A 57,220-nucleotide genomic window follows, 5' to 3' on the forward strand; every position below is an offset into this window, starting at 1 on the left:
GTTACCGCATTCCGGAAACAACGAGGAAGACCTGACGAGGAAGACCTACAGCTTGACGATCATCTTGCCGGTGTTCTCGCCCCGCAGGACCCCGAGGAACGCCTCCAGGTTGTTCTCGATGCCCTCGACCACGGTCTCGCGGTACTTCAGCGCACCCGAGGCGACCCACGGGCCTACCTCCTGGACGAACTGCGGCTGCAGGTCGTAGTGGTCGCCGACCAGCACGCCCTCGACCCGGAGCCGGTTCTGCAGGATCTTGACCATGTTGCGGGGGCCGGGCGTCGGCTCGGTGGAGTTGTACTGCGAGATCATGCCGCAGATCACGGCGCGGCCCTTGAGGTTGAGCGCGCCGATCGCGGCCTCCAGGTGCTCGCCGCCGACGTTGTCGAAGTAGACGTCGATGCCGTCCGGGGCGGCCTCCTTGAGCTGCTCCCACACCGGTCCGTTCTTGTAGTTGAACGCGGCGTCGAAGCCGTACTCCTCGACGAGCAGCTTGACCTTCTCGTCGGAGCCGGCCGAGCCGATGACCCGGGAGGCGCCCTTCAGCTTCGCGATCTGGCCGACCTGGCTGCCGACGGCACCCGCGGCGCCGGAGACGAACACCGCGTCGCCCTCCTTGAAGGCGCCGACCCGCAGCAGGCCCGCGTACGCCGTCAGGCCCGTCATGCCGAGCACGCCGAGGTAGGTGCTCAGCGGGGCCGCGACCGGGTCCACCTTGACGGCGCTCTTCGCGTCCACGACGGCGTACTCGCGCCAGCCGAGGAAGTGCAGGACGTGGTCACCCACGGCGATGCCCTCGGCGTTGGAGGCGATGACCTCGCCGACGGCACCGCCCTGCATGACCTTGCCGAGCTCGTAGGGGGCCACGTACGACTTCGCGTCGCTCATGCGGCCACGCATGTACGGGTCCACCGAGAGGTACTCGTTACGGACCAGCACCTGACCCTCGCCCGGCGTGCCGGCCTCCGCCTCGACCAGGGCGAAGTCCTCGGGCTTGGGCCAGCCGACGGGGCGGGAGAGGAGGTGCCATTCGCGGTTGATCATGACGGAGCCTTTCGCATTTACTTCAGTTACTGAAACAACCATGCCTCTGAATATTTCAGGTTGTCAAGCAATGAGGTAGGCTGGAGCCATGGCCACTCCGCAGCAGACCCAGCGTCCCGACGCGCTGACCCTCGAGGTCGTCGGGCTGATCGGTGACGTCGTGGCGCGTTACCACGCGGACTTCGACGAGGCGGCGACGCGGCACACGCTGACCGGGGCGCAGGCCCGGCTGCTCAGCCTGCTGTCGCTGGAACCGCTGCCGATGCGGAAGCTGGCCCAGAAGCTGAAGTGCGAGCCGTCGAACGTCACGGGGATCGTGGACCGGCTGGAGTCGCGGGGGCTGGTCGAGCGGCGGCCCGACCCGGCCGACCGGCGGGTGAAGCTGGCGGCGGCGACGGAGGAGGGGCTCCGGGTCGCCCGGGAGCTGCGGGACGGGTTGCGCTTCGCGCGCGAGCCGCTCGCGGGGCTGTCGGACGCGGAGCGGCTGTCTTTGCGGGATTTGCTGAAGCGGATGCTGGGGACTCCGTCGGGGGCGTGATGTTCGGGTGCCCGGGGTCGGCCTGGCGAGGGTTGGCCGGGGCTGCCGTACCGGGGGCTGCCGCCCCCGGGCCCCCGCTTCGGCCCTGAAGGGGCCTCGTCCTCAAACGCCGGACGGGCTGGGACTTGCCGGCCGACCTCGAGCACGAGCCGTCAGCTGCACCACCACAGGAACCGTGTGCATGTCTTCGTGGGGGACGGGGTCGGGCTCGGGACCGAGGTCGTCGGGGCCGACGTGGGGGGCGCGGTGGTCGCCGGGGGCGCCGCCGTGGGGGCTGTCGTCGTGGTTCCCGAGCCGGTGCCGGTCGGGGTGGACGAGGCCGATGCGCTGGGCTCGTCCTTCTTCTTGTGCTGGGGCGGCTTGGAGGCCGTCGACGACGGGGACGCCGCCTGGGTCGGGGTGCCCGTGGGGTCGTCGGCCGACTTGGCCTTGCCGCCCGCCTCCGCCGACGCCCCGCCCTCGGCCGCGTCGCCCCCGGCCGTGACCGGGGTCGGCGAGGAGAAGGGGGCGTCCATGCCCAGCTCCGCGAGGCTGAGGCCGCCCGCCGCGAGCACGGCCGCCGTGGTGATCAGCAGCACCCGGCGCCGGCGCCTGCGGTGCGCGGCGGCTTTGCGATCGCGGCGACTGGCCGCGCCCTCGGGGCCCGCGGGCCCCTCACCGCTCCCGCCGGACCGCCCGCGTCCGCGCCCACGGCTCTGCGCCCGGCGCGCCGCCCGGCCGGCCGGGTGCCCGTCCTCCGGGGCGTCCTCGGCGTCGTGGGAGCCCTCGTCGTCGTAGGGCGCGTCGCCGTAGGGGGCGTCGTCGTAGGGGGCGTCGTCGTAGGACCCCTCGTCGCCGTGGCCGTCGTACACCACCCCGTGCCCGTCCCCGTACGGGGGCAGGCCAGGGTCGTGCGCGGGTGTCTGCGCGCGGAGCTGTTCGAGGGTGGTGCCGCACCCCGGGCAGGCGAGCGCGCCGTTGAGGTGCCGTCGGCACGGGTCGCAGTAGTCCATGACGCGGGAAGAGTAAGTTCCTGGCAGGTCACGTTCATAGGCACAGCTGTGAAAGTTGTGTGGTGAACGATCTGTCCCGGCGTGGCGAGTTGAGGACATCTGCGAAACGGCGACCGAAAAGCGCGCCGAAAGCAGTGTCGAAACCGTTATGCGTTCGACCCATTGACACTCCCGCCGCCCCGTCCTTACTGTCACGCCAGCATTTCGAACGTGTGACGAAATCTCGAACACACGGAATGGGCCGAACGCAAGCAGACGACGCAGCAAGGGGCAACTGCCGTGCGCATCACCGGAATCAGCACACACGTGGTCGGGACGCCGTGGCGCAACCTGACATACGTCCAGGTGCACACCGACGAAGGGATCACGGGAGTCGGCGAGACCCGGATGCTGGGCCACACCGACGCGCTGATCGGCTACCTGCGGGAGGCCGAGGCCAATCACATTCTGGGCTCCGACCCGTTCGCCGTGGAAGACCTCGTACGCCGGATGAAGTACGGCGACTACGGCCGTGCGGGTGAGATCGTGATGTCCGGCATCGCCGTCGTCGAGATGGCCTGCTGGGACATCAAGGGCAAGGCCCTCGGGGTGCCCGTCTGGCAGCTGCTGGGCGGGAAGGTCACGGACAAGGTCAAGGCCTACGCCAACGGCTGGTACACGACGGAGCGCACCCCGGAGGCGTACCACAAGGCCGCCCAGGGGGTCATGGAGCGCGGGTACAAGGCGCTGAAGATCGACCCCTTCGGCACCGGGCACTTCGAGCTCGACCACGAGCAGAGCCTGTACGCCGTCTCCCTCATCGAGGCCGTGCGCGACGCCATCGGGCCGGACGCCGAGCTGATGCTGGAGATGCACGGGCGGTTCTCGCCGGCGACCGCGGTGCGGCTGGCCAAGGAGCTCGCCCCCTTCAAGCCCGCCTGGCTGGAGGAGCCCTGCCCGCCGGAGAACCTCAAGGCCCTGGAGAAGGTCGCCGCCAAGGTGGACATCCCGGTCGCGACCGGCGAGCGGATCCACGACCGCATCGAGTTCCGTGAGCTGTTCGACAGCCAGGCCGTGGACATCATCCAGCCCGACGTAGGCCACATCGGCGGCATCTGGGAGACGCGGAAGCTGGCCGCCACCGCCGAGACCCACTACATGCTCGTCGCCCCGCACAACGTCGGCGGGTCCGTGCTGACCGCCGCCTCCCTCCAGGTCGGCTTCACCTCCCCCAACTTCAAGATCCTGGAGCACTTCAACGACTTCGCGGACGCGGAGATCAAGAAGGTCGTCAAGGGGGCGCCGGAGGTCGTGGACGGCTACTTCCACCTCTCGGACGCGCCGGGTCTCGGCGTCGAGCTCGACGTGGACGCCGCCGCGGAGTTCCCGCAGCAGCAGGCCCGCTTCGACCTGTGGGCCGAGGGCTGGGAACAGCGCAAGCCCAAGGGCAGCAAGTGAGCACCCAGGTCGTCATCGAGGCGCCGGGCGAGCACCGGCTGACCTCGCACGACCCGCGGCAGCCGGGGCCCGGCGAGGCGCTGGTGGCCGTCCACGCGGTCGGCATCTGCGGCAGCGACCGGGAGGTGTACCAGGGCAACCGGCCCGAGGGGTACGTCCGTTATCCGCTCACGCCAGGCCACGAGTGGTCGGGGACCGTGGAGGCGGTCGGCGCCGGGATCCCGGAGACGCTGGTCGGCCGCAAGGTCGTCGGCGAGGGCTTCCGCAACTGCCAGGTGTGCGACCGCTGTCACGCGGGCGAGACCACGCTGTGCACCAGCGGGTACGAGGAGACCGGGTTCACCCAGCCGGGTGCGATGGCCACCACGCTCACCCTGCCGGCACGGCTGCTGCACGTCCTGCCGGACGACGCCGACCTCACGGCCGCCGCGCTGCTGGAGCCGGCCGCCTGCATCGCGGCCGCCGCGATCAAGGCGAACGCGCTGCCGGGCGAGCGGGTCGCCGTCGTCGGCACCGGGACGCTGGGCATGTTCGCCGTTCAGTTCCTGAAGGCGGGTTCGCCCGCCGAGCTGCTCGTCGTCGGGACCCGACCCGACCGCGCGGAGCTTTCGAAAGCTTTCGGCGCCACCGACTTCCGGACCAGGGACCAGGAGCTCCCCGACGACTTCGACGTCGTCATCGAGACCGCCGGGTCCGCGTCGGCCGCGTGCACGGCCGCCTCCCTGCTGCGGCGCGGCGGACGTCTGGTGCTGACCGGCATTCCCGCGCCGGGAGCCGATGGGCTGGACCCAACGGCCCTAGTGGTACGGCAGTTGGAGGTGTCGACTGTCTTCGGCGCGCCGCCGGACGCCTGGGCCCACACGGTCCGGGTGTTCGGCGCCGGGCTGCTCGATCCCCTGCCCCTGGTCACGCACGAGCTGCCGCTCGATCAGTTCGCGGAGGCCATCGAGCTGGTCGGGTCCGGCGATCCGAAGGTGGGCAAGGTGCTGCTTCGCCCCTAGACCGTGTGCCGGTACGGGGGCGACCTGACGGCCCCCGTACCGGCACACACCCAAGCCCCCCATGACTTGAGCCGCGAACCTCGTCCGAAATATCGAACACGAAGGACAGCTTGTGACGACCGACGCTTCCGCCACGGCGGCCCGCCGACCCGGTGAGCAGGTGCTCTCGGCCCTCGGCATGGGCGCGCCCGCCCCCGACCCCGCCGACGCCTCCCCGCACACCTTCCCCGGCGGCGGCAAGTGGCGCACCGAGATCCCCTCGTGCGAGGGTCCCGAAGCGCTGGCCGTCGTCCTGAAGGAGTCCTCGCGCCTGGACGTGCCGATCCACCGGATCAGCCAGGGCAGCGGGGTGTGGATGCTGAGCGACGCCGAGATCACCGAGATGGTCGAGGCGACCGGCGAGCGCGACATCGAACTGTGCCTGTTCACCGGGCCGCGCGGTACCTGGGACATCGGTGGCTCCGTACGGTCCGACTCGCGGGGGGCCGGACTGCGCGCACGCGGCCACGACGCCGTCGCCGGCTGCGTCGAGGACGCCGTCCGTGCGACGGAGTTGGGGGTCAAGTGCCTCCTCGTCGCCGACGAGGGCGTGCTGTGGACGCTGCACCGGGCGCGCGCGGCGGGCATCATCCCGGCCGACACCACCCTGAAGGTCTCGGCGCTGATCGGTCCCGTCAACCCCGCCTCGTACGCGGTGTACGAGCGGCTCGGCGCCGACTCCCTCAACGTGCCCAGTGATCTGACGCTGGATCACCTCACCGAGATCCGGCGGGTCTCCGCCGCCCCCATGGACATGTACATCGAGGCCCCCGACGACCTCGGCGGCTACATCCGGATGTACGAGGTCGCCGAGCTGATCCGGCGTGGCGCACCGCTCTACCTGAAGTTCGGTCTGTCCAAGGCTCCCGGTATCTACCCGTGGGGCACCCACCTGCGGGACGTGACCCTGGACACCGCCCGGGAGCGGGTGCGGCGCGGCCGTCTCGCTCTCGACCTGCTCGCCCGGCACGGTGCGGACGGCGACATGGCGCCGCTCGGCTCCCGGCTGCCCGGACCGCTCAACCGCTTCCCCACCGAAGCCTGACCCTCTCTCAACGACGAGAAACCCAAGGATGGATGACCCATGCGCAACCGCAGAGCAGCCCTCGCCGCGATAGCCGGAGCCGCGTCCCTCGCCCTGACCCTGTCCGCCTGCGGGCAGAGCAGTTCGGGCGGCAGCAAGGAGAAGGCCGGCAGCTCAAAGGGCGGCACGATCGGCATCGCGATGCCGACCAAGTCCTCCGAGCGCTGGATCTCCGACGGCAAGAACGTCGTCAAGGACCTCGAGGCCAAGGGCTACAAGACCAAGCTGGTCTACGGTGAGGACAACCCGGACACCCAGGTCTCCCAGATCGAGAACCTGATCACGCAGGGCGTCAAGGGCCTGATCGTCGCCGCCATCGACAACAAGTCCCTGAACAACGTGCTCCAGGAGGCCGCGGACGCGCACATCCCGGTCATCGCCTACGACCGCCTCATCCTGGGCACCAAGAACGTCGACTACTACGCCTCGTTCGACAACGAGAAGGTCGGCGTGCTGCAGGGCACGTACATCGTGCAGAAGCTCGGCCTGGACAAGGGCAAGAAGGGCCCGTTCAACATCGAGCTGTTCGCCGGTTCGAACGACGACAACAACACCAAGTACTTCTTCAACGGTGCGATGAGCGTGCTCCAGCCGTACATCGACAAGAAGGAGCTGGTGGTCAAGTCCAAGCAGACCGCGCTCAACCAGGTCACCACCCTGCGCTGGGACGGCGCCACCGCCCAGAAGCGCATGGAGGACATCCTCACCTCCACGTACTCCAACGCCAAGGTCGACGCGGTCCTCTCGCCGTACGACGGCATCTCCATCGGTGTCCTCGCCGCGCTGAAGTCCGACGGCTACGGCTCCAAGAGCCAGCCGCTGCCGGTCATCACCGGCCAGGACGCCGAGCTCGCCTCGGTGAAGTCGATCATCGCGGGTCAGCAGACGCAGACGGTCTACAAGGACCTCCGCAAGCTCGCCAAGGTCGCCGCGGCGATGATCGACGACGCGCTGAACAAGAAGACGCCCCAGGTCAACGACACGAAGACCTACAACAACGGCACCAAGGTCGTCCCCGCCTACCTGCTGCAGCCGGTGAGCGTCGACAAGAGCAACTACGAGGACGTGCTGGTCAAGGGCGGCTACTACACCGACGCCGAACTCAAGTAACCGCCGCCCCCTACTGATTGGAAGGCACGACCATGGCGGGACCCGTCCTGGAAATGCGCTCTATCGTCAAGACCTTTCCTGGTGTCAAGGCGCTGTCGGACGTCACCCTGACAGTCCGCCAGGGCGAGGTCCACGCCATCTGCGGAGAGAACGGAGCCGGCAAGTCCACCTTGATGAAGGTGCTGTCCGGCGTCCATCCGCACGGCACCTACGAGGGCGAGATCCTCTTCGAGGGAGAGGTCTGCGAGTTCAAGGACATCCGGGCCAGTGAGGATCACGGCATCGTGATCATCCACCAGGAGCTGGCCCTGGTGCCCTTCCTGTCCATCGCGGAGAACATCTTCCTCGGCAACGAGCACGCCTCCGGCGGGTTCATCGACTGGCGGGAGACGCTCAAGCACGCCAGCGAGCTGCTGCGCCGGGTGGGACTGAGCGACCACCCCGAGACCCGCGTCGCCGACATCGGCGTGGGCAAGCAGCAGCTGGTGGAGATCGCCAAGGCGCTGTCGAAGAAGGTGAAGCTGCTCATCCTGGACGAGCCGACCGCGGCCCTGAACGACGAGGACAGCGGCAAACTCCTGGATCTCATCCTGGAGTTGAAGAACCAGGGCATCACCTCGATCATCATCTCCCACAAGCTGAACGAGATCCGCCGGGTCGCGGACTCGGTGACGATCCTGCGCGACGGGCGGACCATCGAGACGCTCGACGTGAAGGCGCCGGAGACCACCGAGGACCGGATCATCTCCGGCATGGTCGGCCGCGACCTCGACCACCGCTTCCCCGACCGCACCCCGTACGAGGGCGAGCGGGACGCGGCGCCCGCGCTGGAGATCCGCAACTGGACCGTGCACCACCCGCTCGACCAGGCGCGCAAGGTCGTCGACGACGTGTCGATCAACGTCCGGCGCGGGGAGATCGTCGGCATCGCGGGCCTGATGGGCGCCGGCCGCACCGAACTCGCGATGAGCGTGTTCGGGCGCACCTACGGCCGGCACGCGGGCGGCACGGTCCTCAAGGACGGCAAGGAGATCCGTACCAAGACCGTCTCGGAGGCGGTCGGGCACGGCATCGCGTACGTCACCGAGGACCGCAAGCACTACGGGCTGAACCTCATCGACACCGTCAACCGGAACATCTCGCTGAGCGCCCTGACCAAGGTCGCGAAGCGTGGCGTGGTCGACGAGCACGAGGAGCGTCAGGTCGCCGAGGGCTTCCGCAAGTCGATGAACATCAAGGCGCCGACCGTCTTCGAGCCGGTGGGCAAGCTGTCCGGCGGCAACCAGCAGAAGGTCGTCCTCAGCAAGTGGATCTTCGCGGGTCCGGACGTGCTGATCCTGGACGAGCCCACGCGCGGTATCGACGTGGGCGCCAAGTACGAGATCTACACGGTCATCGACCGGCTGGCGGCCGAGGGCAAGGCGGTCGTCTTCATCTCCTCCGAGCTGCCCGAGCTGCTCGGCATGTGCGACCGCATCTACACGATGGCCGCGGGCCGGCTGACCGGTGAGGTGGCGCGGGACGAGGCCACGCAGGAAGTGCTGATGCGCCAGATGACGAAGGACAAAGAGGTATCCCGATGAGCACGGACGTCACCGACAAGACGCCGGCGGCGGCACCGCCCGGCGGCGGAAGCCCGTCCGGCGGCCGCAACTTCGTGCAGGTGGTCTTCGGCTTCATAGCCCAGAACCGGCGCCAGTACGGCATGCTGATCGCGCTGCTGCTGATCGTCCTGCTCTTCCAGTTCTGGACCGGCGGGGATCTGCTGCTCCCGCGCAACGTCTCGAACCTGGTCCTGCAGAACAGCTACATCCTGATCCTCGCGATCGGCATGATGCTGGTGATCATCGCCGGGCACATCGACCTGTCGGTCGGCTCGCTGACGGCGTTCATCGGAGCCTTCGCGGCCGTTCTGACGGTCAGCCATCATGTGGCGTGGCCGGTGGCGTTGGTGCTGTGCCTGCTGATGGGCGCGGTCGCGGGCAGCATCCAGGGCTTCCTGATCGCCTACGGCGGCATACCGTCGTTCATCGTGACCCTCGCCGGCATGCTGCTCTTCCGCGGTCTGACGGAGATCCTGCTGAAGGGCCAGACCCTCGGCCCGTTCCCGAACGGTCTGCAGAAGATCGGCAACGGCTTCCTGCCCGCGGTCGGCCCGAACACCAACTACCACAACATCACGCTGCTGCTCGGCATCGTCCTGGCCGCGTCGGTAGTGTGGCAGGCGGTCAGGGGCCGGCGCAGGCAGCAGGAGTTCTCGCTCGACGTGCAGCCCAAGGGGCTGTTCTACGGTCTGCTCGCCGCCCAGGTCGGCGCGATCGTCTGGCTGACGCTGACCCTCGCCAGCTACAACGGCGCACCGATCGTGCTGATCATCCTCGGTGTCCTGGTGGTCGGTTACGGCTACGTCATGCGCAACTCCGTCTTCGGCCGCCACATCTACGCGATCGGCGGCAACCTGCCGGCGGCCAAGCTCTCCGGCGTGAAGGACAAGAAGGTCACCTTCTACGTCTTCCTGAACATGGGCGTGCTCGCGGCCCTGGCGGGTCTGGTGGTCGCAGCCCGTCTGAACGCGGCGTCTCCGAAGGCGGGACTGAACTTCGAACTCGAGGCCATCGCCTCGTCGTTCATCGGTGGCGCGTCCATGAGCGGCGGTATCGGTACCGTCATCGGCGCGATCATCGGTGGTCTCGTCCTCGGCGTGCTGAACAACGGCATGAATCTCCTCGGCGTCGGCACCGACTGGCAGCAGGTCATCAAGGGCCTGGCCCTGTTGGCCGCGGTCGGTTTCGACGTCTGGAACAAGCGCAAGTCCGGTTCGTAGTCAGCTCGGGCCCCGTCGCAAGGCGGGGCCCCACCCCTTTACGGGAGCCGCAACATGGAACTGAACAGACGCACGGTCATCGCAGGAGCCGCGGCGGCGGGCATCGCCGCGACCACCCTCGGCACGGGCAGCGCCGAGGCCGCCTCGGGAGGCAGGAAGCCGGTGAAGGAGCTCTTCGGCAAGCTCGCCGACGGCACCAAGGTCTACCGCTGGTCGCTGGAGAACGGCGGCACGCGGCTGAGGGTCCTCAACTGGGGCGGTGTCGTCCAGGGGCTGGAGATCCCGGACCGCAAGGGCCACTACGCCAACGTCTCCCTCGGCTTCGACAACATCGACGACTACGTGGCGAAGACCCCGTACTTCGGCGCGCTGATCGGCCGCTACGGCAACCGCATCGCCAAGGGCCAGTTCACCCTGGACGGCAAGAGCTACCAGCTGTCCGTGAACGACGGCGACAACAGCCTGCACGGCGGCAAGCAGGGCTTCGACAAGCACATCTGGGACGTCGAGCCGTTCACCAAGGGCTCCGACGTCGGCCTCCACCTGCACTACACGTCCGTCGACGGCGAGATGGGCTACCCGGGCACGCTCAAGGCGAAGGTGACGTACACCCTCACCAAGCACGGCGACTGGCGCATCGACTACGAGGCCACCACCGACAAGGCCACCGTCCTCAACCTCACCAGCCACGTCTACTGGAACCTCGGCGGCGAGGGCACCGGCACGATCGAGGACCACGAGCTGTCGATCGCCGCGGGCCGGTACACGCCCACCGACTCGGGTCTCATCCCGACCGGTGAGCTGGCGAAGGTGGCCGGCACACCCTTCGACTTCCGCAAGACCAAGTCGATCGGCCGGGACATCCGCGCCGGCCACGTCCAGCAGGTGCAGGCCAAGGGCTACGACCACAACTGGGTCCTGGACAAGGGCATCACCGCCAGGCCCGAGCACGTCGCCACCCTGCGTGACCCGCGCTCCGGCCGCACCCTGAAGATCGCCACCGACCAGCCGGGCCTGCAGTTCTACTCCGGCAACTTCCTGGACGGCACGCTCACCGGCACCGGCGGCCACACCTACCGCCAGGGTGACGCGCTGTGCCTGGAGACCCAGCACTTCCCGGACTCCCCCAACCACGCGAACTTCCCGTCGACGGTGCTGCGTCCCGGGCAGACCTACCGGACGAGCACGATCCACACCTTCGGCTGCTGATCCGCGTCGGATGTGAGAAGGCGGCCCGTGCTGTGCGCACGGGCCGCCTTCCGCGTTGCCGGGACGGTCAGTTGCCGTAGTAGGCGCCCGGGCCGTGCTTGCGGGTGTAGTGGCGGTCGAGCAGATGGCGCGGCGGCGGTGCCGTGGCGGCCAGCGCCATGGTGTGGATCGCCATGTCGGCGACGGCCTCGCAGACGATCGCGTGCTCCACGGACGCGCGGGCACTCGCGCCCCAGGTGAACGGCCCGTGGTTGGCGACCAGCACGCCGGGGACCTCGACGGCCCGCTCGTCGTCGCCGTCGAGCAGGTCGACGATGATCCGGCCGGTGTTGTACTCGTAGTCCTTCGCGCACTGCTCGGGGGTGAGGTCGGGCGTGCACGGGACGGGCCCGTTGAAGGTGTCCGCGTGCGTGGTGCCGAGGACGGGGATGTCCCGGCGGGCCTGGGCGAAGGCCACCGCGTGGGTGGAGTGGGTGTGGGTGACGCCTCCGACGGAGGGGAACGCCCGGTAGAGGCAGCGGTGGGTCTCGGTGTCGGTGGAGGGGCGCAGCCGGCCGTCGACGACGGCCCCGTCGGAGAGCCGTACCGTCACCAGGTCGTCCGCCTTCAGTTCCTCGTACGGCACTCCGGACGGCTTGATGAGGAAGACCCCCGCCTCCCGGTCGACCCCGCTGACATTGCCCCAGGTCAGGGTCGCGAGGCCGGCCCGGGGGATGGCGAGGTTGGCCTCCAGCACCTCCTGGCGCAGTGCGTCGCGGACATGAGTGCTCATGGTCAGCTCCGGTGGGCGAGACGGTAGTAGGCGGAGTTCCAGCGGATCTCCTTGGCCAGCTGGTCCGAGGTGGTGTGCTCGTCGATGGTGAGGAGTTCGACGTCGGCCATGGCGGCGTAGTCGGTGAGGGTCTCCAGGTCCACGGCGGAGCTGAGCACGGTGTGGTGCGGGGCGCCGGCCAGCAGCCAGCTCTCGGCCGACTCGGCCAGCGAGGGACGCGGCACCCACACGGCCCGCGCGACCGGCAGATAGGGCAGCGGTTCGCTGGCCATGACGTCGACGGCGTTGGCGGTGAGCCGGAAGCGGTCGCCGAGGTCGCACAGGCCGACGACCACGGCCGGGCCGGGCGCCGCGTCGAAGATCAGCCGGACGGGGTCCTCGCGGCCGCCGATGGACAGCGGGTGGATCTCGAGGCGGGGGCGGCCGGCGGCGACGGACGGGCAGACCTCCAGCATGTGGGCGCCGAGGATGCGGGGGGTGCCGGGGCCCAGGTGGTAGGTGTAGTCCTCCATGAAGGTGGTGCCGCCGTGCCGGCCGGCGCCCATGACCTTCATGGTGCGCAGCAGCGCGGAGGTCTTCCAGTCGCCCTCGGCGCCGAAGCCGTAGCCGTCGGCCATCAGCCGCTGCACGGCCAGTCCGGGCAGCTGGCGCAGGCCGCCGAGGTCCTCGAAGTTGGTGGTGAACGCGGTGAATCCGCCGTCCAGCAGGAAGGCCCGCAGGGCGAGTTCGACCCGGGCCTCGTACACCAGCGAGTCATGGCGGGGGCCGTCGGGACGCAGGATGGGCACCACGTCGTACGACTCCGCGTACTCGGCGGCGAGTTCGGCGGCCGCCTTGTCCTCGACCTCGTCGACGAGCGCGACCAGGTCGTTGACGGCGTAGGTGTTCACGGAGTAGCCGAAGCGCAGTTCCGCCTCGACCTTGTCCCCCTCGGTGACGGCGACGTCGCGCATGTTGTCGCCGAAGCGGGCCAGGCGCAGGGTGCGGGCGGCCTGCCGGCCAGCCGCGGCGCGGGACCAGGCGGCGACACGGGCGATCACCCGGGGCTCGGTGACGTGTCCGGCGACGATCTTGCGGGGTACGCCGAGCCGGGCCTCGATGTGCGCGAACTCCCGGTCGCCGTGGGCGGCCTGGTTGAGGTTCATGAAGTCCATGTCGATGCTCGACCAGGGCAGCGACAGGTTGAACTGGGTGTGCAGGTGCAGCACGGGCCGGTCCAGGACGCCGAGTCCGCCGATCCACATCTTGGCCGGGGAGAAGGTGTGCATCCACACGATCACGCCCGTGCAGGTGTCGGAGGCGTTGGCCTCCTGGCACAGCCGGCGGATGGACTCGGCGTCCGCGAGGACCGGCTTCCACACGATCCGGGCGCGTATCTTCGGCGACTCGTCGAGGATGCCGGCGATCCGGCGGGACTGGTCGGCGACCTGCTTCAGGGTGTCCTCGCCGTAGAGGCTCTGGCTGCCGGTGAGGAACCAGATCTCCTGAGGCTGGTAGGTCTCGTTCGGTGCGGTCATGACGCTTCCCTTCGGGGAGATCCGGTTCGTCAGGAGGCTTCGGTGCGGATGCGGCGCAGGCGGTGCATGACATCGTTGGCGCCGCGGCCGAAGTAGTCGTGCAGGGTGCGGTACTCGGCGTAGAGGCGGTCGTAGGCCGCCGCCCGGCCGGGGTCGGGGAGGTGGACGCCGCGATCGACCTTGCCCATGGCGTGGGCGGCGGCGGCGATGTCGGCGTAGGCGCCCGCGGCGACGGCGGCGTGCATTGCCGCGCCGAGCGCGGGGCCCTGGGCGGAGGCGATGACGCTCAGCGGGCGGCGGGTGACGTCGGCGTAGATCTGCATCAGCAGGGTGTTCTTGGTCAGCCCGCCCGCGATGATCAGCTCCTCCACCGGAACGCCCGCCGTCTCGAAGGCCTCGACGATGGTGCGGGTGCCGAAGGCGGTCGCCTCCAGCAGGGCGCGGTAGACGTCCTCGGGGCGGGTGGCCAGCGTCTGGCCCACGACGACGCCGCTGAGGTCGTGGTCGACCAGGACCGAGCGGTTGCCGCTGTGCCAGTCCAGGGCGACCAGCCCGTGTGCGCCGACCTTCTGCCGGGCGGCGAGCGCGGTCAGGTACTCGTGCGGGTCCTGCCCGGCCTCGGCGGCCCGCTCGGCGTATGCGGCGGGGAACCCGGTGCGCACGAACCAGGCGAAGATGTCACCGACCCCGCTCTGCCCCGCCTCGTAGCCCCACAGGCCGGGCAGGATGCCGCCGTCGACGATCCCGCACATCCCCGGCACGGTGCCGTACCGGTCGGAGCTCATGACGTGGCAGGTGGAGGTGCCCATGATGGCGACCATCCGGCCCGGCTCCACCGCCGTCGCCGCGGGGGCGGTGACATGCGCGTCGACGTTGCCGACGCAGACGGCGATGCCCTCCGGCAGACCCGTCCAGGACGCCGCCTCGGCCGTCAGGCCGCCCGCCCGGTCGCCGAGCCGGCCGATGGGCTGGTCCAGCTTGTCCGCGACGAAGTCGGCGAAGTCCGGGTGCAGGGCGGCCAGACAGTCGCGGGAGGGATACCGGCCGTCCTGGTACTGGCCCTTGTACCCGGCGGTGCAGGCGTTGCGGACGTACGTGCCGCACAGCCGCCACACGATCCAGTCCGCCGCCTCCAGCCACCGCTCGGTGCGCCGGTAGACCTCCGGGTCCTCCTCCAGCACCTGCAACGCCTTGGCGAACTCCCACTCCGAGGAGATCCTGCCGCCGTACCGCTCCAGCCACGGCTCCTTGCGCTCCGCGGCCAGCGCGTTGATCCGGTCCGCCTGTCCCTGCGCCGCGTGGTGCTTCCACAGCTTGGGATAGGCGTGCGCGCGGCCGGCGAGACCGGGCAGTTCGCACAGCGGGGTGCCGTCGGCCAGTGCGGGCAGCACCGTGCAGGCGGTGAAGTCCGTGCCGATCCCGATCACCTGCTCCGGCCGCACCCCCGCCGCCGCCAGCGCCCGGGGTACGGCGGTACGCAGCACGTCGATCCAGTCGGCCGGCACCTGAAGCGCCCAGTCCGCGGGCAGCGGTGTGCCGTCGGGCAGTTCCCGGTCCAGCACGGCGTGCGTGTAGGGGTGTTCCGCCGACGCCAGTTCCGCGCCGTCGCCGACCCGCACCACCACCGCACGGCCCGACAGCGTGCCGAAGTCGACTCCCACGACGCAGAGTTCGGGCTTCATCAGTCGGCCACCCTTCCAAGTGTTCGATATTTCGATCGGCGTTCGGAAACGTGACGCGAAGCGATGGCATCACCCCTCCATGGTGTCCGCGGGCGCGACCTGCGGGCATGGGCCGTCAGGTCCCGCGTGAAGGGTCGAACGGGGCTGGTCCGGGCGCCAGTTGGCCATCGCCCCGACGCTTCGCAATGTTTCGACGGGAGTTGAACACGGCCTCCGCCGCCCCCGTATCTAGGTGCGGCCCGTGCTCCCCCGCGCGGGCCACCCAAAGACGACGGGCCCGATCCTCCCCAGCGGGTCCGCCCCATACGGAGGTTCCATGGCCGACAACGTCACCTCGCTGTTCCGCAGCACCGCGGCCCACAGTCCGTCGATGGCTGCGTTGGCGCGGGAGGGCGGCGACGGGGCCGGTCCGATCGACTTCTGTATCCCCTGCAATCCGTACTTCCCCACCCCGGCCATGTTCGAGGAGATGGCGGTCCGCCTCCGCGACATCCTCACGTACTACCCGAGCGGCGCCGAGACGATCACCGCCGAGCTGTGCGACCTGCTCCAGCTGCCGCCGCAGTGCGTGGCCATGGGCAACGGCTCGACCGAGCTGATCACCTGGATCGACCACCTGCTGGTCCGCGAGTCCCTCGCCATCCCCGTCCCCACCTTCGGCCGCTGGACCGACCAGCCGATGGAGACCGGCAAGCGGGTCGACATGTTCCCGCTGCAGGAATCCAGCGGCTTCGCCCTGGACCTGGCCCAGTACGCCGAGTTCATCCGCAAGCGCGGCACCCGGGTCGCGGTGGTCTGCAACCCGAACAACCCCGACGGCGGCTATCTGCACAAGCAGTCGCTCGTGCAGTTCATGGACGCGATGGCCGACCTCGACCTGGTCGTCGTCGACGAGTCCTTCCTCGAGTTCGCGGACGCCGAGGCCGAACCGTCGGTCGTGCAGGAGGCGATGATCCGCCCGAACGTGGTCGTGCTGCGCAGCCTCGGCAAGAACTTCGGCCTGCACGGCATACGGTTCGGCTACCTGGTCGCCAACCCCGCGCTGGCCGGCAAGGTCCGCTCGATGCTGCCCAAGTGGAACCTCAACTCCTTCGCCGAGCACGTGGTGTTCATGCTGAAGGAGCACGGCGCGGAGTACGCGCAGAGCCTGCAGCAGGTGCGCCGGGACCGCCTCGACATGGCCGGCCAGCTCTCCGCGCTGCCGGGTCTGACGGTCTATCCCTCCCAGGGCAACTTCCTCTTCGTACGCCTTCCCGTGGGCGCCGAAGGCACCGTCGTCCGGGACCGGATGCTCACCGAGCACCGGATCCTGGTCCGCGAGTGCGGCAACAAGATCGGTTCTTCCAGCCGCTTCCTGCGGCTCGTGGTGCGCCCCCAGACGGACGTGCGTCGCCTGGTGTCCGGCATGGAACAGGTGCTCTACGGGACCAGGAGGGGAGCCGCCGTGCCCGAGCTGGGCGCCGGGACCAGCTACAGCTCGGGCACGGCGGCCGTGGACCGGCTGGTCAGCGAGACCAACGGGGCGGGTCTGCCGCTCGCCGCGCAGGCCCTTCGCCGGGGGCGGAGGCGGGGGTGGCTTCGGGATGCCGATGCCGGTGCCGGTGCCCGCGGCGGCTCAGGCGGGGCCGCAGCCGGTGCCGGCTCCCATGCAGGCGCCGCCTCCCCTGCAGACACCCGCGCCGATGCCCGCGCCTGCGCCTGCTCCGATGCCGATGTCCGCTCCGGCACCGATGCCGACTCCTGCTCCGATGCCGGCGCCCGCTCCCATGCCTGCGGCAGCACCGATGGCGCCGGCCGCCGCCATGCCCGGGCCCACGCCGCCGGGGGTGCCGGCCCGGGGTGGACTCACGGCCGCGCAGGTGCGGGGGACCACCGGGCCGGGGCTGACGCCTGCTCCCGCAACGGGGTGGCCGAACGCACAGAGCTGGCCGAACGCGGCGGGGATGGGGCAGGCCGGGTAGTCGTCGTCGGGGTTCAGTACGTGGCCGGGTGCGGGACTGATGTGGCTGGTCGCACAGTCCCCGCGCCCCTTTCGGGGCGCTGCGGGCACCCTCCGTTCAGGGGTACGGCCTCCGTCCGCGCCGTTCCAGGATCACGCAGTCGGCGCCCCGGTCCAGCAGCAGACTGCCCAGCACCAGGCCCGCCGGCCCGGCCCCGACGATCACCACACCGACCTGTGCGCCCGGGTCGGGGCGTTTCCCATACCCGCCGCTGAAGTTGTCCTTTCGACCAAGGTGTTTCCCATATGGCTGGTCCCGGTGGCCAACCTGTGCGTTCCCGCGCGGACTGCTGCTCGGGACCCTGCGGGCCAGCGGCCCCGCCGCCATCGAGAACCGTGACGAGCTCCTGGTGAACGCCTGGTGGGCGGCCTGGACCGGACACGCGCTGCTCGCCGTGGTGGCACAGTCCGGAACCTCGCTGCCTCTTCTGGTGCTCTCCGAGGCCCTGTTCGTCACCGCGGCCGGTCTCATCGTCGTCCTGATCCAGCGGGTCACCACGCGTCAGGGCACCGCCCTGGCCGCACTCCGGCCGGCGGCACAGGGAGCGGCGGCCGTCTGACGCCGGCGCTCAGGCGCCGGTCGCCGGGCCGGCCAGGGAGCGCCACCCGGGCACATCGACCTCGGCGCGCACGGTCTTTCCGGGCCCCTGGTGGTCCAGGACCTCACACGTACGAAGGCCGCATGATTCCCGGGCTGTTGCAGACGCAGGCGTACGCCCGAGCCCTGTTCGACGGGCAGCTGCCACCGCTGGACGACCTCCAGATCGAGGAGCGGTGGTCCGCTCGGGCCGAGCGACGGCGGCTGCTGCGCGAGCGGCCGAACACGGCGTACAGCTTCATCCTGGAGGAGCACCTCTTCCTCCGGCGCACGGGCGGGGTCGAGGTCACGCGTGAACTCATCGACCACCCCGCCGGCAAGGCTGACCGTCCCCGCACCGGCAGGGGTGGCCCGCACCGGGGGCCACCCCCTTTCCGTGCGCCGGAGTTCCGCCGGCTCAGGACGCCGGGCACTCCTTCCACGCCATGTGGTACACGGTGCTGATGTCCCCGTCGGTCGAGTCCATCGTCATGAAGCTGACCTTGCCGGGGTTCGCGGTTCCGGCGTTGACTCTCAGTTCGGTGTTGATGTTGAAGTTGCGCTGGACGCCGCAGGGCGCCCAGACCAGCTGGGCCCAGTCGGTGGAGTCGGTCGCCTGCCAGTCGTCGTTGTACGAGCCGCTGAACGGGTGGGTCCTGGGCACGGTGTTCGAGGAGCCCTGGAAGTAGTACGACGCCTTCTGCGTGGCGCTGGCCCCCGGCTGGAGCGAGAGGAAGCCGCGGTAGTCGGCGCTGGCGACGGCGTAGGTGAAGCCCTGCGGGACGTGCACGATCAGGTTGAGCTGGCAGTTCTTGCGGAAGGCCGTGGGGTCGGAGTTGCCGCCGGCCTGCGCGAGGTACTGGCTGTAGGTCACCGTGAAGGCCGTGTTGTCCGGGGCGACGGCGACGGCCGCCGTGCCCGCGGGGCAGCCGGAGCCGTTCACGGTCGCGACGTCGATGACGATCTTGTCCGGGGGCGGGTTGTCGAAGACGCCCGAGTGCGGGTTCGCGGGTATCGCGGTGGTGAGGAGAGCGGCTACGGCGCCGCCGAGCAGGAGTCCGCCAGACATGGGTCTCTCCGGATTCTGTGAGTGGGGGGTGGCACGCCACCGGCCCCCCGGAAAGCTCGGAGAACTCTCTGGAGAAACAGTGAGGTTTCTGTGAAGGCCGGAGGCGCTCCGCATCGTAGAAAGCCGCGGCGGCGGCGGTCAGGGCGAACTCCGGCCATTCACATGCGCGGATTTCACACCGCTCGGGCGCCGACCGGCTCCGGCTCCGCCGCGGGTTCGGTCCGGATGTCCCGCTCCCGGCGATGGGCGCGCACCGAGTGCGTCAGAGCGGCGGCCCACAGGCCGTGGAGGACGACGTACACGCCCACGCGGACCGTGCCGGGGACGTGGAACCAGTCGGCGAGCAGGGTGCGGGCGTTGAGCACCACGATCAGGCCGCCCACGGTGGAGCCGAGGACGCGCGGGGCGACGAAGCGGGCCAGCCAGGCGGCGACCGGGGCGATGACCGTGCCGCCGACGAGGAACGCGAGCACCCAGGACCAGTTCACGCCGTGCGAGCCGAGCGAGAACAGGAAGCCCAGGCTCGCGGCGACGGCCACCAGCGCCTTGCTCGCGTCGACCGAGCCGACCACCTTGCGCGGCTCCAGACGCCCACTGGCCAGCAGCGCGGGCGTGCCGATCAGCCCCCAGCCGCCCCCGCCGGTGGCGCCGAGGAACCCGGCGGCCAGCCCGACCGGCACCAGGAACCGCCTGCCCAGCGGCCGGCCCGCACTCCCCCGCGGGACGCCGCGCACGGTGAAGCGCCAGGTGACGCAGAGGCCGAGGACGAGCAGGACGACCGCCATCACCGGTTCGGCGAGCGCGGTGGACAGATGGGACAGCACGGTCGCCCCGGCGAAGGCACCCACGGCGCCGGGAACGCCGATCCGGGTCACGACCTTCCAGTCGACGTTGCCGAAGCGGGCGTGCGAGGCACCGGAGACCAGTCCGGTGCCGATCTGCGCGAAGTGCACGACGGCCGAGGCGGCGGCCGGGGTGGTGCCCAGGGCGAGCAGCAGCACCGTGGAGATCACGCCGTGCGCCATGCCGAGGCTGCCGTCCACCAGCTGGGCGCCCAGGCCCGCGAGGGCGAGCAGGATCAGCGTGCGCATGTGTCGGTCCCGTCCCGTCCTATTGCCGGTGAACGGGACGGAACCCTAGGACCTCGACCTGAGGACAGCCTGAGAGCGCGCCGCGGCTACGGGTTCTCCCATGCCGCCGGCTCCGCCGCCAGGTCCCGCACCTGCTCGGGCAGGGCGTCGGCCGCCAGGTCGGCGATCGTGACGCCTTCGAGGATGCGGCGGACGTTGGCCCGCAGGGCGATCCACAGGGGCAGCAGGGGCTGGGCGGAGCCCGTGTACTCCAGGCCCGTGGGGCGTTCGCCGCGCACGGACACGATCGGCCCGTCCACGGCCCGGATGACGTCGGCGACGGTGATCTCCCGGGCCTCGCGCGCCAGCCGGTAGCCGCCGCCTCCGCCGCGCCGGCTGTCGACGATGCCGCCGCGCCGCAGGTCGCCGAGGATGCCCTCCAGGAACTTGTGCGGGATCTCCTGCACCGCGGCGATGGCTTCCGCCTTCACCGGTCCGCCGTCCTGCCGAACGGCGACCTCAAGAACCGCCCGTACCGCGTAATCCGCTCGTGCCGAGATCCTCATACGACCATTGTGGCCGGTCCCGCGTACACAATGAGCCCGCACGCGCCGCCCACCGACCGGCACGACGGGAGGCTCCCATGGGGCTCAGCAGACGTACCTTCAGCACTCTCGCCGGAACCACCGCACTGGGGTTGGCCCTCGGCGGCAGCGGCGCGGCGAACTGCGCCTACGCCGCCCCGACGGCGCCGACCGGGCCCGCGCCCGCGCCGCCGGCCGCGGACGGCCGGCACCACACCGTCGGCTTCGACCGCTACTCGCTCGTCGTCGACGGCCGGCGGCTGGTGGTCTGGTCGGGCGAGATGCACCCCTTCCGGCTGCCGAGCCCCTCCCTGTGGCGGGACGTCCTGCAGAAGATGCGCGCCCACGGCTACAACGCGGTCAGCGTCTACGTGTCGTGGAACTACCACTCCCCCGCCCCGGGCAGCTACGACTTCACCGGCATCCGCGACCTGGACCTGTTCCTGCGCACGGCCGCCGAGACCGGTCTCTACGTCATCCTGCGCCCCGGCCCGTACATCAACGCCGAGATCGACGGCGGCGGCTTCCCCGGCTGGCTGACCGCCGCCAGGGGCACGGCACGCACCGCCGACCCGGCGTACCTCGCGCACGTCGACGAGTGGCTCACCCACGTGAACGCCATCGCGTCCCGCCACCTGTACACCGACGGCGGCGGCACGATCCTGCTCTACCAGGTCGAGAACGAGTACGACGCCCACGTCACCGAGGCGACGGGCCGCGACTACATGGCCCACCTGTACGGGAAGGTGCGGGCCGACGGCATCGACGTCCCGCTGTTCCACAACGACAAGGGCAGGAACGGCTACTGGATCCCCGGCTCCTTCGACACCCGCGGTGAGGGCGGGGGTTGGCTCTACGGCTTCGACGGATACCCCTCGCCCACCCGGACGCCGCCGGACTGGGGGCACTTCGGGGTCGGCGGGACGAAGGGCGGGGCCACGGCGAGCCCGCGGACGCCCGGGTTCATGCCCGAGTTCGGGGGCGGGTGGTTCGACCCGTGGGGCGGGGTCTGGTTCGACCGCAAGGGGTACGCGGAGTCGCGGCGGCAGCGCGACGCCGCGTACGAACGGCGCTTCTACCTCACCAACCTCGCCAACGGCATCACGCTGCACAACGTCTACATGACCTACGGCGGCACCTCGTGGGGCTGGCTGCCGGCGCCGGTCGTCTACACCTCGTACGACTACGGCGCCGCCCTCGACGAGGCGCGGCAGCCCACCGCCAAGCTCGTCCCGATGCACCAGCTCGGCCATCTGCTGCACCACGTACCGGACTTCGCCAAGCTGGACCGGGCGGCCGACGTCGAGGCGGCCGGTCTGCGGGTGTACCACCTGGCCAACCCGGACACCGGGGCGCACGTGTACGTGGTGCGCAACGACGGTACGCGCGCGGTGACTTCGGCCGTGCCGGGCCTCGGCGGGCTGCCGGTCACCGTCCCGGCGAAGGACGCGCGGCTCCTCGTCGCCGGGATGGTCCTGGGCCGGCGGAAGGTGCGCTGCTCCACCGCGCAGCCGATGCTCTCCCTCACCGCGGGACGCCAGGAGATCGCCGTGTTCACCGGGCGCCCGGGCGAGGCGACGGTGACCGTGCTGGAATGCCCGGAGCGGCCGGCGGTGACGGTGCTGGAGGGCGGCGCGGCCCACACCTACGCGGACGGACTGCTGCGCGTCGAGGCCCGCCTCGACGGCCTGACCCGGGTGCTGGTCTCCGGCGACGGGGCCGGCAACCCGCTGCTGCTGCTCCTGGCCGACGACGACACCTCGCTGCGGCTGTTCCCCCACGACACCCCGTCCGGGCCGGTGCTGGTGCACGGTCCCGCCCTGGTGCGGACCGCGGCCGTGAAGAGGAAGGCGCTACGGCTGACCGGGGACACGGTGGCGGCCGCCGCACTGGAGGCGTGGGGGCCGCGCGGCATCACCGAACTCGTCTGGAACGGGCGGGACCTGGCGGTCGAGGCCACACCGTCCGGAAGTCTGCGGACCGCACGGCCGCTGCCCGGCGTCGGGAAGGTCTCGCTGCCCGCGCTGCGTGGGGGCTGGCGGCGCAGGACCGAGAACCCCGAGTCGGCGCCCGGATACGACGACTCCGCCTGGAAGCGCGCCGACCGCACGACGTCGTACAGCACCACGCCCGTCCCCGCCGGGCAGCCCGTCCTCTTCGCCGACGACTACGGCTTCCACTACGGCGACGTCTGGTACCGCGGCCACCTCACCGACGCCCGCGGCGCGCGAACGGTGTCCCTCGCCTACAGCACGGGCACGCAGGGCATGCTGATGGCCTGGCTGGACGGGCGGCCGCTGGGCACCCACCGCATGCCCGTGCCGGACAACAGCACCGTACGCAAGGGGACATGGACGGACACGGCGGTGTTCTCCGTACCGGCGGAGGCGCGTACGGCGGGCCCGCACGTGCTGTCCGTGCTCGTCCGCCGGATGCAGCACGACCAGGACGGCAAGGCGCAGGACACCCACAAGGCGGCGCGCGGGCTGACCGCGGTCACCTTCGACGGGGCAGCGCCGCGGGTGAGCTGGCGCATCCGGGGCGAGAAGGCGCCGGACGCCAAGCGCGGGCCGCAGAACACCGGCGGCCTGTACGGCGAGCGGCACGGCTGGCATCTGCCGGAGTACGCCGACAAAAGCTGGCCGGCCGCCTCGCTGCCCCGCGCGGACCGGCGGCAGGGCGTGACCTGGTACCGGACGTCCTTCCGGCTGGCGGTCGACCCCGGCATCGACGCGTCCGTCGGGCTCGTCCTCGACGACGACCCGGCCCGCGCCTACCGCGTCCAGATCTTCCTCAACGGCTGGAACATGGGCCAGTACATCAACGACGTGGGCCCGCAGCACACCTTCGTCCTGCCGAACGGGATTCTGCGCACACGTGGTTCCAACACACTCGCTCTCGCCGTACTGTCCGACGGAACCACACCGTCGGGACCGTCGAACGTACGGCTGACGCTCCTCGGGGCGGCGGCGGGCGGGGTTCCGGTGGCGCCGGTCTGACCGTGTGCGTCACACAGGCATGACCCGAGAAGGGGGACCGTCGTGCGCAGAAGGCGTTTCATCACAGGGTTAGCGGGGGCCGGGGCCGGACTGGGGCTGACCTCGGCGAGCGCGAGGGCGGCGACGGCGGGCGGCGACCGCTCGACCGGCGCGGCGCCGCTCAGCGGTGTCCGGTCGGCCACCGCCGGGGAACCCCACGCATGGCAGACCGTGCCCGCCCCCGGGGGCACACCCGCCGCCCACCTCATCGGGGTCGCGGCGGCCGGCCCCGGCCTCGCCTGGGCCGTCGGGGAGGAGGGCCGCAACGGCGGGACCGCCGGGACCCCCCTGGCCCTCGTCTGGGACGGAACCGCCTGGACCAGGGTCGGCCTCGCGCACCTCCGCCTGACCGGCGGCCTGCGCTCCGTCGCCGCCGACACCACCGGCCGGGCGTGGGCCGTGGGCCCCGGCGCCCACCTGCTGCACTGGGACGGCACCACCTGGCAGGAGTCCGACTTCCCCGGCCGCGGGACCTCCGGCACCACGCTCACCGGTGTCGCGACCGACGCCGACGGCGGCGTGTGGGTGTCCGGCCGCGACGGAGACGGCTCGGTGCTGCTGCACGGCGCGGACGGCGAGTGGTCCTGGATCGCCCGGCCCCCGAGCGGGACCACCGTCACCCCGTCCGGCGTGCGCGTCACCGTCCGCGGCGACGTCTGGGTCTACGACAGCGCCCTCGTCGCCCGCTGGGACGGCTCGGCCTGGACCGAGCTGACCGCGCCCGGCGGCCTCCGCCCCGCCGTCACCGGTCTCCTCCCGGTCGCCGACGACGACATCTGGCTCACCGGCTACGACTACGGCGTCGGCGGACCGCCCGGCAAACCGCCGGGCGTCACCCTCAAGCACTGGGACGGCACGGCCTGGAACACCGTCACCGCGCCCTTCACCGCCGGCATGTTGACCGCGATCGCCGACGACGGACAGGGCGGCCCGGACCGGATCGCCGGCTGGGACTTCTGGGACCAGACCCGGGCGCACTACCTGCGCTGGCAGGACGGCGGCTGGGTCAGCGAGCGCGGCGCGACCGCTACGACGCCCGTCCTGCCCGAGGCCCTCACGCCCGTGCCCGGCACGGGCGGGTACTGGTCCGTCGGCACGACGTCGTTCTCCCCGTACCCACCCGCCCAGGTGTACATCGAGTGCTAGGGCCGGCCATGGCCTTCAGGCCAGGCGGATCATGTTCCAGGACAGCGGCTCCAGTGCGGCGGTGAGGGTGCCGTCCCGGACCTCGGTGCCCTCGACGGCGTGCGGGGCGACCCGCTCGGGCTCGGTGAGGGTGTTGCGGGCGTCCGGGTCGGCGTCGGCGAGGGCGCTGTGCTCGACCACGGACGTCAGGTCGAGCCCGTTCAGGGCCACTTCGAGGGGCAGCGCCTCGGTCCGGGAGCGGTTGACGGCGAAGACCGTGACGGTGCCGTCCGCGGCGCGCACCGCGGTGGCGTGCAGCAGATCGGCCTCACCGTACTTGCTCGTCTCGTACGTCGGTGACTGCACGCGCACGTCGAGGACCTCGCCGCGGCCGTGCCGGGCGGCCTGGGCGAAGGGGAAGAAGGTCGTCTGCCGCCAGGCCGGGCCGCCGGGCTCGGTCATGATCGGCGCGATGACGTTGACGAGCTGGGCGAGGCAGGCGACGGTGACGCGGTCGGCGTGCCGCAGCAGGGCGATGAGGAGCGAGCCGAAGACGACCGCGTCCAGGACGCTGTAGTTGTCCTCCAGCAGACGGGGCGCCTCGGCCCAGTCCCGCGCCGCGGAGTTCTCGATCTCGTGCCACCTCGACGTGTACCAGACGTTCCACTCGTCGAAGGAGAGGTTGATCTTCTTGGGGGACTTCAGTCTGGCGCCGACGTGGTCACAGGTGGCGACCACGTTCTCGATGAAGGACTCCATGTCCACGGCGGAGGCCAGGAAGGAGTCGAGGTCGCCGTCCTGGGGCTCGTAGTAGGCGTGCAGGGAGATGTGGTCGACCAGGTCGTACGTCTCCTCCAGGACCGTCGCCTCCCACTCGGCGAAGGTCGGCATGGACTGGCTGGACGAACCGCAGGCGACCAGTTCCACGGACGGGTCCATCTGCCGCATGGCACGGGCGGTCTCGGCGGCGAGGCGGCCGTACTCGCGGGCGGTCTTGTGTCCGGTCTGCCAGGGGCCGTCCATCTCGTTGCCCAGACACCAGACCTTGATGCCGAAGGGGTCCTTGTCGCCGTGGGCGGCGCGCAGGTCCGACAGGGCGGTGCCGGAGGGGTGGTTGGCGTACTCCTGGAGCTCCAGGGCCTCCGCCACGCCCCGCGTGCCGAGGTTGATCGCCATCATCGGCTCGGCCTGCGGGCCGACCTTCTTCAGGAAGGCGATGTACTCGGCGAGTCCGAAGCGGTTGGTCTCCGTGGACCGCCAGGCGAGGTCGAGGCGGCGGGGGCGGTCCTCGGCGGGGCCGACGGAGTCCTCCCACTTGTAGCCGGAGACGAAGTTGCCGCCGGGGTAGCGGACGGCGGTGACGCCGAGTTCGCGGACGAGGTCGAGGACGTCCTGGCGGAGGCCCTCGGCGTCGGCCGTGGGGTGGGTCGGCTCGAAGATGCCGGTGTAGACGCAGCGGCCGAGGTGCTCGACGAAGGAGCCGAACAGACGGGGGTTGACCTCGCCGACGGTGAAGGCGGGGTCGAGGGTGAAGCGGGCGGTGTGCATGTGCGCCTCTCGGGGTGGCTGGTGCGTGGTTCGTCGGCGGCTGCGGGGGCTGTTCGGGCGCGTTCGACATGTCGACTTACGCTCGTAACTTCGAACGGGACCGTAAAGAGGAAGCGCTTGCCAGTCAATGGTTCGGGCAGGCTTTTCCGGCCAGACGGGGCCGTTCGTGGTTGAACCACCGGCGTAGTCTCGAACGGCCTGCTCGGCGGCGAGAGGGGAAGCGATGGACATCGCGGGCGTGCGGAGGACGGCTGCCCGGATCGCCGGGAGGCTGCGCCGCTCGCCGGGAGCGTCCGGGATGCGGGAGCTGGCGGAGGGGCTTCATGCCGCCCTGCGGGTCAGGACGCGGCCGCCGGTCGACGCGCGGGAGCTGTGCCGGGCCCTGTGCGAGGAGATGAGCGCGCGGCGCGGCGGACGGCCCGTCGAGCTGCGGTTCGAACGGTTCCCGGACGAGATCGAGGTGACGGGGCTGTGGGTGGGCTTCCAGGACTTCGACCTCGTCATCGTCGAGGAGCGGGCCGAGGGCGCCCAGCAACTGGTCATTCTCGGCCACGAGTTGTGGCATCTGCACGTCGGACACAGCCATCACCACACGGCCGGGACCGCACTGGCCGGGGAACGCGACTGGAGCGGAACGGCGCTGTCGGTGGCGGCCCGTGACGGTTCGCGCGCGGCCGAGGAGGCGGAGGCCGACGCCTTCGGTCACCGCCTCGCCGCCACGCTGCGGCCCCTCCTGCCGGGCGGGGACCCCCGGCGCCGCCCGCTCGGACCCGAGGAGCGGGACCGGGCGGCCGTACCGCGTGCCGCCCGGCCGCCCCTCGGGACGCTCAGCCCGCGAACGCCGGCTGGGGCAGGCCCTTCCCCGCGCCGGGGACGACCAGCACAGAGCCCGCCACCGGGTGGGGTGACGTGAGGCCCACGCGGGCGGTCGTGATGTACAGGTCCGTCAGCTCCGGGCCGCCGAAGGCACAGGCGGTGACGCGGGGCGTGGGCAGCTCGATCACGCGCTCCAGTTCGCCGTCGGGTGTGTAGCGGCGTACCGCGGCGCCGTCCCACAGGGCCACCCACACACAGCCGTCGGCGTCCACCGTCAGCCCGTCGGGGAAGCCGGCGTCCTCCTCGATCTGCGCGAAGCGGCGCCGGTCGGTGATCCGGCCGTTCTCGTGGTGGAAGACGTCGACCTGCCGGGTCGGCGAGTCGATGTAGTACATCAGGCGCCCGTCGGGGCTCCAGCCGGTGCCGTTGCTCACGGCCACGTCGCCGAGGACGACCTCGGCCGAGCCGTCCCCGGTGATCCGGGAGAGCGTGCCGCCGCCGGGGGCCTCGTCGTAGCGCATGGTGCCGGCCCACAGGGAGCCGTCGGGGGCGACGGCGGCGTCGTTGCCGCGGCGGCCGGGGACCGGCTCGCGGTGCAGCCAGCGGAAGGCGCCGTCCGGGTCGACGAGCCCGACGCCGTCCCGGAGGTTGAGCACCAGCCCGCCGCCGGCCCGCGGCTTGGCCGCGCCGATGTGCTGGTCGGTGACGCGCACCGTGCGCCGGCCGGTGCCCGGGTCGTAGGTATGGACGCGCGCGCCCAGGATGTCGACCCAGATCAGCCGCCCGGCGTCGGCGTCCCAGGTCGGCCCCTCGCCCAGGGTGGCCTCGGCGCGCACCGCCACCTCGTAGGCCGTCATGCGACGGTCCGGTGGCCGAGGCGCTCCGACAGCTCGGCGGCGCCCTTGGCGGCGAGCTGCTCCAGCTCGGCGCGGCGGTCGTCGCTCCAGCGGATCATCGGGACGGAGATGGAGAGGGCGGCGACGACCTGACCGGTGCGGTCGCGGACGGGTGCGGCGACACAGCTGACGTCCGGGTTGGACTCCCGGCTCTCGACGGCGATCCCCCGCTCACGGATCTGCGCGAGGGCCTCGCGCAGATCCGCGGGCTCGGTGATGCTGTTGGGTGTCATCCGCACGAGCTCGGCGTCGTCCGGGATGCGCGCGGTGAGTTCCGGCTCCGGAAGGGAGGCCAGCAGCATCTTCCCGACGGACGTGCAGTGCGCGGGCAGCCGGCGCCCGGCGGCGGACACCATCCGTACCGCGTGCGTCGAGTCCACCTTGGCGATGTAGATGACGTCGGTGCCTTCGAGGATCGCCACGTGCACGGTCTCGTCGCAGGTCTCGGCGACGGACCGGGCGACCTGCTGCCCCTCGGCCGCGAGGTCGAGCTGCTCGGCGTAGCGGCTGCCGAGCTGGTACGGCCGTACGCCGAGCCGGTAGCGTCCGGGCTGCCCCGGCACCTGGACGATGTACGACCGGGCGGCGAGAGTGGTCACCAACTCGTGCACGGTGGTGCGCGGCAGCTGCAGCCTGCGCACGATGTCGGGGGCGGAGAGCGTCCCGTCCCCGTCGAGGAAGAGCTCGAGAATGTCGAGAGCCCGAGTCACCGCAGGTACGAGGCGTCCCACGACCGGCCCCCTCCCTTGTTTTCCTAGGCGCCTGTGTTCGAAATTTCAACAGACGATCGGCATGACGAACACAGGTTAGGCCCAGCGCGTTTGCCCGGGCAATGGTTCTGCGCGGAACGCATGAGTCCGAGAGTGAAGAAACCCCTTGCCGATGAGACCCGACGAGACAGGAGTACGCATGGACGTCCTGGTGACCGGCGGCAGTGGCTTTGTCGGGAGTCATTTGGTGGTGCGGCTCCTGGAGCGGGGCCATCAGGTGCGCGCCACCGTGCGGAGCGCCGCCGACTCCCGCAAGACGGCCCCCTTGCGCGCCGTGCAGGACGCCCATCCCGGCCGGCTGGAGTTGTTCGAGGCCGAGTTGCTCGTGGACGGTTCCTTCGACGAGGCCATGAACGGGTGTGAGGTGGTGTTCCATGTCGCCTCGCCGTTTCTGATGCCGGAGAGGATCAAGGACGGGCAGCGGGACATGGTGGAGCCCGCGCTGGTGGGGACGCGGAACGTGATCGGGAGCGTCGAGCGGACTCCCACCGTCAGGCGGCTCGTGCTCACCTCCACCGTCGGTGCCGTCTTCGGCGACTACGTCGACGTGCTCGCCATGGACGGGCGGGTGCTGAGCGAGAAGTACTTCAACACCACCAGCACCGTGCACAACAATCCGTACCACTACGCCAAGACCGTCGCCGAGCGAGCCGCCTGGGAGGCCGCCGAGGCGCAGGAGCGGTGGAGCATGGTCGCCGTGAACCCCGGACTCGTGCTCGGGCCCTCGCTCACCCCCGCCTCCGAGTCCGGCAGCCTCTTCCTCCTGGAGGAGCTCTTCAAGGGCTACTTCTTCTACGGCGCCCCCGACTTCAGCTTCACCACGGTCGACGTACGGGATCTGGCCGACGCGCACATCGCCGCCGCCGAGAAGCCGGACGCCCATGGGCGGTACATCGTCGCCGCCGAGCGGATGACCTCCTTCCACGAGATGGCGCGGATCGTCCGCACGCGCTGTCCGAGGGATCTGCGGCTGCCCCGAACCCGCCTGCCGCACTGGCCCGTTCGCGTCCTCGGTCCGGCCTTCGGGCTCACCCAGGACTACATCCGCAAGCACCTCGGCATACGGTTCGAGGTCGACAACCGCCGCGGGAAGGAGGAGTTGGGGATCGCGTACCGGCCCGTCGAGGAGACCGTGCTGGACCACTACGAGGCCTGGCGGCGGCAGCGTCGGGCCCGGTGACCTTCGGCGTCACCGCTGCCCCGTCTCTCCCAGCATCCCCCTCAACCTCTGTGCCCGCAGCACCAGTTCCAGTTCGAAGCGGCGGTCGGGGTCGTCGATCTCGTCGCCCCACAGCTCGCGGATCTGGCGCAGGCGGTACCGGACCGTCTGGGGGTGGACACCGAGGCGCGCGGCCACCTCCGGCGCCCCGCCGCGGGTCTCCAGCCATGCCAGCAGGGTCTGCGCCAGCCGGCGTCCGTGCGTCGGGCCGCAGTGCGCGAGCGGTGCCAGGCAGCGCAGGGCGAGGTCGTCGATCAGTTCCTCCGGCTGCAGCAGCACCAGGGCCTCGGTGTGCTCGGTGCAGTACAGGACGTCCCCGGCGGGCAGCAGTCCCCGCTCCATGAGACGGACGGCCGCCTCGGCCCAGCGCAGCGACTTCGCCGCGTCGGCCAGCGGTACCGGCGGCCCGATCGCGCCGGACCACCCGGTCAGGGCCCGGTGGAGCAGTTCGGGGCGGCCGGCGGCGTCCGGTTCGGGGACGACCATGCGGGGCTGCTCGTAGTCCATGTCGAGCAGCACGCCCTGTCCGACGGCGGGCGCGACGGCCTCGCGGGCCGGGCGGAGCAGGACCCCGACGGCGACCTTGCGGGGCAGCGGCCAGCCGACCCGGGCGGCCCGTTCGGTGAGCGCCTCGGCCGGATCTCCCCGGTGGTGCTCGGCCAGCAGCAGCTCCATCAGGCGGCGCTGGAGGCGCAGACGCTCCCCGGCCTGCCGTGCGGCGGCCTCGGCGTAGCCGCGTACCGACTGGTCGACCAGGCCGTCCAGGTACTCGTAGCCCGCGTCGACGAGTTCGTACATGGCGGGCGGCGGGATCTCCACCCGCTGGCCGATCTCCGCGAAGCGGCGCCAGGCCAGGCGCACCCCCATGCGGTAGATCGCCTGGAGGGAGTCGAGGGAGCGGCCGTGCAGGCCCTCGCCGCGGCCGAACTCCTGGAAGACGCCGGGCGGGACGGTGAGGCGGCCCTCGGACGTCTCCAGGTGCTGGACGAACACCTCGATGGCCCGGCGGATGCCGACCAGCGCCATGGGCTCGCCCGACTCGTCGAGCACGAGGGGCAGGTGGGGGTACTCGCGGCGGATCTCGCGCAGGATCTCCTCGGCGAGTCCGGGCGCCTCCGCCATGGCGATGGCGGCGAAACGGCGGACCTGGAGACGGGGCACGTCGTGCCAGGCCGAGCGGGTGGTGACGGCCGGCGGGTGCGCGGGCGTCACCGGTCAACTCCCCTGACCGGCTTGCTCGTACGTGATCAACGGCGTGTTCGGCTGGTCGGGGGTGGCGTCGAGCAGGGCGACGATGCCGAGGGCGGCGCCCACGGCGAGGGCCGCGGCGGCCACGACGGTGAGCGCGGCGGCGAGCAGTCTGGACATCGCAGGGTCAGCCTCTCCGTGCGGAAGGTCGTCCCCACCCCGGTGTCCCACCTCTGCCTGTCGGCCCAGTCTCGACAACCATTGACACCCCGTCAAGAGCGGCCTACGGTTCCCGGCCCATAGGCCCCGCCTTTCGGACCGGCTCGGCGTCGCGGGCCCTGGCGCGCACATCTGCGGCGTTGTCGTCGGTTGCCGACTCCCCCACTCTCGGCTCCGCTCGTCCACCCCGCAGCCGCACGCGCCAGTCCCCGCTCGGCTCGACCGACCAGCGCCGTCCCTCACCGCCGACCTGGTCCGAAAGGCAGGGCCAGAGCGGCCCGAACTCCGTCGTCCCTCTCCCTGGAGTGTCCGGATGCGCCGTACAGCCTCCCCCCTCTCGCTGATTCTGCTGGGACTCGGCACGTTCCTGCTGGTCCTGGCGCCGATGCTGGTCTGGTACGTCGAGCCGCGGGCCGCAGTGAACCCGATCGACATCGACACCACGGCCGTCTACCAGGGCACCGGAAGCTACTTCGACACCGATGAGATCAAGACAGTCCACGACCAGCGCATCACGGTCACCCAGCAGGTGCGCGGAAACGTCGCGGACAGTGAGAAGAGCGGGCGGGCGGTGTGGGACGTGACGACGACGGTCGACACGGACAAGTCGCTGCCGGCCGCCGACCCGCATGACGCCCTGGAGTTCTTCCTGAACCGCTGGGTGACGGACCGCCGCACCAACCGACCGGTCCACTGCTGCAAGGAGAACCCCTACTTCGAGGGCGACGCGTATCTGAAGTTCCCCTTCGACGTGCGGCGACGCTCCTACACATGGTGGGACAACTCGCTCGGCGACACGGTGGTGCTGCACTACGCGGGTACGAGGAAGGTCCAGGGGTACAAGGGTTACCGGTTCACCGGCAGCGTGTCGCCGACGAAGATCGGCACGCGACTGGTGCCGGGCACGATCGTCGGCCAGAAGAGCAAGCCGCAGGTTCTGGCCGAGGAGTGGTACTCCAACCACGGCATCGAGCTGGTCGTGGACCAGCGCACCGGCCGGGTGCTCTACGCCCAGGTCGGCCCGCGGCGCACCCTGCGTGCCCCCGGTGCGAAGAAGGACGCGGTGGTGCTGCTGGACAGCGAGAAACTCGGGTTCACCACCGCGACGCAGAAGGAACAGGTGAAACAGGCGAAGAAGGAGAGCGGCCAGCTGCGCATGGTGGGGCAGACGTTGCCGATCGCCTCGGCGGTGGCCGGATTCGTACTGGCGGCGCTAGGGGCGGTTTTGGTGGTACGAGGCCGTAAGCGCCCCGAGTTGGCCGAAAACTCCCGATCGCCCCAGCCCCAGCTCACGATGTGACATGACGTCAGTTCTAATAAAGCCGGAAATTGTCACCTCGGTGAGTAGCCGTGGCGAACGGCTCGGCGAAAACTGTCCAACCCCACCCGAGCACAGCCCGTCCACACCCCCCGCCCAGGAAGAGCTCAGTCCCCCCACAACACGTCCGGAAAGCCACCACTGAGTTCCGCACCCTGAGACGAGTTGGAGCACCCATGCCCCAGCACGTGCCATCCCCGCTGCGCAGCGCTCATTCCTGGCCGCCGCAGCACCTCCCGGCGCTCCCCCCACACCCGCGCCGAATCGTTTTCCTCGCCCATCGTGACCTGGACAACCCGGCCGCCGGCGGCTCCGAGCTGCTGGTCGACCGGCTCGCCGAGGGCCTGACCGGACTCGGCCACCAGGTGACCCTGATCTGCGGCGGCCCCGCCGCGTACCGCGACTACAAGGTCGTCTCGGCGGGCGGCGAGTTCGGCCACTACCTGCGCGCCCGGTCCGCCTTCGCCCGTCAGGTCGGCGAGACCGATCTGCTGGTGGAGGTCTGCAACGGCATGCCCTACCTCGCGCCCCTCTGGCACCGCGGCCCCACGCTGTGCCTGGTCAACCACGTCCACTCCGACCTGTGGAAGATGCGGTTCGGCGGGCCTCTGACGCCGGCCGCGCGACTCGGCCGAAGACTGGAGCAGTGGGCGCTGACCGGCGCCCAGCACCGCAGCCTGATGGTCGCCGTCTCTCCCTCGACGGCCCACGCGCTGCGCGCGATCGGTGTCGAGAGGGACCGCATCCGCGTGGTGCACAACGGCGTCGAGGAGCCCGGCCCACGGGCCGAGCGGTCGGCCGAGCCGCTGTTCGTGGCGGTCGGCAGACTCGTCGAGTACAAACGGATCGACCTGCTGCTCAGACTCTGGGAACGCGTGCGGCCGGTCACCGGCGGCCGGCTGGTGATCGTGGGCGACGGCCCCGAGCGGCAGCGGCTGGAACAACTCGCCGGTCCCGGGGTCGAGTTCGCCGGGCATGTCTCGGAGGCCGAGAAACACCGGCTGCTGTGCGCCGCCTGGCTGCTGCTGCACCCCTCGGCCGTGGAGGGCTGGGGCCTGGTCGTCACGGAGGCCGCGACCCGGCAGACGCCGACCGTCGCCTTCGACGTGCCCGGCCTGCGGGACTCCGTCGTCGACGGGGAGACCGGCGTGCTGGCGCACGGCGAGTCGTCGTTCGCGGCCGCCTGGTGCACGCTCGCCCTGTCGGGGGAACGCCGTGCGGCGATGGGCAAGGCCGCGCGGGACCGGGCGGCCCGCTACCGCTGGCACCGTACGGTCAGACAGTTCCGCGCCGTGGCCGCCGAGGCGGTGAGGAGCTGGACCCCATGACCGGCACCGGTCTCAAGGACCCCTCGATACGCCGGTCGATGACCCTCTTCCGGGCGTTCCTCCACGAGCAGGACGATCCCGGGACCTGCTACGCGCTGCTCGCCCGCGACGCCGTCGACCAGGTCGAGGCCTACGACGGCCCCGTCGCCGGGCGGACGGTCGTGGACGTCGGCGGCGGCAGCGGATACTTCACCGAGGAGTTCCGCCGCCGCGGCGCCCACGCCCACCTCTTCGAGCCCGACGTGCGCGAGTTGGGCGAGAAGCCGCCCGAGGGCACGGTGATCGCCGACGGCTATCTGCTGCCCCTGTCCGACGGGGTCGCCGACGTCACCTTCTCGTCCAACGTGCTGGAGCACGTCGCCGATCCGCAGACCTTTCTCAGCGAACTGGTCCGGGTCACCCGGCCCGGCGGCCTGATCTACGTGTCGTTCACCAACTGGCTGTCCCCGTGGGGCGGCCACGAGTGGGCCCCGTGGCACTGGTTCGGTGCCGAGCGGGCCCGCGCCCGCTACCGGCGCCGTACCGGAAGGCCGGCCAAGCACATCCTCGGCGAGAACCTGTTCGCCGTGCACATCGGCACCACCCTGCGGCAGGTGCGCGGCCGGGACGACGTCACGGTCGTCTCGGCGCGCTCCCGCTACTGGCCCTTCCTCGCCGAGGCGGTCGTCAAGGCGCCCGGAATCAGGGAGTTCGCCACCTGGAACCTCCTCCTCATCCTCAGGCGGTGTCCACCATGACGACCACGGTCCAGGCCCCTCCTCCGGCGGCCGTCCCCACCACCGCGGCCACCTCGGGTCCGCCGGAGGGCCCGCGGTCGCGGCGCTGGCTGGTCGGGTTCTGGGCCGTGATGTTCGTGCTGTTCCTGGTGGTGCACCCGGGACGCGAGACCTTCGACACCAAGCTGGGCGTGACGACCGATCCCGGCGCGTTCCTCTCCGACCTCGGGCAGCTCTGGCACGACCAGGGCGGCTTCGGCGGGATCCAGGACCAGTACGCCGGCTATCTGTGGCCGATGCTGCCGTTCTACTGGCTGGCCCATCTCGTGCACCTGCCGGTGTGGCTGGCCGAGCGGCTGTGGATGTCGCTGATCGTGTCGGTCGCCTTCTGGGGCGCGCTGCGGCTGGCCGAGCGGCTGCGGGTGGGCAGCGGCGGCTCCCGGCTGCTCGCGGGCATCGCGTACGCCCTGTGGCCCGTGTTCACCATCGTCGTCGGCTCCACGTCGGCCGCCGTGCTGCCCGGCGCCTTCCTGCCGTGGGTGCTGCTGCCGCTGACGAACGAGCGGTACACCGCCCGGGTCGCGGCCCTGCGCTCGGCGCTGGTCGTGCCGTTCATGGGCGGCGTCAACGGGGCGTCGACGCTGGCCTCGCTGCTGCCGGTCGGTCTGTATCTGCTCTCCCGGCCGCCCGGGCCACGGCAGCGCAAGCTGATCGCCTGGTGGGTGCCAGGGGTCGTCGTGGCGACGGCCTGGTGGTGGATCCCGCTGCTGATGCTCGGCGTGTACGGAGAGAACTTCCTGCCCTACGTGGAGACCGCGCAGACCACCACCGCCACCATGTCGGGGACCGAGGCGCTGCGCGGGGCCGGCAACTGGGTGGCCTATCTGCACTTCGGGCAGGCGTGGTTGCCCGCCGGATGGACGGTCGCCGCCTCCGTGGTGGTGATCGTCTCCTCGGCACTGGCGGCCGGGCTGGGGCTCGCCGGGCTCGCGCGCCGGGACATGCCCGAGCGGCGGTGGCTGGTGCTGACCGTGATCGCGTGCGCGCTGGTGCTGCTCGCCGGCTACGGCGGGGCGTTCGGCGCGCCCTTCCACGGGGTCGTGCAGGACTGGCTGAACGGCTGGCTCGTCCCCTTCCGCAACATCTACAAGTTCCAGACGGGGCTCGCCCTGGCGCTGGTCCTCGGGCTCGCCCATGTGGTGGGCGTCGCCGCCGAGTCGCGCGGCGCCCGGCCGGTGCGGGGGCGGCGGTTCGCGCCGCTCGTCGCGGCGGTGCTGATCCTGCCGGGCCTGCTGTGGCCGTACCTCAACGGCTCGATCCTCAACCCGGGGTCCTTCCAGGAACTGCCCACGTACTGGAAGACGACCGCGAGTTGGCTGCAGAAGTACTCCCCCGACTCGCGTGCCCTGGTGGTGCCGGCCACCGCGCACGGCATCTACAGCTGGGGCTCCCCCATCGACCAGCCGCTCGACGTGCTGGCCAAGTCCCGCTGGGCGCAACGGGACTACGTCCCCTTCGGCACCCCAGGCAACCGGCGGGCGATGGACGCCGTCGAGAACGCCCTCGCCTCCGGCAGCGAGGTGCCGGGCCTGGCCGACTACCTGAGCCGGGCGGGCATCTACTACGTCGTCGTACGCAACGACCTCGACCCCGACCAGATCGGCGCGGTGCCGACCACCACCGTGAAGCGGACCCTGCAGCAGTCGGGCTATGTGCGGGTGACGGGCTTCGGGCCGGTCATGACCGGCGGCCGGATCGCGCACGACGCCCCGCTCCAGGTCGAGGGCCTGTACCCGCGGCAGCGGGCGGTCGAGATCTACGAACCGGGCGGCAAGGACGTCCCGCGCCCGGGGCAGGCCCGGCTGCTGCCCGTCTCCGACACGGCCGTCGTCTCCGGCGGACCCGAGGCCCTGCTGCCGCTCGCGACCGAGCTGCGCGGCCGGGCGACCGTGCTGACCGGGGACAACACCCCCGGACTCGGCAGCCCCGCTCTGCAGGTCGTCGGCGACGGGCTGCGCCGTGCCGACACCCGGTTCGGGCTGGTCAGCGCCAACACCTCGTACACGTACACGAGTTCGGAGCGCAACGCGCCGGACGCCGTGCAGGACGCCGGGAAGAGGCCGCACCAGATCCTGCCGACCGAGGGCATCGCCCACCAGACGGTGGCCCAGCTGCGCGGCGCCCGCTCGGTGACGGCCTCCTCCACCGGCAACTGGCTCTTCCACCTGCCCCAGTACGACCCGGTGAACGCCTTCGACGGCAACCCGGACACCGCGTGGGCCGAGGGCGCGCCCGGCTCCGCGGACGGGCAGTGGCTGCGGATCGGCTTCACGGGCTCCTACGACATGCCGTCGTCGTTCAAGGTGACGCCGTTGCCGCAGGCGAGCGTGCGGTCGGCGGCCACGAAGGTGCGGGTGGAGACGGAGAAGGGGAGCAGGACGAGTTTCCTGCGGCCCAACGGCCAGACGCAGTCGGTCAAGGCACCGGCGGGCGCGACGCGGTGGATGAAGCTGACGATCGTCGACTCCGAGCGCCGCCACGCGGGTCTGACGGGCGCCGGCTTCTCCGAGGTCGCCCTGCCGCACGTCCAGGTCACCCGCCTGCTCCGCCTGCCGACCGACGCGGACGGCGCCTCCGACGCCGCCGCCACGCAGATCTCCCTGCACCGCACCCCCGACCCCACCGGTCTGTCCGCGACGGGCACGGAAGCGGGACTGCACCGCCGGTTCACCACGGCCACGGCGGGGACGTACGAGGTGACGGCGGGCGCGGTGCCGGTGAGCGGCGCGGAGCTCGACAGGCTGCTCTACCGGGTCGCGCCCGACCAGCAGAACCGCATCGTCGCGACCGCCGACTCCACGGCGGCCCTGGGCGCGGGCCTGTCGGCGCGCAACCTCACCGACGGCGACCTGACCACGGCCTGGGTCGCGGGCGACCGGCCGACCATCCATCTGAGCTGGAACGGCAAGCAGCCCGTCGGGGAGATCGTCCTGGCTCCGGCGGGCGGGCTGTCCACCCGGGCCACCCAGGTGGACATCAGCTCCCCCGACGGTGCGACGATCGCCGGGGTCGACGAGAACGGCGTGGCCCGCTTCGACCCGATCACCACGGACCGCCTCGACATCACGATCACGCGGACGGCGCCGCTGAGCCTGCACAACCCGGTGGCCGACGAGGACCTGCAACTGCCCGTCGGGCTGAGCGAGGCGTACATCCCGGCCCTCGACCAGTACCGCACCAAGCAGCCCGGCTCCTCCCGCGCCTTCTCGCTGCCCTGCGGGCAGGGGCCGGCCGTGGCGGTGGACGGGAAGCTGTACGCGACGAGCGTGCAGGGGACCGTGCGGGACCTGGTGGAACGCCGCCAGGTCGAGGTGACGCTCTGCCAGGAAAGCCGGAGGGACACCGGTCTGGAGCTGACCGCCGGGACCCACCGGGTGGAGGCCGGCGACGCCGGTCCCCTCGTCCTGACCGACGTCACCCTGACGCACGGCACGGTGAGTGAACCGTCCGCCGGGACACGGCAGTTGACGGTCCGGGACTGGCTCGGCGACCGGCGCGAGCTGACCGTCGGCTCGGGCGGCGCCACGTATCTCACGACGTACGAGAACTTCAACGACGGCTGGAAGGCCACCCTGGGCGGCAAGGAGCTCACCCCCGTCCGGCTCGACGGCTGGCAGCAGGGCTGGCGGGTCCCGGCCGGGGCGGGCGGCACGGTCAAGCTGTCGTACGAGCCCGCGACCACGTACGAGGGCGGGCTGATCGGCGGCGCGGTCGGGCTGGCGGCGGTGATCGGCCTGGCCGTGTGGCGCCGGCGCGAACCGAACCCCGATCCGGCGCAGCCGGTGCCGCCGCTGCCGGGGCTGTGGCTGGGCACGGTGGCGCTGACGGTGGTGGCGATCGTGATCGCCGGATGGTTCGCCCTGCTCGTCCTCGCGCTGGCTCTGCTGGCCTCCCGCCGGCACGCCCTGCTCGTCCCGATCGCGTTCGCCGCGCTCGTGGGGGCGGGGATCGCGGCGGCGACGGGGGCCGGGGAACCGGTGGGCGCCGGTCACGGGGCGTTCGGGCACGCGGCCCAACTGCTGGCGCTGATCAGCCTGTTCGCCGGCGTCGTGAGCGTCCACGAGCCGGACGAGGGCCCCGGCCACACGGCGGTCCTGCCCCCGGCGACCGAACCGGCCCTGTGGGCGCCCTCGGAAGCCCCGACTCGCGAACTGCCGCAGCGACGCCGGGAGGAGAGGCCCGGCCCGGACACCGAGCGACCGAGCCCCGGGACGACCGCCCCGCCCCCGCCACCCGGCGAACGACACGGAGAAGGCCTCTCCGGTGCCGGCCCCTGGCAGAAGCGGCCGGGAGACGTCCACACGACCGGCACCTCGCAGCACGATCCAGGGGGCGGCCACGCGGGCGTCACCTCGCAGCAAGAGCAGGGGGGAGGCCACGCGCGCGGCACCTCACGCGAGGAGCACGCAGAAGGGTTGCCCACAGACAGCCCCCGGCGGGAGCACCCAGAGAGGCAGCCCGCAGGCAGCCCCCGGCGGGAGCACCACGCAGAAGCCCTGCCCGAGGAGGGCCCTCGGCAGGAGCAGCCCGCCGATGCCCCTCCCGGGGACGGCCCATGGCAGCGACAGCACGTCGACGACCCCGCCGCCGACGGTTCCCGTCAGGGACAGCGCGGCGAGGGGCTCCCCTCGGAAGGCACCCGGCCCGACGCCGGGCCCGTCGTTTCCGCGCGGGGGCCCGGGGGTGCGGAGCCCGGGGCGCCGGTCGGGCGGGTTCCGTTCCGCAAGCCCCGGCTGCGGGCCACCGAGCCCGAGCCGCCGCGGCCGTCGGGGCCGGACGACGACACGGGGAGGGGCTGAGTCCTGTGACCGCGCTCGACCATCCCGCACGCGCCGGCGGCCCGCCCGGGCCGCCCAGGCGGATCCCGTTCCCCGTGGTGGACGAGGTGGCCCGGCACTGTCTCCAGGAGGAGGAGCCGGAGACCGTGCACATCGAGGTCCATCTGCCCGGCCGGCTGGACCGCGACCGGCTGCGCACGGCCTTCGCCGAGGCCCTGCGCCGCCACCCCCGCATCCTGATGCGCGAGGCACCCGGCGGCTGGTACCGGCGGCGCTACGAGTGGGAGCTGACGGCGGAGCCGGACGTGGAGGTGGTGACGTTTCCCCCGGCGGGCCGGTGCGCGCTGCGCGACGCGCGGACCCGCGCCCTGACGAAGGCGCCGCCGCTGTCGGCCTCGCCACCGATCAGGCTGGAGGTGGTGGAGGGCACCGGGGACGTCGAGGGGAGCGAGGCGACGGACGCGGTCGGTGTGCCGGCTCCGCACGACGCCCCCGAGCCGCGGCGGTCCGACGGCACCGTCCTCTTCCTGACCATCAACCACACCGCCCTCGACGGCCCCGCGTGCCTGCGGGTCCTGGCCACCGCCGCCGAGCTCTACGGCGGCCGGGACAACTCCCCGGCCGCTCCGCCCGTACGCGGCGCGGAGGCCCCCCAGGCCCCGGAGGCGACCCCCTCCAACTGGTCGCCGCCGGCCCGGGTCGCCCCCGGCACCCCCGAGCCCTCGCCGGGCAACGGACTGCTCGTCACCGAACTGCCCCTCCCTCACCGCCCCAAGGGCTCCCCCTACACGGTCAACGACCAGCTCATGGTCACCACCGCTCTCACGATCACCCACTGGAACAGGGAACACGGCGCCCGTTCCCGCCCGCTGCGCATCACGATGCCCGTGGACGACCGCCCCCGGGACGCCGGCATGCCCATCGGCAACGGCACCCGGCTCGTCGAAGTCCCCTTCTCACCGGAGGAGTTGGCCGCACACGGGCCCGCCGAGATGCCCGCGCTGCTGCATCGCACGGCCACCCGCACCCGTGCCCTGAAGTCCCTCCCGCGCCCGCAACTCGGCCACGGGGCCGCCCTGCTGACCGCCCCGGTCACCCCGGTCGCCTGGCGGGCGGCCCTCACCCGCGGCCTGCGCAGGGCGGCCGCGCCGTGGACGTCGACGACGCTGCTCAGCAACATCGGCCGCATCCCCTACCCGCTGGACTTCGGCGAGGAGGGCGGCCGCGCGCACGCCGTCTGGTTCTCGGCGCCCGCCCGGATGCCCCGCGGCCTCACCGTCACCACCGCCTCCACCGCCGGCCGCCTCCATCTGGCCCTGCGCTGGTCCCGGACCCTGCTCAGTCACGGCGACGGCGCCCATCTGCGGGACCTGTTCGAGCACTACCTGCACACGACGGAGGTGAGCGGCCCATGACGACCACGATGCCGCACCCGCGCCCCAGGGAGCTGCGCGACTTCTACGAGGACCCGTCCGTCCCCGTCGCCTCCGGCGCCCCGCGCAGCCTCCGCCAGGCCCGCATGCTGGCCGCCGCGCTGGGCACCGCCCGCGGGCAGACCGTCCTCGACGTCGGCTGCGGCGACGGGTCGGCCGCCGCGACCGCCCGCCCGCTGCTGCCCGGCCACCGCATCGTCGGCGTCGACTGGTCCCAGGACGCCCTCAAGCGGGCCCGCACCCGCCTGTCGTACGCCGTCCGCGGCGAACTGACCGGCGGCGGGCTGCCGTTCGGGGCGGCCTCGGCGGACGCCGTGCTGTTCAGCGAGGTGATCGAGCACCTCGTCGACCCGGACGCGGCCCTCGACGAGATCCGCCGCGTGCTGCGCCCGGGAGGCCATCTGATGCTCTCCACGCCCAACCTGGCCGCCTGGTACAACCGCGGTCTGCTGCTGGCCGGCGTGCAGCCGGTGTTCTCCGAGGTCAGCCTGCGCGGCATCCACGGCCGGCCGGGTACCGAGGTCGTCGGGCACCTGCGCCTGTACACCGCCCGCGCGCTGCGGGAGTTCGTCGCCGCGTCCGGCTTCGAGGTCGTACGGCTGGCGGGCGCCCCCTTCCACGGCGTGCCGCGTCCGCTGCGCCCCCTGGACCGGCTGGCCTGCTCCAGACCCTCCCTCGCCTCGATCCTGCTCCTGCACGCACAAAAGACCTAGGGGGCGTGCCCATGTGGTGGGGAGTGGCCGCGGCCCTGTTGGCGAACACCCTGTACAGCCTCGGTTTCGTCCTGGAGAAACGGGCGCTGACCGCGCTCCCCGAGGTGACGATCCGGCAGCCCGCCCGGCTGCTGCGGCTGGTGCTGGGCAGTCCGCTGTGGATCGCCGGGTCCGTGGCCCTGGCCTCCGGGTTCGGTGCCCAGCTCGTCGTGTACCGCACCCTGCCGATCGCCGCCGCCCAGGGCATCTTCGTCTCCGGCCTGGTGCTGCTCGTCCTGCTGTCGGCCCGGCTGCTGGGCGAGGAGACCACCGGCCGGGAGCGGTACGCGCTCGGCGCGATCCTCGCCGCGCTGCTGATGGTCGTGCTGTCCCTGAAGGACGCCGGCACGCACGCGGACACCGTCGGCCGCGGCGCCCCCTACCCGCTGATCCTGCTGGTGTGCGTGCCGTCGCTGGCGGCCGGCGTGTGGCTGTACGGCGCCGCCGAGCGCCGCTCCCGGCACCGGCACCGGGCGCCGACCACCGGCGTGGAGTACGGCGTGGCGGTGGGCCTGCTGTACGGCGTCAGCTCGCTGGCGATCAAGGGCGTGTCGAGCTACCTGGGCACGAGCGGCCTGGGCCATGCGGTGGCCGGTGTGCTGAAGTCGCCGTACCCGTATCTGCTGCTGTTCACCGGCGCGTTCGGGCTGGTCATGTCGCAGGCCGCGCTGCAGCGCTGCCGGGCCTCGCTGATCGTGCCGGTGTGCACGACGGTGACCTCGCTGTACACGGCGGTGATCGGCACGCTGTCGTTCGGCGAGGCGCTGCCGCACGACCCGCTGCGGCTCGCGCTGCGCCTCGCGGGCACCGCGCTCGCCGTCTGCGTCCTGCTGACCATGCCCAAACACGATCCCGCGCCCCAGGAACCCCCCATCGGTGCCAAGGAGTTGACGCCCCCATGAACCCCGACGACCCGCTGCTGCGGATTCTGGCGTGCCCGCTGGACAAGGGCCCGCTGCACCTCGTCAGGCCGGACGGGCCCGAGGCGTCCGAGGCCCTGTACAACCCGCGCCTGCACCGCCGTTACCCCGTCGTCGACGGCATTCCCCAGCTGCTGCCGTCGTCCGGTGAGCAGGTGTCGGACGAGGAGCACGAGGTCCTCCTGAAACGGATGGCCCGGTGAGCACGGCACCCGGGCGCCCGTCCCGCACCCTGGCCGCCCGTCTGGCCCCGCTGCTGCCCGTCCGCCTGGTCGCCGCCACGGCCCGGGCGGTGTATCCGCGGTTCGAGCCCGAGCTGGCCCGGCTGGCGGAGCTGTGTCCGGCGGGCTGCGGGACGGCCGTGGACGTCGGCGGCTGGTACGGCCCCTGGACGCGGCGGCTGGCCGGGCGGGCGCGGCAGGTGGTGACGGTCGAGCCGGTCCCGCATCTGGCGCGGCTGCTGACGGCCACGGCCCCGCCGAACGTCCGCGTCGTCGAGGCGGCCGCCGCGGACCGCCCGGGCACCGCCCGGCTGTGGCTGCCGCCGGACGACGCCGGCGACCGGGGCGTGTCGTCCCTGGTCCGCCGGGACATCCACGGTCAGGCGCTGGACGTCCGATGCGTGACCCTCGACGAACTGCGCCTGCGGGACGTCGGGTTCATCAAGATCGACGTGGACGGCAGCGAGTCGGCCGTGCTGCGCGGCGCCACGGGGCTGCTGGTCCGCGACCGTCCCGCGCTCTTCGTCGAGCTGGAGTCCCGCATCCAGCCCGTCGCCCCGGTGGTCACCTACCTCTCGCTGCTCGGCTACGACGGCTGGGTGCTGCCCGGCGGCGACTGGGTGCCGCTCGCGAAGTTCCCGCTGGAGGAGCACCAGGCGGCCGTCGCGCACGTGGTCGCGCAGGGGCTGCTGCCCCGCGTCCTGCCGTTCCGCAGCCGTCCCCGCTACGTCAACTCGGTGCTGTTCCTGCCCGACGGCCGCCGCCCGGGCGATGTCGGTGCCGTGCGCGACGATGGGGGGCATGCCGTCCGCCAAGCGCCCCGCTGATCCGTTCACCCCGCTCGACTTCCAGCTGGTCCTGCTGCGCCGCATGGCCGACCACAACCCCGGCCTGGTGGAGGAGGCCCGGCGTGAGCTGGGCGTCTCCATCGCCGGGATGCGCGAGGCCAACAAGCGCTGGCAGGCGATGCTGCACTCCCCGCGCGCCCGGGCCGCCGCCTCCCGGTACCGCTCGATCCTGGGCGAGCCCGAGTCGAGGGCCGGCCGCAGGATCGGCGACCTGGACTGCGAGGCCTGGCTGTGGCCGCTGCCCCTCTGGCCCGACCTGCGCTTCGAGGTGCTGCTCGCCCCGAACGGCGCGGTGTGGAACGAATGGCTGGTCCGGGCCCCGGGCGCCCCGGCCCCGTCCCTCACCACCCTCGACGACCTCACGCCCTGGTCCTGCACGGTCGACGAGGCGGCTCGCGCCTTCGCCCCGGCGCGCCCGCTGGAGGGCACGGCGCCGACCCGCTGGGGGCTGGCGTTCACGGCGCCGGACGGGCAGGGGGTGCGGCGGAAGGTGGCGGCGGAGTTCACCTGGGGGCTGCTGCAGCGGGTCGCCGTCGCCGACTGAGCGGAGTGCGCCCCTCAGCCCGCGGCCGCCGCCAGGATCGCGTCCCGCACCGCCGCCACCGATCCGGGGTGCAGGAACAGGAAGAGGTTCGGCTCGACCAGCTCCAGCTCCATCACCACCGGCTCCCCGTCCTCCCCGTCGACGAGGTCCACGCGCGCGTAGAGCAGTCCGGCCGCGTCCGGTACGGCGGCCAGGGCGCGCTCGGCGACGGCGAGTTCGGCCGGGGTGGGCCGCCACGGCTCCAGGTCCGGGTGGGCGACCTTGTCGGCGTCGTAGGCGGTGCCGGGGGCGAGGACGGCCCGCTTGCGGCTGGCGTGCAGCAGGCGTCCGCCGAAGAACTGCAGGGCCCGTTCGCCGCCGCTGTCGATGGCGCGCATGTAGGGCTGCACCATCGCGGTGAACCCCTCCTCGTGCATGCGCGCGAGGTGCCGCAGGGCCGTCTCCCGCTCCTCGGGCAGGTAGCGCGCGGCGTAGCGGGCGCCCGCGCCGGAGGTGGGCTTGACGACGTACTCGTGGCCGTCGGGCAGCTCGGGGGCGGCGCCGGGCGCGAGGTACCGGGTGGGCACGACGGGCACCCCGGCCGCCGCGAGGTCGCCGAGGTAGCGCTTGTCGGTGTTCCACCGCACGATGTCCGCCGGGTTGGCGAGCCGGGTGAGCGTGCCGCACGTGTGCGCCCAGTCCGCGAACTCGGCCGCCCGCCAGCTGTAGTCCCAGGTGGAGCGGATGACGGCGAGGTCGTAGGCGGCCCAGTCCACCTCGGCGTCGTCCCAGACCACGACGTCCGCCCGCGCGCCGGCCGCGTCCAGCGCGTCCCGCAGGACGGGCAGGTCGCGGTCGCGGTGGGGCCTGGGGCCGGGGTCGTAGGTGACGAGGGCGACGCGGGGCACGGGCGGAACTCCGTTCGACGGCGGGCACGGTCCGTCGCAGGCTAACCGCCTCGCCGTCGGTCACGGGAACCAGGTTGACCTTCCCCTTCGGGAAAGCCCCAGCATCGGGGCGGGAGAACGAGAAGAGGTGCGCGTGGACGGGGAGACACGGATGCTGACCATCGGCGCTTTCGCCCGGGCGAGCCGGCTGTCGCCCAAGGCCCTGCGGCTGTACGACGAGCTGGACCTGCTGCGGCCCGCCCGTGTCGACCCCGACACCGGCTACCGCTACTACGCCCCGGCCCAGCTGGAACGGGCGCGTCTGGTGGCCTGGCTACGGCGGCTCGGCATGCCACTGGCCCGAGGGCGGTGTGTTCGTGTGGCGCGGTGCGGGGACGATGGTGTCGTCGTCCCCGGCAGCAAGGAGATCACCGCGTGTCCTCTCTGTTCCCAGCCCTGAGCGATGAGCCGAGCGAGCGGGTCGCCCTGCGCTTCGGCGAGCGGTCCCTGACGTACGGGGGGCTCGCGGCGGCGGCCGGTGCCCTCGGGGAGCGGATTCGCGGGGCCGACCGGGTCGCCGTGTGGGCCACCCCGGCGCTGGAGACCGCCGTCGCCGTGGTCGCCGCCCTGGAGGCCGGGGTGGCCGCGGTCCCGCTGAACCCGAAGTCGGGCGGGAAGGAACTGGAGCACATCCTGTCCGACAGCCGGCCCGCGCTGCTGCTCGTGGCTCCGGGCGACGAACCGCCCGCCCCGGTGAGCGGGCTGCCGCGGGTCGACGTGCAGGTGATCGGCTCCGCCGTCCCGGCCCCCGCTGCCTCCGTCACCGGCGAGGACCCCGCCCTCGTCGTCTACACCTCCGGCACCACCGGCCCGCCCAAGGGGGCCGTCATCCCCCGCCGGGCGATCGCCGGCACCCTGGACGCGCTCGCCGACGCCTGGCAGTGGACCGGCGACGACGTCCTCGTGCACGGGCTGCCGCTGTTCCATGTGCACGGCCTGGTGCTGGGCGTCCTCGGCCCGCTGCGGCGCGGCGGCTCGGTCCGGCACCTGGGCAGGTTCTCCACCGAGGGCGTCACCCGCGAACTCGGGGCCGGGGCGACCATGCTGTTCGGCGTGCCGACGATGTACCACCGGATCGCCCAGGCCCTGCCGGAGGAGCCGGAGCTGGCCGCGGCGCTGGGCCGGGCCCGGCTGCTGGTGTCCGGTTCGGCCGCGCTGCCCGTGCACGACCACGAGCGGATCACGGCCGCGACCGGGCAGCGGGTGATCGAGCGGTACGGCATGACGGAGACCTTGATGAACACCAGCGTGCGGGCGGACGGGGAGCCGCGCACGGGGACCGTCGGCGTGCCGCTGCCGGGCGTGGAGCTGCGGCTGGTGGAGGAGGACGGGACGCCCGTGACCTCGTACGACGGCGAGACCGTGGGCGAGATCCAGGTGCGCGGCCCGAACCTGTTCACCGGCTATCTCAACCGGCCCGACGCGACCGAGGCCGCCTTCACCGCGGACGGCTTCTTCCGCACCGGGGACATGGCGGTGCGCGAGAGCGACGGGTACGTACGGATCGTCGGGCGCAAGGCCACCGACCTGATCAAGAGCGGGGGTTACAAGATCGGGGCCGGTGAGATCGAGAACGCGCTGCTGGAGCATCCGGGGGTGCGGGAGGCGGCGGTCACCGGGGAGCCGGACGCGGACCTGGGCGAGCGGATCGTGGCGTGGGTGGTGCCGGAGGACGCAGAAGCCCCGCCCGGAGCGGCGGAGTTGGCCGACCATGTGGCCGCCCGTCTCGCCCCGCACAAGCGCCCGCGCGTAGTGCGCTATCTGGACATCCTGCCCCGCAACGACATGGGGAAGATCATGAAGCGGGCGCTGAACCGTGACTGAACGCCTGACGGCCCGCGAGATCCTGGCCCTGCTCGTGGACGACGCCACCTTCACCGAACTCCCCCACCCGGCGGGCGACTCCGGGCCCGGCGGGCCCCTCGCCTGGCTGGGGTACGACGCCTCGCGGGCCCGGGCGGCCGAGCGCACCGGCGAGCGGGAGTCCGTGGTCGTCGGCACCGCGAGCGTCGAGGGCACCCCCGCGGTCCTGATCGCCTTCGAGTTCGGCTTCCTCGGCGGCTCGCTGGGCGAACGCACCGGCGACCGCCTGGAGGCGGCCCACGCGTACGCCCGCACCCACCGCCTTCCCGTCGTCCCGCTGATCGCCACCGGCGGCAGCCGGATGCAGGAGGGCATGATCGCCCTCACCCAACTCCAGCGCGTGGCCCGGCAGTCGGCCCTCACCCGGGCGGCGGGTCTGGCCCAGATCGCCGTCCTGCGCGACCCGACGACCGGAGGCGGCTGGGCGACCCTGGGCGCGGGCGCGGATGTGATCCTCGCCCTGCCGGGCGCCCAGGTCGGCTTCGCGGGCTCCCGGGTGCGCCCGGCGGACGCCGATCCGACGGCGTACACGGCCGAGGCACAGGTGGCGTGCGGCGCGGCGGACGCGGTGGTGCCGCCGGCGGAACTGCGGCAGGTGCTCGGGCGGTGGCTGCGGCTGCTGGCGGGCGGGGTGGACCCCGCGGCCGCTCCCCCGCCCGCTCCCGTCCCCTTCGCGCTGGGCGCGCACGACCTTCCGGACAGCGGCTGGGAGGCCGTGCGGCGGGCCCGTTCGCCTCGGCGGCCCCGCGCCCGCGCCTACCTCGACGCCTACTTCGGCCACCGGGTCGCGCTCAGCGGGGACCGGTGCGGCGGCGCCGATCCCGACGGGATGCTCTGCGGCTTCGGCGAGCACCAGGGCCGTACCGTCGCCTACGCCGCGCAGACCGGCACCTCCACCCGGCCCTCCGGGTACCGCACCGCCGCCCGGCTGATCCGGCTCGCGGACCGGCTCGGCATCCCGGTGCTGACGCTGGTGGACACCCCGGGCGCGGCCAACGACGCGGAGGCGGAGCGGCAGGGCGCCGGGGCGGCGATCGCGGAGCTGTTCGGTGCGGTGGCCGCCGCGCGAACTCCCGTCACCACGCTGGTGATCGGCGAGGGCGGCTCCGGCGGCGCCCTCGCGCTCGCCGCGCCGGGCGACACCTGGGCCACGCCCGACGCCTACTTCTCGGTCATCGCACCGGAGGCGGCCGCCGCCATCCTCAAGCGCCCGGACGGCGAGATCCGGGCGACGGCGGACCAACTCCGCATCCGTCCGCAGGACCTGCTGGAGCTCGGGGTGATCCGCGGCATCGCCGGCCCGCCGGGTACGTTGTCGCCGGTCACACGGAACCGCCACAAGGGAAACCACGACAGCACCGGCCACCGTCCGTAACATGTGAGGTTGCCTTGAGTCACCTGCACGGGGGAGTCGCCACGCCATGGACGCGTTAGTGGAGTTCAAGACCGAGGACGGCGCGCTGATCGTCGTCGAGGGCGTCGACGAGGACCCGGGGGCGCGGATGGTCTCGCGCGGTGACGGACCGACGCTGGCGGCCCGCACGTTCGAGAGCGCGCTGGGCGGTGTCCGGGCCGCCGCCGAGTCGGCGCTCAGGGTGTTCCGGGACGGGACGCTGCGGCCGGACTCGGTGGAGCTGGAGTTCGGGGTGAAGCTGAGCGCGGAGACCGGGGCGGTGATCGCGAAGGGGGCGGCCGAGGGACATCTGCTGGTGAAGCTCAGCTGGTCGCCGGGGCCCGCGGACGCGGACCGGGAGGCGGCCAGCCGGTCATGAGCGGCTTCGCCTGGCACGCCCGGATCGTCTGCGGGAGCGAGATCGGCGCCGGATTCCTCGTCTCCGCACGCCATGTCCTCACCTGCGCCCATGTCGTCCGCGCGGGCGACAGCAGCGCGGTGACGGTGTCCTTCCCCGGTGGCCGCGGTCTGGGACAGGTGCCCGCGACCGTGGCCGTGCACGGCGGCTGGGCGGGCGGCGCCGCCGACCCCGGCGACCTCGCCGTACTCGAACTGGACCGGGAAGTCCCGCTGGAACCGGCCGAGTTCGCCCCGCCGGGCGCCGAACTCGCGGGTGGGCACGCGCCGACGCTCGTCGCGTACGGCTTTCCCAAGGGGTACGACGAGGGCATGCTCGCCCGCTACCACGCCGTGCCCGGTGCCCTCGTCTCGGACGAGTGGCGCCAGTTGGAGGCCGCCACCGCGCACGGCCAGGCCCTGGCGCCCGGGTTCAGCGGCGCGGCCGTGCACCTCGCGGACGGCAGGGTGGTCGGCATGGTGACCACCATCGCCGGTTCGCGCGACGGCCGGGTCGGCCGCATGCTGCCCACCCAGGTCATGGCCCGCTACTGGCCCGGCCTCGGCGCCCTCGTCCCCACGCCCGGCCACGGGCGGGAGGCGGTGCGCCGGCTGTACGCGCTGGTGCGGCGGGCGGTGGCGGAGGGCGTCGCCTGCGATCCCGCCCGGCTGGTCAACCACGCCGTGGGCCCCTTCGGCCAGCCGCCGCCCGAGGACGCCGTCGCCTCCCTGGAGGCCGCCGCCGGATACGTGCAGTGGGAGGTCCCGGGCGCCGAGGCGGTGACCCGCTTCGCCGACCTGCTCCAGGAGGTGCTGGACGGCACGCCCGCACGGCCCGCCGCCGCGGCCTGGTCCCCGATCGTCGTCGAGATCGAGCGCAGCGGCGCCGGCGCCGACCTGGTCACCGTGGAGGTCTCCGCCTACCACGACGGTCAGCGCCGGCGGGTCGGCTCCCGGCGGCTGCGGCGCTCCGCCGTCCGCGCCTACGTCCAGGGCTGCATCGACGAGGCGTTCTCACAACTCGCCCTCGACGCACACGAGTTGATTACGTTCGTGATGCCCCGCGAATGGCTGAACGAGCCGGTGGCGCGCTGGGAGTGCGGCGCCGACGACTCCACCCCGCTGGGCTGCGCCTATCCGCTGGTCGTCGTGGACCGCTCGCGGTACCGCAGCGGCCGGCTGCGCCGCGAACTGGCCAAGCGGTGGCAGAAGCTGGACACCTCGCCGGGGGCCCGGCTGCACCGCGTCGACTGCGGCGCCCCGGAGCGTCCGCAGAGCCTGCGCAAACGGCTCCGGGACGACGACGCCGACCTGGCGGGCTATGCCTTTCCGCCGGACGCCGCGCAACCGCACTTCGAGGCCGGCCTCAACTCGCCCGTGCCGGTCCTGCTGTGGCCGCGCACGGGCTGCGCCGGCTCCCGGCACGACGGCCCGTGCTCCGGTACGGCGTTCCTGGACCAGCTCGCCGACCGGCTCGCCGGCGTCCCGCCCGCCGAACTGCCGGGCGAGGTCCAGGCGTTGCGCGAGACCGCGGACGCCGACGACGACCCCGACGGGCACTGGGCGAGCGGTCTGCAGCTGCTGTGGGACGATCCGCGCTGCTTCCCCGAACCCGCCGCGCTCCTCCACTCACCGGTCGCCTGAGCGGCCCGACCGCCCCCCTCAAGAAAGCGAACGTTCCATGGCCCTGTGGCCCGTCTACACCGGCAGCGGCACGCCGCACGACGGCATCACCCGGCTGCCCCCGCCCCCGCCCTGGCGCGCCTTCGACGGCGCGCCCCTGCTCGACGCACCGGGCGAGGGCGACGCGGCGGCCGCCTCCCCCGACCGCGTGCACCGCGCCGAGACCTACCGGGCCACCCCGCAGACCGTCCAGCTCGTCAACGCCGCCCTGTACCTGCGCCGCCCGCTGCTGGTCACCGGCCCACCCGGCACCGGCAAGTCCTCGCTCGTCTACGCGGTCGCCCGCGAGCTGCGCCTCGGACCCGTACTGCGCTGGAACATCACCAGCCGCAGCACCCTGCACGACGGCCTCTACCAGTACGACCCGCTGTCCCGGCTGTACGCGGCCCGGCACACCCAGGCCACCGAGGCGGGCATCGAGGACCACCTGCGGCTGGGCCCCCTGGGCACCGCCCTGCTCCCCTACGCCCACCCGCGCGCCCTGCTCATCGACGAGATCGACAAGAGCGACCTCGACCTGCCGAACGACCTGCTCAACGTCCTGGAGGAGGGCCAGTACGAGATCCCCGAGCTGGTCCGCGGCGCCCGCCGTACGCCGACGGCGGAGGTGATGGTCGACGGCACCGACGAACGCGTCCCGGTGGAGCGCGGCCGGGTCCGCTGCCGGGCCTTCCCGTTCGTGGTGCTCACCAGCAACGGCGAGCGCGAGTTCCCGCCCGCCTTCCTGCGCCGCTGCGTCACCCTCAGGCTGCGCCAGCCGGACGACGACCGGCTCGCCGCGATCGTGCGCGCCCACTTCGACGGCGAGCCCGACGCCTACGCGCAGACCCTGATCGACCGGTTCCTGTCCCGGGTCGGCGGCGGCGACCTGGCCACCGACCAGCTGCTCAACGCCATCTATCTGGCGCGTTCCTCCGACCTCGGTGCGGAGAGCCTGGACGAGCTGGCCGAGCAGCTGATGCCGTACCTGGGCGACGCCCCGCACACGGACGCCTTCTGAAGGCCGGATGCCGTCCGACACCCCGGGGCGCCCCGAACCGCTGGCCCGTCTCGCCGACGTCCTGGCCGAGGCGGGTTCCGGCGTGCGCCCGACCCCGCTGGAGCTGGCCGAACTGCTCTGGCTGGCCCGGCACATGGAACCGCGGACACCGCCCGCCGAGCGCGCGCCCCGCCCCGCCGCGGACGCGCTGCACCCCCAACAGCCGCCCTCACCGCCTCCGTCCCCCCGGCCACCGCGGCCAGGCGCCCACCGGCCCGCCGGTCCCGTCCCCTCGCCCCGCGCGCCCCTCCACCTGCCGTCCGCGACCGGCCCCGGTGACGGACGCCCGCACACCACGCTGCTCGCGCCCGCGCCCCCGATGCTGCGCCACCCCTGGGTCTGCAGCGGGCGTTGCGTCCGCTCAAACGCCGTATCGACTCGCCCGTGGGCCACGAACTCGACGAGCACGCCACCGCCGACCGCATCGCCCGGCTCGGCGCGGCCCCCGAGGGGTGGCTGCCGGTCATGCGCCCGGCCCGGGAGCGCTGGCTGCGCCTGAACCTGGTGTACGACACCGGGCCCACGATGCCGGTCTGGCGCCCCCTGGTGCGCGAACTGCACACGGCGCTCGCGCAGTCGGGCGTCTTCCGTACGGTCGTGCCCTACCGGGCCGGGGCCGACGGGACGGTGCGCGGCCCGGGCACCCCCACGACCACCGACGGCCGTACCGTCACCCTGCTGGTCAGCGACTGCATGGGCCCCCAGTGGCGCCAGGGGCCGTCGGGCGCCCTGTGGTTCGCCACGCTGCGCCGGTGGGCGTCGCGGATGCCGCTGGCCGTCGTACAGCCCCTGCCGGAGCACCTGTGGCGGGAGACGGCTCTGCCCACGACGCCGGGACGGCTGGCGGCGCCGTATCCGGCCGCGCCGGCGTCGGCGCTCGTTTTCACGCCCTACGAGCCGCGGGAGACGAGTGCGGCCGTGCCGTTGCCCGTCATGGAACCTGAGGCCGGCTGGCTGGCCAACTGGGCGGCGCTGCTCGCGGCCCCGGGCGGCTCCGACGTCCCGGCCGCCGTCGCCCTGCTGGACCGGCCGGCCGCCCCGGAGGACCGCGCGGACGCCGCCCTGCTGTCGGCGGAGGAGCTGGTCCTGCGGTTCCGGGCGACCGCGTCACCGGAGGCGTTCCGGCTGGCCGGGCATCTCGCGGTCGGCCGGCCCGACCTGCCGGTGATGCGCCTGGTCCACGCCGCCCTCGAACCGGACCCCCGCCCGCAGCACCTGGCGGAGGTGATCCTCAGCGGCATGCTCAGCACCGTTCCCGGGCCGCCGGGCTCCTACGCCTTCCGCGCCGGCGTGCGCGACCTCCTCCTGCGCGGCCTGCCCCGCACGGCGCGCACCAGGACCGCCGAACTCCTCGAACGGGTGGGCGCGTCGATCGACCGGCGGGCCGGCCGCTCGCGGGGCGAGTTCCGTGCCTCCACCCCGTCGGCCTCGGGCACGGGGACCGGGGCGGGCGCGGACGGCGAGGCGTTCGCGACGGTGAGCGCGGACAGCGTGCGGCGGCTGACCGGTTCCTGGCGGCCGGCCGGTCTCGACGTGCCGGGCGGCCCCACGTCCCGGCCCGAGCCGCGGCGCCCCGCCGTGCTCTTCGAGGCCGACGACCTCACCGGCCGGCCCGAGGCGCGGATCGCGCTCGAGTACGCGGTGGACCGGATCCTGGAGCGCGCCGGGCTGGACCGGCGCGAGGTGCGGGTCCGTGCGGACGGCTACCTGGTGCTGGCCCGGCCCGGCGCCTACACGCTGCCGGTGCTGGTGGCGGCCCTGCGCGGGCTCGGCGAGGCGGTCGGCGGACCCGCCGCCCCGCAGCGCCTGCGGGTGACGTTCTGGCACACGGCCGGCCCCGGCGATCCCGTCGTACCGCCGGAGGTCCGCGCCCTGCAGGGCCGTACGGCCGCCGACGTCCTCCTCGTCGTCTCGCCGTCCTGGTACGAGGAGTTCGCGGCGAGTTCCGCCGCACTGGAGGAGCCGCGCTTCGAGCCCCTGCACGGCGACGTCCCGGACGAGCCGCCCGTCGCCTGGTACCTCACGCTGTCGACGGCGGGTCCCGGGCCGGAGGAGCGGGACCTGGTGAAGGGCCCGTTCATCACCCACGACCTGCGCCGGCTGGGCATCCCCGCCCCCGGCCGCACGGCGATCGTGCACACGCAACCGGACGGCCCCTTGACCCTGCTCAACCCGGCGCGCCCGCACGGCCTGCGCCCGCCGCGCCGCACCACCTACTACGAGGTCGACCTCACCAGCCACCAGGCGTTCCACACCGTCTCCCTGCCGAGTTCCGGCAAGGGCGCCTTCGCGGCCGCCGTCGAGCTGTCCTGGCACGTCGTCGATCCGGTGGCGTTCGTCCGCGCCGAGATCACGCGGGTCGCGCAGCGGCTCCTCGACCATGTGCTGGACGCGGCCCCCCGCATCACCCGCCGGCATCCGCTGCGCCGGGCGGGCGCGGCGCAGCGGGCGCTCGACTCCGGGCTGGGCAGGTGGCCGGTGCCGGGGCTGGCGATCTCCTGCGCGGTGCGGCTCAGCACGGAGAGCGCCCCGCCGCCCCTGCCGCGGCCGCCCGCGCCGCGGCCGGTGTCCGCTCTGCTCGCCGACGCCGAGACGGTGCTGCTCGGCTTCGACGGTCCCGTCACCCGGCTGTTCTCCGCGCTAACCGCCCGGGAGGCCACGGTGGACCTGCTGTCCGTGGTGGCCGAACAGCGCGATCCCGAGGACGCGCTGGCGGGGCGGCCGCTGCCGCGGGCCGCGGGGCAGGAGGTGTTCGCGCACCCGCTGGACCTGCTGCGCGCCTTCGCCCACGACCGGCTGGGCCCGCCGCTGCGCGACCGCCTCGACCAGCTCGAACTGCGGGCGGTCCCGGACGCCCCGCTGACCCACAACTCGGTCGTCCTCGTGCGCACCCTGCACCACGCCGACCGGCGGGTGGCCGTGGTCTCGGACGTCTGCGAACAGGCGGTGCGCCGGTATCTGCGGCCGTTCCGGCTCCCCCTGACCGGCGTGCACGGCCGCGCGGACGACCTCGCCCTGCTGATGCCCGACCCGGACTGCCTGCGGCGCGCCCTGTCCTCTCCCGCCGCGTCGGCCTCGGCGAGCGTGCTGATCGGCTCCACGGTCGCCGAGCTGACGGCGGCTCAGCAGCTGGGGCTGCGCTTCATCGGCCTGGCCCGCAATCCGACGATCGAGCACGGCCTGCGGGAGGCGGGCTGCGAGGTCACCGTGCCCTCCCTCGCGCCGCTCCTCGAAGCGGCCCAGGCCCTCTGATCCGTCCTTATCTCTTTATTGCTTCAGGCGTAAGTCGCAAAACCGCCCATTCAGCGGCACCCCGCCCGGCCCCCTCCAAGCGGCGCCCCGCTCCCGGCCCCCGCACGATGCGAGGGAGGCCCGCCGCCCGGCGGGCCTCCCGGAACAGGAACAGAGAACGAGGCCCGCCACCCTCCACCGGCGGCCCCCACGGTCTGCGCTCTCGGGAGGACCTGCCATGACCGCCAGCCTGGAGCAGCTGCGCCGCTGCCATTTCGCCGTCGATCTGGGGGCGGCCCGGACCCGCGTCTACGTGAAGGGCGCCGGGCTCGTCGTCGACCAGCCGTCCGTCGCCGCCGTGAACACCAAGACCGGCGCGCTGATCGCGGTCGGCGAGTTCGCCGAGAAGATGACCGGCCGCACCCCGCACTACATCCGCGTCATGCGGCCCGTGTCCGGCGGCACCGTCGTCGACATCGAGATGGCCCAGCGGATGCTGCGGCACCTGCTCGGCGACAAGATCCGCCGCACCCTGCGCCGCAAGCCCTTCCTGCGCGCGGCGGCCTGCACCCCGCACGACGCCGACCCGCTGGCCCAGCGGGCGGCCATCGAGACGCTCGTGGGGCTCGGCGCCCGGCGCGTGGAGCTGGTGGACACGCTGATCGCCGCCGCCGTGGGCTGCGGACTGCCCGTCGAACGCCCCGAGGCCACCATGATCATGGTGTGCGGGGCGGCCGCCACCCAGGTCGCCGTGCTGTCGCTGGGGTCGATCGTGACCGCCGAGCGCATCCCGGTCGGCGGGGAGGCCGTCGACCACGCCATCATCCAGCACCTGCGCCACGAGCACGAGCTGATGCTGCCGAGCCAGTCCGTACGGCCCTTGCAGCTGGCTCTGTCCGGCAACGGACTCACCCTCCAGGGCCCCGCCTCCACCGAGATCCACGGCCGCGACGTCGCCACCGGCCTCGCCCGGTCGGTGCAGGTCGACACCGCCGCCGTCCGGGACGCCATCGAGACGCCGCTGACCGCCGTGCTCGACGGCATCGGACGGGTGCTGCGGGACTGCCCGCCCGACCTGGTGGCCGACCTCGCCGACCGCGGGATCATGATGGTCGGCGGCAGCGCGCTGCTCCCCGGCCTCGACCAGATGCTGCGCGCGGCCACCGGCATGCCGGTGCACATCGCCGAACGCCCGGACGTGTGCGCCGTCCAGGGCCTGGGCTACATGCTGGAGGGCCGGATCGAGCCGCTCGTGCTCGACCCGCTGGCCACCTGAGCGGCGCGGGTGGACGACCGTCTCCCGCCGCTCCTCGAGGCCGTCCTCAGCGTCGGCACCGACCTCGAACTGCGCGCCCCCCTCCGGCACATCGCGGACAGCGCCGCGGAACTGACCGGCGCCCGGTACGCGGCCCTGGGGAACCGGACGGCCGGGACGCCGTCCGGCTGACGGTCCGCGACGACGGGACGGCGGACGGGGACGCGGGCACGACGGTCACCTGGCAGGCACCCCTGTGACCGGCGCCCGGGCGGCGGTCAGCGGGCGAACCAGCAGCGCACCGCGGTCCCTTCCGGACCGGTGTGCACCCGGACGAGGTCGGCGACGAGGTTGACCAGGAGCAGGCCGCGGCCGCCGCGCTGCTCGCGCGGTGCGGGCCGGCGCCCGGCCAGCGGGTCGGCGAGATGGCCCTTGTCGCACACCTCGGTCACCACGTGACCGTCCTCGGCCCACACCCGGACGGTGCCCGTGCCGCCGCCGTGCACCACGCTGTTGGTGGCCAGTTCGGCGATGACCAGGGCGAGGTCCTCGACCCGGGCGGGCGCCAGGCCGAGCCGGGCGCCCTCGCCGGTGACGAGGTGCCGGGTCCCGCTGAGCGAGTTCGCGTCGAAGCGCACGACGGGGGCGTCCGGGGCGGGCGGCAGGGGCTCGTTGTAGCGGGCGACGACCGCCTCGGGAGCGTAGGCGCTGCTCCTGACGGCCTCCCGCGATCCGCCGCGCAGGAGCGTGGGGTGGGTGGCGTAGGCGTCGGCGATGACCTCGGGCGGCAGGCGCCGGGTGTCGTAGGGGCACAGGACGGTCGCCTCCCGGCCCCGGAACGCCGCGTTGATCAGCGCCTCGTGCTGGACGCAGGCCGGGTACTCGGCGGGGCTGCGGCCGGCCCAGACCGGCTCGCCGACGATGTGGACGCGCGCGCCGGGCGCCTGGGCGTCGGCGAAGGCGCGCAGCACGCCGGGGATGATCCGGCCGGGGTTGCGCCCGGCCTCGCGCATGTCCAGGAACCGCACGGCGTCGCCGTCGGTTCCCAGGGCGTCGCGGATGATCCGGAGGTTCTCCGCGGGCACGGCCACGGCGACGGGTTCGCCGGCCGTGAGCGCGGCGCGCACGAAGGGGACGGTGCCGTCCAGG

Annotated in this window: 47 protein-coding genes and 3 pseudogenes (1 of these 50 cut by a window edge); 34 read left to right on the top strand and 16 right to left on the bottom strand. The window is 72.7% G+C overall.

The window, feature by feature from the left end:
- Positions 1-45: 45 nt before the first annotated feature.
- Positions 46-1,044, bottom strand: coding sequence for an NADP-dependent oxidoreductase (locus LN251_RS06650; protein WP_458243560.1), 999 nt, complete (start codon positions 1,042-1,044; stop codon positions 46-48).
- A gap of 88 nt (positions 1,045-1,132) precedes the next feature.
- On the opposite strand from LN251_RS06650, the gene LN251_RS06655 reads away from it, so the two are divergent.
- Complete coding sequence (locus LN251_RS06655; protein ID WP_458243561.1) at positions 1,133-1,582, top strand: MarR family winged helix-turn-helix transcriptional regulator; 450 nt, start codon at positions 1,133-1,135, stop codon at positions 1,580-1,582.
- 152 nt (positions 1,583-1,734) lie between these two features.
- On the opposite strand, the gene LN251_RS06660 is transcribed toward LN251_RS06655, so the two are convergent.
- The gene (locus LN251_RS06660) at positions 1,735-2,574 is read right to left on the bottom strand and encodes an SCO2400 family protein (RefSeq protein WP_458243562.1); all 840 of its coding nucleotides are present in this window, start codon (positions 2,572-2,574) and stop codon (positions 1,735-1,737) included.
- 279 nt (positions 2,575-2,853) lie between these two features.
- Here LN251_RS06660 and LN251_RS06665 point away from each other — a divergent pair, with 279 nt between their 5' ends.
- The 7 genes from LN251_RS06665 to LN251_RS06695 all read left to right on the top strand — a co-directional run bounded on the left by LN251_RS06665 (position 2,854) and on the right by LN251_RS06695 (position 11,278).
- Positions 2,854-4,011: a mandelate racemase/muconate lactonizing enzyme family protein gene (locus tag LN251_RS06665; RefSeq protein ID WP_458243563.1), complete on the top strand. Its 1,158-nt coding sequence runs from the start codon at positions 2,854-2,856 to the stop codon at positions 4,009-4,011.
- Positions 4,008-5,012, top strand: coding sequence for a zinc-dependent alcohol dehydrogenase (locus LN251_RS06670; RefSeq protein WP_249838727.1), 1,005 nt, complete (start codon positions 4,008-4,010; stop codon positions 5,010-5,012). Before LN251_RS06665 ends, LN251_RS06670 begins: the two co-directional genes overlap by 4 nt.
- Before the next feature lie 178 nt (positions 5,013-5,190).
- A complete protein-coding gene (locus LN251_RS06675) occupies positions 5,191-6,096 on the top strand; it encodes a hypothetical protein (protein ID WP_458244144.1) in 906 nt (301 codons plus the stop codon).
- 39 nt (positions 6,097-6,135) lie between these two features.
- A complete protein-coding gene (gene chvE, locus LN251_RS06680; protein ID WP_458243564.1) occupies positions 6,136-7,245 on the top strand; it encodes a multiple monosaccharide ABC transporter substrate-binding protein in 1,110 nt (369 codons plus the stop codon).
- Positions 7,246-7,277: 32 nt separating this feature from the next.
- On the top strand, positions 7,278-8,828 hold the full coding sequence (gene mmsA / locus LN251_RS06685) for a multiple monosaccharide ABC transporter ATP-binding protein (protein WP_458243565.1): 1,551 nt from the start codon (positions 7,278-7,280) through the stop codon (positions 8,826-8,828).
- Entirely contained in the window at positions 8,825-10,069 is a 1,245-nt protein-coding gene (gene mmsB, locus LN251_RS06690; RefSeq protein WP_458243566.1) for a multiple monosaccharide ABC transporter permease, read from the top strand. The genes mmsA and mmsB overlap by 4 nt, the downstream gene beginning before the upstream one ends.
- A 54-nt stretch (positions 10,070-10,123) precedes the next feature.
- A complete protein-coding gene (locus tag LN251_RS06695) occupies positions 10,124-11,278 on the top strand; it encodes an aldose epimerase family protein (RefSeq protein WP_458243567.1) in 1,155 nt (384 codons plus the stop codon).
- Positions 11,279-11,345: 67 nt separating this feature from the next.
- Here the strand turns inward: LN251_RS06695 and araD are convergent, their stop codons facing one another.
- The 3 genes from araD to araB are packed head-to-tail and all read right to left on the bottom strand — an operon-like array spanning position 11,346 to position 15,249.
- The gene (gene araD, locus LN251_RS06700) at positions 11,346-12,050 is read right to left on the bottom strand and encodes an L-ribulose-5-phosphate 4-epimerase AraD (RefSeq protein WP_458243568.1); all 705 of its coding nucleotides are present in this window, start codon (positions 12,048-12,050) and stop codon (positions 11,346-11,348) included.
- Between the two features lie 2 nt (positions 12,051-12,052).
- Positions 12,053-13,567 (bottom strand): L-arabinose isomerase, encoded by a 1,515-nt coding sequence (gene araA, locus LN251_RS06705; protein ID WP_458243569.1) that lies wholly within the window; start codon positions 13,565-13,567, stop codon positions 12,053-12,055.
- Positions 13,568-13,596: 29 nt separating this feature from the next.
- Entirely contained in the window at positions 13,597-15,249 is a 1,653-nt protein-coding gene (araB, locus tag LN251_RS06710) for a ribulokinase (protein ID WP_458243570.1), read from the bottom strand.
- A 316-nt stretch (positions 15,250-15,565) separates the two neighbouring features.
- On the opposite strand from araB, the pseudogene LN251_RS06715 reads away from it, so the two are divergent.
- Positions 15,566-17,210 (top strand): annotated as a pseudogene (locus LN251_RS06715) (pyridoxal phosphate-dependent aminotransferase).
- A gap of 96 nt (positions 17,211-17,306) precedes the next feature.
- On the opposite strand, the gene LN251_RS06720 reads toward LN251_RS06715, so the two are convergent.
- The gene (locus tag LN251_RS06720; protein ID WP_458243571.1) at positions 17,307-17,576 is read right to left on the bottom strand and encodes an FAD-dependent monooxygenase; all 270 of its coding nucleotides are present in this window, start codon (positions 17,574-17,576) and stop codon (positions 17,307-17,309) included.
- Positions 17,577-17,598: 22 nt separating this feature from the next.
- On the opposite strand from LN251_RS06720, the gene LN251_RS06725 reads away from it, so the two are divergent.
- Together LN251_RS06725 and LN251_RS06730 are read left to right on the top strand one after the other, a co-directional pair.
- Entirely contained in the window at positions 17,599-17,808 is a 210-nt protein-coding gene (locus tag LN251_RS06725) for a hypothetical protein (RefSeq protein ID WP_458244161.1), read from the top strand.
- 104 nt (positions 17,809-17,912) lie between these two features.
- Positions 17,913-18,173 (top strand): annotated as a pseudogene (locus LN251_RS06730) (Scr1 family TA system antitoxin-like transcriptional regulator); the annotation flags it as partial.
- Positions 18,174-18,243: 70 nt separating this feature from the next.
- On the opposite strand, the gene LN251_RS06735 reads toward LN251_RS06730, so the two are convergent.
- The 3 genes from LN251_RS06735 to LN251_RS06745 all read right to left on the bottom strand — a co-directional run bounded on the left by LN251_RS06735 (position 18,244) and on the right by LN251_RS06745 (position 20,530).
- Complete coding sequence (locus LN251_RS06735; protein WP_458243572.1) at positions 18,244-18,894, bottom strand: DUF4360 domain-containing protein; 651 nt, start codon at positions 18,892-18,894, stop codon at positions 18,244-18,246.
- Between the two features lie 173 nt (positions 18,895-19,067).
- Positions 19,068-19,985, bottom strand: coding sequence for a sulfite exporter TauE/SafE family protein (locus LN251_RS06740; RefSeq protein ID WP_458243573.1), 918 nt, complete (start codon positions 19,983-19,985; stop codon positions 19,068-19,070).
- Positions 19,986-20,071: 86 nt separating this feature from the next.
- Positions 20,072-20,530 carry an RrF2 family transcriptional regulator gene (locus LN251_RS06745; protein WP_362985460.1) on the bottom strand — a complete coding sequence of 153 codons (459 nt, stop codon included), beginning with the start codon at positions 20,528-20,530 and terminating at the stop codon, positions 20,072-20,074.
- A gap of 77 nt (positions 20,531-20,607) precedes the next feature.
- Here LN251_RS06745 and LN251_RS06750 point away from each other — a divergent pair, with 77 nt between their 5' ends.
- Both LN251_RS06750 and LN251_RS06755 read left to right on the top strand, forming a co-directional pair.
- Positions 20,608-23,547, top strand: coding sequence for a beta-galactosidase (locus tag LN251_RS06750; RefSeq protein ID WP_458243574.1), 2,940 nt, complete (start codon positions 20,608-20,610; stop codon positions 23,545-23,547).
- Between the two features lie 210 nt (positions 23,548-23,757).
- Positions 23,758-24,732 (top strand): hypothetical protein, encoded by a 975-nt coding sequence (locus LN251_RS06755; RefSeq protein WP_458243575.1) that lies wholly within the window; start codon positions 23,758-23,760, stop codon positions 24,730-24,732.
- 15 nt (positions 24,733-24,747) lie between these two features.
- Here the strand turns inward: LN251_RS06755 and arfA are convergent, their stop codons facing one another.
- Positions 24,748-26,259 carry an arabinosylfuranosidase ArfA gene (arfA, locus tag LN251_RS06760; RefSeq protein WP_458243576.1) on the bottom strand — a complete coding sequence of 504 codons (1,512 nt, stop codon included), beginning with the start codon at positions 26,257-26,259 and terminating at the stop codon, positions 24,748-24,750.
- A gap of 223 nt (positions 26,260-26,482) precedes the next feature.
- Between arfA and LN251_RS06765 the strand changes: the two genes are divergently transcribed.
- Complete coding sequence (locus LN251_RS06765) at positions 26,483-27,172, top strand: toxin-antitoxin system, toxin component family protein (RefSeq protein ID WP_458243577.1); 690 nt, start codon at positions 26,483-26,485, stop codon at positions 27,170-27,172.
- On the opposite strand, the gene LN251_RS06770 is transcribed toward LN251_RS06765, so the two are convergent.
- On the bottom strand, positions 27,087-27,932 hold the full coding sequence (locus tag LN251_RS06770) for an SMP-30/gluconolactonase/LRE family protein (protein WP_458243578.1): 846 nt from the start codon (positions 27,930-27,932) through the stop codon (positions 27,087-27,089). The genes LN251_RS06765 and LN251_RS06770 overlap by 86 nt on opposite strands.
- Positions 27,929-28,702 carry an IclR family transcriptional regulator gene (locus LN251_RS06775; protein ID WP_058925489.1) on the bottom strand — a complete coding sequence of 258 codons (774 nt, stop codon included), beginning with the start codon at positions 28,700-28,702 and terminating at the stop codon, positions 27,929-27,931. Before LN251_RS06775 ends, LN251_RS06770 begins: the two co-directional genes overlap by 4 nt.
- A 178-nt stretch (positions 28,703-28,880) precedes the next feature.
- Between LN251_RS06775 and LN251_RS06780 the strand changes: the two genes are divergently transcribed.
- Positions 28,881-29,921: an NAD-dependent epimerase/dehydratase family protein gene (locus LN251_RS06780; RefSeq protein ID WP_458243579.1), complete on the top strand. Its 1,041-nt coding sequence runs from the start codon at positions 28,881-28,883 to the stop codon at positions 29,919-29,921.
- Positions 29,922-29,930: 9 nt separating this feature from the next.
- Here the strand turns inward: LN251_RS06780 and LN251_RS06785 are convergent, their stop codons facing one another.
- Both LN251_RS06785 and LN251_RS06790 read right to left on the bottom strand, forming a co-directional pair.
- The gene (locus tag LN251_RS06785; protein ID WP_458243580.1) at positions 29,931-31,172 is read right to left on the bottom strand and encodes a PucR family transcriptional regulator; all 1,242 of its coding nucleotides are present in this window, start codon (positions 31,170-31,172) and stop codon (positions 29,931-29,933) included.
- 3 nt (positions 31,173-31,175) lie between these two features.
- Complete coding sequence (locus tag LN251_RS06790; RefSeq protein WP_174267325.1) at positions 31,176-31,328, bottom strand: hypothetical protein; 153 nt, start codon at positions 31,326-31,328, stop codon at positions 31,176-31,178.
- A gap of 352 nt (positions 31,329-31,680) precedes the next feature.
- On the opposite strand from LN251_RS06790, the gene LN251_RS06795 reads away from it, so the two are divergent.
- From LN251_RS06795 to LN251_RS06840, 10 genes are all read left to right on the top strand, one after another.
- Entirely contained in the window at positions 31,681-32,667 is a 987-nt protein-coding gene (locus LN251_RS06795) for a DUF3068 domain-containing protein (protein ID WP_458243581.1), read from the top strand.
- A gap of 194 nt (positions 32,668-32,861) precedes the next feature.
- Complete coding sequence (locus LN251_RS06800; RefSeq protein WP_458243582.1) at positions 32,862-34,013, top strand: glycosyltransferase family 4 protein; 1,152 nt, start codon at positions 32,862-32,864, stop codon at positions 34,011-34,013.
- Positions 34,010-34,750, top strand: coding sequence for a class I SAM-dependent methyltransferase (locus LN251_RS06805; RefSeq protein WP_458243583.1), 741 nt, complete (start codon positions 34,010-34,012; stop codon positions 34,748-34,750). Before LN251_RS06800 ends, LN251_RS06805 begins: the two co-directional genes overlap by 4 nt.
- Entirely contained in the window at positions 34,747-39,588 is a 4,842-nt protein-coding gene (locus LN251_RS06810) for an alpha-(1->3)-arabinofuranosyltransferase domain-containing protein (protein WP_458244145.1), read from the top strand. The genes LN251_RS06805 and LN251_RS06810 overlap by 4 nt, the downstream gene beginning before the upstream one ends.
- A 5-nt stretch (positions 39,589-39,593) precedes the next feature.
- On the top strand, positions 39,594-40,982 hold the full coding sequence (locus tag LN251_RS06815) for a condensation protein (protein ID WP_458243584.1): 1,389 nt from the start codon (positions 39,594-39,596) through the stop codon (positions 40,980-40,982).
- Positions 40,979-41,713 carry a class I SAM-dependent methyltransferase gene (locus tag LN251_RS06820; protein ID WP_458243585.1) on the top strand — a complete coding sequence of 245 codons (735 nt, stop codon included), beginning with the start codon at positions 40,979-40,981 and terminating at the stop codon, positions 41,711-41,713. Before LN251_RS06815 ends, LN251_RS06820 begins: the two co-directional genes overlap by 4 nt.
- A gap of 23 nt (positions 41,714-41,736) precedes the next feature.
- Complete coding sequence (locus tag LN251_RS06825) at positions 41,737-42,654, top strand: hypothetical protein (RefSeq protein WP_458244146.1); 918 nt, start codon at positions 41,737-41,739, stop codon at positions 42,652-42,654.
- The gene (locus tag LN251_RS06830) at positions 42,651-42,875 is read left to right on the top strand and encodes a Trm112 family protein (RefSeq protein WP_458243586.1); all 225 of its coding nucleotides are present in this window, start codon (positions 42,651-42,653) and stop codon (positions 42,873-42,875) included. Before LN251_RS06825 ends, LN251_RS06830 begins: the two co-directional genes overlap by 4 nt.
- Positions 42,872-43,720 carry an FkbM family methyltransferase gene (locus LN251_RS06835; protein WP_458243587.1) on the top strand — a complete coding sequence of 283 codons (849 nt, stop codon included), beginning with the start codon at positions 42,872-42,874 and terminating at the stop codon, positions 43,718-43,720. The genes LN251_RS06830 and LN251_RS06835 overlap by 4 nt, the downstream gene beginning before the upstream one ends.
- Positions 43,686-44,285, top strand: coding sequence for a hypothetical protein (locus tag LN251_RS06840; protein ID WP_458243588.1), 600 nt, complete (start codon positions 43,686-43,688; stop codon positions 44,283-44,285). Before LN251_RS06835 ends, LN251_RS06840 begins: the two co-directional genes overlap by 35 nt.
- Positions 44,286-44,299: 14 nt before the next feature.
- On the opposite strand, the gene LN251_RS06845 is transcribed toward LN251_RS06840, so the two are convergent.
- Complete coding sequence (locus LN251_RS06845; RefSeq protein WP_458243589.1) at positions 44,300-45,172, bottom strand: ATP-grasp domain-containing protein; 873 nt, start codon at positions 45,170-45,172, stop codon at positions 44,300-44,302.
- Positions 45,173-45,323: 151 nt separating this feature from the next.
- Here LN251_RS06845 and LN251_RS06850 point away from each other — a divergent pair.
- The 9 genes and pseudogenes from LN251_RS06850 to LN251_RS06890 all read left to right on the top strand — a co-directional run.
- Positions 45,324-45,527, top strand: a pseudogene (locus LN251_RS06850) (MerR family transcriptional regulator); the annotation flags it as partial.
- Between the two features lie 59 nt (positions 45,528-45,586).
- Complete coding sequence (locus LN251_RS06855) at positions 45,587-47,035, top strand: acyl-CoA synthetase (protein WP_458243590.1); 1,449 nt, start codon at positions 45,587-45,589, stop codon at positions 47,033-47,035.
- Positions 47,028-48,449, top strand: coding sequence for a carboxyl transferase domain-containing protein (locus tag LN251_RS06860; RefSeq protein ID WP_458243591.1), 1,422 nt, complete (start codon positions 47,028-47,030; stop codon positions 48,447-48,449). Before LN251_RS06855 ends, LN251_RS06860 begins: the two co-directional genes overlap by 8 nt.
- A 46-nt stretch (positions 48,450-48,495) precedes the next feature.
- Entirely contained in the window at positions 48,496-48,846 is a 351-nt protein-coding gene (locus LN251_RS06865) for a CU044_2847 family protein (RefSeq protein ID WP_458243592.1), read from the top strand.
- The gene (locus tag LN251_RS06870; RefSeq protein ID WP_458243593.1) at positions 48,843-50,507 is read left to right on the top strand and encodes a VMAP-C domain-containing protein; all 1,665 of its coding nucleotides are present in this window, start codon (positions 48,843-48,845) and stop codon (positions 50,505-50,507) included. The genes LN251_RS06865 and LN251_RS06870 overlap by 4 nt, the downstream gene beginning before the upstream one ends.
- A gap of 37 nt (positions 50,508-50,544) precedes the next feature.
- The gene (locus LN251_RS06875; protein ID WP_458243594.1) at positions 50,545-51,546 is read left to right on the top strand and encodes an AAA family ATPase; all 1,002 of its coding nucleotides are present in this window, start codon (positions 50,545-50,547) and stop codon (positions 51,544-51,546) included.
- 390 nt (positions 51,547-51,936) lie between these two features.
- On the top strand, positions 51,937-54,837 hold the full coding sequence (locus tag LN251_RS06880) for an SAV_2336 N-terminal domain-related protein (protein ID WP_458243595.1): 2,901 nt from the start codon (positions 51,937-51,939) through the stop codon (positions 54,835-54,837).
- Between the two features lie 217 nt (positions 54,838-55,054).
- Positions 55,055-56,092: a rod shape-determining protein gene (locus LN251_RS06885; protein WP_458243596.1), complete on the top strand. Its 1,038-nt coding sequence runs from the start codon at positions 55,055-55,057 to the stop codon at positions 56,090-56,092.
- A gap of 9 nt (positions 56,093-56,101) precedes the next feature.
- On the top strand, positions 56,102-56,263 hold the full coding sequence (locus tag LN251_RS06890; protein WP_458244162.1) for a hypothetical protein: 162 nt from the start codon (positions 56,102-56,104) through the stop codon (positions 56,261-56,263).
- An 86-nt stretch (positions 56,264-56,349) separates the two neighbouring features.
- Here the strand turns inward: LN251_RS06890 and LN251_RS06895 are convergent, their stop codons facing one another.
- Positions 56,350-57,220 carry the 3' portion of an anti-sigma factor RsbA family regulatory protein gene (locus LN251_RS06895; RefSeq protein WP_458243597.1) on the bottom strand. 71 nt of this gene lie beyond the right edge of the window, so only the last 871 of its 942 coding nucleotides appear in the window; its start codon lies beyond the right edge, outside the window — the gene reads right to left on this strand; it ends in the stop codon at positions 56,350-56,352.

This window comes from Streptomyces sp. MAI_2237, from assembly GCF_054189285.1.

Excerpts from the sequence above, each read along its gene's own strand:
- LN251_RS06650 (WP_458243560.1), bottom strand. The coding sequence starts at position 1,044 with ATGATCAACCGCGAATGGCACCTCCTCTCCCGCCCCGTCGGCTGGCCC.
- LN251_RS06800 (WP_458243582.1), top strand. The coding sequence starts at position 32,862 with ATGCCCCAGCACGTGCCATCCCCGCTGCGCAGCGCTCATTCCTGGCCG.
- LN251_RS06830 (WP_458243586.1), top strand. The coding sequence starts at position 42,651 with ATGAACCCCGACGACCCGCTGCTGCGGATTCTGGCGTGCCCGCTGGAC.
- LN251_RS06740 (WP_458243573.1), bottom strand. The coding sequence starts at position 19,985 with ATGCGCACGCTGATCCTGCTCGCCCTCGCGGGCCTGGGCGCCCAGCTG.
- LN251_RS06695 (WP_458243567.1), top strand. The coding sequence starts at position 10,124 with ATGGAACTGAACAGACGCACGGTCATCGCAGGAGCCGCGGCGGCGGGC.
- araB (WP_458243570.1), bottom strand. The coding sequence starts at position 15,249 with ATGAAGCCCGAACTCTGCGTCGTGGGAGTCGACTTCGGCACGCTGTCG.
- LN251_RS06820 (WP_458243585.1), top strand. The coding sequence starts at position 40,979 with ATGACGACCACGATGCCGCACCCGCGCCCCAGGGAGCTGCGCGACTTC.
- LN251_RS06735 (WP_458243572.1), bottom strand. The coding sequence starts at position 18,894 with ATGTCTGGCGGACTCCTGCTCGGCGGCGCCGTAGCCGCTCTCCTCACC.
- LN251_RS06655 (WP_458243561.1), top strand. The coding sequence starts at position 1,133 with ATGGCCACTCCGCAGCAGACCCAGCGTCCCGACGCGCTGACCCTCGAG.
- LN251_RS06745 (WP_362985460.1), bottom strand. The coding sequence starts at position 20,530 with ATGAGGATCTCGGCACGAGCGGATTACGCGGTACGGGCGGTTCTTGAG.
- arfA (WP_458243576.1), bottom strand. The coding sequence starts at position 26,259 with ATGCACACCGCCCGCTTCACCCTCGACCCCGCCTTCACCGTCGGCGAG.
- LN251_RS06750 (WP_458243574.1), top strand. The coding sequence starts at position 20,608 with ATGGGGCTCAGCAGACGTACCTTCAGCACTCTCGCCGGAACCACCGCA.
- LN251_RS06765 (WP_458243577.1), top strand. The coding sequence starts at position 26,483 with ATGGACATCGCGGGCGTGCGGAGGACGGCTGCCCGGATCGCCGGGAGG.
- LN251_RS06875 (WP_458243594.1), top strand. The coding sequence starts at position 50,545 with ATGGCCCTGTGGCCCGTCTACACCGGCAGCGGCACGCCGCACGACGGC.
- LN251_RS06885 (WP_458243596.1), top strand. The coding sequence starts at position 55,055 with ATGACCGCCAGCCTGGAGCAGCTGCGCCGCTGCCATTTCGCCGTCGAT.
- LN251_RS06780 (WP_458243579.1), top strand. The coding sequence starts at position 28,881 with ATGGACGTCCTGGTGACCGGCGGCAGTGGCTTTGTCGGGAGTCATTTG.
- LN251_RS06840 (WP_458243588.1), top strand. The coding sequence starts at position 43,686 with ATGGGGGGCATGCCGTCCGCCAAGCGCCCCGCTGATCCGTTCACCCCG.
- LN251_RS06865 (WP_458243592.1), top strand. The coding sequence starts at position 48,496 with ATGGACGCGTTAGTGGAGTTCAAGACCGAGGACGGCGCGCTGATCGTC.
- LN251_RS06720 (WP_458243571.1), bottom strand. The coding sequence starts at position 17,576 with ATGGCGGCGGGGCCGCTGGCCCGCAGGGTCCCGAGCAGCAGTCCGCGC.
- mmsA (WP_458243565.1), top strand. The coding sequence starts at position 7,278 with ATGGCGGGACCCGTCCTGGAAATGCGCTCTATCGTCAAGACCTTTCCT.
- araD (WP_458243568.1), bottom strand. The coding sequence starts at position 12,050 with ATGAGCACTCATGTCCGCGACGCACTGCGCCAGGAGGTGCTGGAGGCC.
- chvE (WP_458243564.1), top strand. The coding sequence starts at position 6,136 with ATGCGCAACCGCAGAGCAGCCCTCGCCGCGATAGCCGGAGCCGCGTCC.
- LN251_RS06675 (WP_458244144.1), top strand. The coding sequence starts at position 5,191 with ATGGGCGCGCCCGCCCCCGACCCCGCCGACGCCTCCCCGCACACCTTC.
- LN251_RS06870 (WP_458243593.1), top strand. The coding sequence starts at position 48,843 with ATGAGCGGCTTCGCCTGGCACGCCCGGATCGTCTGCGGGAGCGAGATC.
- LN251_RS06795 (WP_458243581.1), top strand. The coding sequence starts at position 31,681 with ATGCGCCGTACAGCCTCCCCCCTCTCGCTGATTCTGCTGGGACTCGGC.
- LN251_RS06790 (WP_174267325.1), bottom strand. The coding sequence starts at position 31,328 with ATGTCCAGACTGCTCGCCGCCGCGCTCACCGTCGTGGCCGCCGCGGCC.
- mmsB (WP_458243566.1), top strand. The coding sequence starts at position 8,825 with ATGAGCACGGACGTCACCGACAAGACGCCGGCGGCGGCACCGCCCGGC.
- LN251_RS06660 (WP_458243562.1), bottom strand. The coding sequence starts at position 2,574 with ATGGACTACTGCGACCCGTGCCGACGGCACCTCAACGGCGCGCTCGCC.
- LN251_RS06805 (WP_458243583.1), top strand. The coding sequence starts at position 34,010 with ATGACCGGCACCGGTCTCAAGGACCCCTCGATACGCCGGTCGATGACC.
- araA (WP_458243569.1), bottom strand. The coding sequence starts at position 13,567 with ATGACCGCACCGAACGAGACCTACCAGCCTCAGGAGATCTGGTTCCTC.
- LN251_RS06770 (WP_458243578.1), bottom strand. The coding sequence starts at position 27,932 with ATGACGGCCTACGAGGTGGCGGTGCGCGCCGAGGCCACCCTGGGCGAG.
- LN251_RS06810 (WP_458244145.1), top strand. The coding sequence starts at position 34,747 with ATGACGACCACGGTCCAGGCCCCTCCTCCGGCGGCCGTCCCCACCACC.